Source organism: Paenibacillus sp. J31R98, assembly GCF_056269245.1.
The window spans coordinates 1-57,671 of sequence record NZ_JBWDNO010000003.1 but is presented as its reverse complement, the minus strand read 5'-3'; the positions used below and the strand labels follow the sequence as shown (position 1 = coordinate 57,671).

Annotated in this window: 52 protein-coding genes and 1 rRNA gene (1 of these 53 running past the window's edge); 48 read left to right on the top strand and 5 right to left on the bottom strand. The window is 51.4% G+C overall.

The features are described from left to right. From AC0YNX_RS13965 to AC0YNX_RS13865, 21 genes are all read left to right on the top strand, one after another. Nucleotides 1-95, top strand: partial view of a glycosyltransferase family 2 protein gene (locus AC0YNX_RS13965; protein WP_475816303.1) — the end only. The gene continues 1,258 nt to the left of window position 1, outside the view; the window shows 95 of its 1,353 coding nt (coding positions 1,259-1,353); the start codon falls outside the window, past its left edge; the stop codon is at nt 93-95. Between the two features lie 30 nt (nt 96-125). Then, on the top strand, nt 126-1,496 hold the full coding sequence (locus tag AC0YNX_RS13960; RefSeq protein WP_475816302.1) for a glycosyltransferase family 2 protein: 1,371 nt from the start codon (nt 126-128) through the stop codon (nt 1,494-1,496). 27 nt (nt 1,497-1,523) lie between these two features. Further along, on the top strand, nt 1,524-2,894 hold the full coding sequence (locus tag AC0YNX_RS13955; protein WP_475816301.1) for a glycosyltransferase family 2 protein: 1,371 nt from the start codon (nt 1,524-1,526) through the stop codon (nt 2,892-2,894). Nucleotides 2,895-2,924: 30 nt separating this feature from the next. Next, nucleotides 2,925-4,355, top strand: a complete 1,431-nt coding sequence (locus AC0YNX_RS13950) for a motility associated factor glycosyltransferase family protein (protein WP_475816300.1) — start codon at nt 2,925-2,927, stop codon at nt 4,353-4,355. Between the two features lie 36 nt (nt 4,356-4,391). Beyond that, on the top strand, nt 4,392-5,402 hold the full coding sequence (locus AC0YNX_RS13945) for an NAD-dependent 4,6-dehydratase LegB (RefSeq protein ID WP_475816747.1): 1,011 nt from the start codon (nt 4,392-4,394) through the stop codon (nt 5,400-5,402). Nucleotides 5,403-5,415: 13 nt separating this feature from the next. After that, on the top strand, nt 5,416-6,594 hold the full coding sequence (locus AC0YNX_RS13940) for a LegC family aminotransferase (RefSeq protein ID WP_475816299.1): 1,179 nt from the start codon (nt 5,416-5,418) through the stop codon (nt 6,592-6,594). Then, nucleotides 6,591-7,778: a UDP-N-acetylglucosamine 2-epimerase gene (gene neuC / locus AC0YNX_RS13935; protein ID WP_475816298.1), complete on the top strand. Its 1,188-nt coding sequence runs from the start codon at nt 6,591-6,593 to the stop codon at nt 7,776-7,778. The genes AC0YNX_RS13940 and neuC overlap by 4 nt, the downstream gene beginning before the upstream one ends. Next, entirely contained in the window at nt 7,775-8,857 is a 1,083-nt protein-coding gene (neuB, locus tag AC0YNX_RS13930) for an N-acetylneuraminate synthase (protein ID WP_475816297.1), read from the top strand. The genes neuC and neuB overlap by 4 nt, the downstream gene beginning before the upstream one ends. An 8-nt stretch (nt 8,858-8,865) precedes the next feature. After that, nucleotides 8,866-9,501 carry an acetyltransferase gene (locus AC0YNX_RS13925; RefSeq protein WP_475816296.1) on the top strand — a complete coding sequence of 212 codons (636 nt, stop codon included), beginning with the start codon at nt 8,866-8,868 and terminating at the stop codon, nt 9,499-9,501. Between the two features lie 45 nt (nt 9,502-9,546). Next, nucleotides 9,547-10,596 (top strand): nucleotidyltransferase family protein, encoded by a 1,050-nt coding sequence (locus tag AC0YNX_RS13920; RefSeq protein WP_475816295.1) that lies wholly within the window; start codon nt 9,547-9,549, stop codon nt 10,594-10,596. After that, nucleotides 10,593-11,288, top strand: coding sequence for an acylneuraminate cytidylyltransferase family protein (locus AC0YNX_RS13915; protein WP_475816294.1), 696 nt, complete (start codon nt 10,593-10,595; stop codon nt 11,286-11,288). The genes AC0YNX_RS13920 and AC0YNX_RS13915 overlap by 4 nt, the downstream gene beginning before the upstream one ends. A gap of 46 nt (nt 11,289-11,334) precedes the next feature. Further along, entirely contained in the window at nt 11,335-11,643 is a 309-nt protein-coding gene (locus tag AC0YNX_RS13910; protein WP_475816293.1) for a YciI family protein, read from the top strand. Nucleotides 11,644-11,826: 183 nt separating this feature from the next. Further along, nucleotides 11,827-13,128 (top strand): kynureninase, encoded by a 1,302-nt coding sequence (gene kynU / locus AC0YNX_RS13905; RefSeq protein ID WP_475816292.1) that lies wholly within the window; start codon nt 11,827-11,829, stop codon nt 13,126-13,128. A 24-nt stretch (nt 13,129-13,152) separates the two neighbouring features. Further along, nucleotides 13,153-13,779, top strand: a complete 627-nt coding sequence (gene kynB, locus AC0YNX_RS13900; protein WP_475816291.1) for an arylformamidase — start codon at nt 13,153-13,155, stop codon at nt 13,777-13,779. Nucleotides 13,780-13,799: 20 nt separating this feature from the next. Then, nucleotides 13,800-14,645: a tryptophan 2,3-dioxygenase gene (gene kynA / locus AC0YNX_RS13895; RefSeq protein ID WP_475816290.1), complete on the top strand. Its 846-nt coding sequence runs from the start codon at nt 13,800-13,802 to the stop codon at nt 14,643-14,645. Nucleotides 14,646-14,762: 117 nt separating this feature from the next. Continuing rightward, on the top strand, nt 14,763-15,674 hold the full coding sequence (locus AC0YNX_RS13890) for a phosphotransferase (RefSeq protein ID WP_475816289.1): 912 nt from the start codon (nt 14,763-14,765) through the stop codon (nt 15,672-15,674). A 221-nt stretch (nt 15,675-15,895) separates the two neighbouring features. After that, nucleotides 15,896-17,143 carry an ABC transporter substrate-binding protein gene (locus AC0YNX_RS13885; RefSeq protein WP_475816288.1) on the top strand — a complete coding sequence of 416 codons (1,248 nt, stop codon included), beginning with the start codon at nt 15,896-15,898 and terminating at the stop codon, nt 17,141-17,143. Nucleotides 17,144-17,156: 13 nt separating this feature from the next. Continuing rightward, the gene (locus AC0YNX_RS13880; RefSeq protein ID WP_475816287.1) at nt 17,157-18,983 is read left to right on the top strand and encodes an ABC transporter permease; all 1,827 of its coding nucleotides are present in this window, start codon (nt 17,157-17,159) and stop codon (nt 18,981-18,983) included. Nucleotides 18,984-18,985: 2 nt separating this feature from the next. Beyond that, nucleotides 18,986-20,173, top strand: coding sequence for an ABC transporter ATP-binding protein (locus AC0YNX_RS13875; RefSeq protein WP_475816286.1), 1,188 nt, complete (start codon nt 18,986-18,988; stop codon nt 20,171-20,173). After that, the gene (locus AC0YNX_RS13870) at nt 20,145-20,906 is read left to right on the top strand and encodes a PHP-associated domain-containing protein (RefSeq protein WP_475816285.1); all 762 of its coding nucleotides are present in this window, start codon (nt 20,145-20,147) and stop codon (nt 20,904-20,906) included. Before AC0YNX_RS13875 ends, AC0YNX_RS13870 begins: the two co-directional genes overlap by 29 nt. A gap of 27 nt (nt 20,907-20,933) precedes the next feature. Then, nucleotides 20,934-21,764 (top strand): MurR/RpiR family transcriptional regulator, encoded by an 831-nt coding sequence (locus tag AC0YNX_RS13865; protein ID WP_475816284.1) that lies wholly within the window; start codon nt 20,934-20,936, stop codon nt 21,762-21,764. Nucleotides 21,765-21,838: 74 nt separating this feature from the next. Here AC0YNX_RS13865 and AC0YNX_RS13860 read toward each other — a convergent pair whose 3' ends face one another. Further along, nucleotides 21,839-23,620 (bottom strand): ABC transporter ATP-binding protein, encoded by a 1,782-nt coding sequence (locus tag AC0YNX_RS13860; RefSeq protein ID WP_475816283.1) that lies wholly within the window; start codon nt 23,618-23,620, stop codon nt 21,839-21,841. Continuing rightward, nucleotides 23,607-25,385 (bottom strand): ABC transporter ATP-binding protein, encoded by a 1,779-nt coding sequence (locus AC0YNX_RS13855; protein WP_475816282.1) that lies wholly within the window; start codon nt 25,383-25,385, stop codon nt 23,607-23,609. Before AC0YNX_RS13855 ends, AC0YNX_RS13860 begins: the two co-directional genes overlap by 14 nt. 79 nt (nt 25,386-25,464) lie before the next feature. On the opposite strand from AC0YNX_RS13855, the gene AC0YNX_RS13850 reads away from it, so the two are divergent. From AC0YNX_RS13850 to AC0YNX_RS13825, 6 genes are all read left to right on the top strand, one after another. Beyond that, the gene (locus AC0YNX_RS13850; protein ID WP_475816281.1) at nt 25,465-25,656 is read left to right on the top strand and encodes a hypothetical protein; all 192 of its coding nucleotides are present in this window, start codon (nt 25,465-25,467) and stop codon (nt 25,654-25,656) included. Between the two features lie 152 nt (nt 25,657-25,808). After that, nucleotides 25,809-26,828 (top strand): glycerophosphoryl diester phosphodiesterase membrane domain-containing protein, encoded by a 1,020-nt coding sequence (locus AC0YNX_RS13845; protein WP_475816280.1) that lies wholly within the window; start codon nt 25,809-25,811, stop codon nt 26,826-26,828. 3 nt (nt 26,829-26,831) lie between these two features. Then, entirely contained in the window at nt 26,832-27,476 is a 645-nt protein-coding gene (locus tag AC0YNX_RS13840) for a DUF4129 domain-containing protein (protein ID WP_475816279.1), read from the top strand. A gap of 25 nt (nt 27,477-27,501) precedes the next feature. Further along, nucleotides 27,502-28,584, top strand: a complete 1,083-nt coding sequence (locus AC0YNX_RS13835; RefSeq protein WP_475816278.1) for a DUF4350 domain-containing protein — start codon at nt 27,502-27,504, stop codon at nt 28,582-28,584. Between the two features lie 7 nt (nt 28,585-28,591). Further along, complete coding sequence (locus AC0YNX_RS13830; protein ID WP_475816277.1) at nt 28,592-29,512, top strand: AAA family ATPase; 921 nt, start codon at nt 28,592-28,594, stop codon at nt 29,510-29,512. Then, nucleotides 29,463-30,836: a DUF58 domain-containing protein gene (locus AC0YNX_RS13825; RefSeq protein ID WP_475816276.1), complete on the top strand. Its 1,374-nt coding sequence runs from the start codon at nt 29,463-29,465 to the stop codon at nt 30,834-30,836. The genes AC0YNX_RS13830 and AC0YNX_RS13825 overlap by 50 nt, the downstream gene beginning before the upstream one ends. Here AC0YNX_RS13825 and AC0YNX_RS13820 read toward each other — a convergent pair. After that, entirely contained in the window at nt 30,831-31,796 is a 966-nt protein-coding gene (locus AC0YNX_RS13820; RefSeq protein WP_475816275.1) for a stage II sporulation protein M, read from the bottom strand. The two genes, AC0YNX_RS13825 and AC0YNX_RS13820, sit on opposite strands and share 6 nt — an antisense overlap. Before the next feature lie 90 nt (nt 31,797-31,886). Between AC0YNX_RS13820 and AC0YNX_RS13815 the strand changes: the two genes are divergently transcribed. Next, nucleotides 31,887-32,669: an RDD family protein gene (locus AC0YNX_RS13815; RefSeq protein ID WP_475816274.1), complete on the top strand. Its 783-nt coding sequence runs from the start codon at nt 31,887-31,889 to the stop codon at nt 32,667-32,669. A gap of 89 nt (nt 32,670-32,758) precedes the next feature. Here AC0YNX_RS13815 and AC0YNX_RS13810 read toward each other — a convergent pair whose 3' ends face one another. Further along, nucleotides 32,759-35,461, bottom strand: coding sequence for an S-layer homology domain-containing protein (locus tag AC0YNX_RS13810; protein ID WP_475816273.1), 2,703 nt, complete (start codon nt 35,459-35,461; stop codon nt 32,759-32,761). A gap of 344 nt (nt 35,462-35,805) precedes the next feature. Between AC0YNX_RS13810 and AC0YNX_RS13805 the strand changes: the two genes are divergently transcribed. The 15 genes from AC0YNX_RS13805 to AC0YNX_RS13735 all read left to right on the top strand — a co-directional run bounded on the left by AC0YNX_RS13805 (nt 35,806) and on the right by AC0YNX_RS13735 (nt 51,548). Beyond that, a complete protein-coding gene (locus tag AC0YNX_RS13805) occupies nt 35,806-36,855 on the top strand; it encodes a LysM peptidoglycan-binding domain-containing protein (RefSeq protein ID WP_475816272.1) in 1,050 nt (349 codons plus the stop codon). 189 nt (nt 36,856-37,044) lie between these two features. Then, nucleotides 37,045-38,076, top strand: a complete 1,032-nt coding sequence (locus tag AC0YNX_RS13800) for a sulfonate ABC transporter substrate-binding protein (protein ID WP_475816271.1) — start codon at nt 37,045-37,047, stop codon at nt 38,074-38,076. Between the two features lie 42 nt (nt 38,077-38,118). Beyond that, entirely contained in the window at nt 38,119-39,264 is a 1,146-nt protein-coding gene (gene ssuD, locus AC0YNX_RS13795; RefSeq protein ID WP_475816270.1) for an FMNH2-dependent alkanesulfonate monooxygenase, read from the top strand. 13 nt (nt 39,265-39,277) lie between these two features. Then, the gene (gene ssuC / locus AC0YNX_RS13790) at nt 39,278-40,075 is read left to right on the top strand and encodes an aliphatic sulfonate ABC transporter permease SsuC (RefSeq protein WP_475816269.1); all 798 of its coding nucleotides are present in this window, start codon (nt 39,278-39,280) and stop codon (nt 40,073-40,075) included. Beyond that, nucleotides 40,045-40,875 (top strand): ATP-binding cassette domain-containing protein, encoded by an 831-nt coding sequence (locus AC0YNX_RS13785; protein ID WP_475816268.1) that lies wholly within the window; start codon nt 40,045-40,047, stop codon nt 40,873-40,875. The genes ssuC and AC0YNX_RS13785 overlap by 31 nt, the downstream gene beginning before the upstream one ends. A gap of 184 nt (nt 40,876-41,059) precedes the next feature. After that, on the top strand, nt 41,060-42,034 hold the full coding sequence (locus AC0YNX_RS13780; protein ID WP_475816267.1) for a hypothetical protein: 975 nt from the start codon (nt 41,060-41,062) through the stop codon (nt 42,032-42,034). 159 nt (nt 42,035-42,193) lie between these two features. Continuing rightward, nucleotides 42,194-43,567, top strand: a complete 1,374-nt coding sequence (locus AC0YNX_RS13775) for an acyclic terpene utilization AtuA family protein (RefSeq protein WP_475816266.1) — start codon at nt 42,194-42,196, stop codon at nt 43,565-43,567. 3 nt (nt 43,568-43,570) lie between these two features. Next, nucleotides 43,571-43,927: an AtuA-related protein gene (locus tag AC0YNX_RS13770; protein WP_475816265.1), complete on the top strand. Its 357-nt coding sequence runs from the start codon at nt 43,571-43,573 to the stop codon at nt 43,925-43,927. Between the two features lie 16 nt (nt 43,928-43,943). Continuing rightward, complete coding sequence (locus AC0YNX_RS13765; RefSeq protein ID WP_475816264.1) at nt 43,944-45,083, top strand: acyl-CoA dehydrogenase; 1,140 nt, start codon at nt 43,944-43,946, stop codon at nt 45,081-45,083. Between the two features lie 55 nt (nt 45,084-45,138). Further along, on the top strand, nt 45,139-46,689 hold the full coding sequence (locus tag AC0YNX_RS13760) for an acyl-CoA carboxylase subunit beta (RefSeq protein WP_475816746.1): 1,551 nt from the start codon (nt 45,139-45,141) through the stop codon (nt 46,687-46,689). A 133-nt stretch (nt 46,690-46,822) separates the two neighbouring features. Next, nucleotides 46,823-47,614, top strand: coding sequence for an enoyl-CoA hydratase-related protein (locus AC0YNX_RS13755; RefSeq protein WP_475816745.1), 792 nt, complete (start codon nt 46,823-46,825; stop codon nt 47,612-47,614). Nucleotides 47,615-48,134: 520 nt separating this feature from the next. Next, nucleotides 48,135-48,467, top strand: coding sequence for an ArsR/SmtB family transcription factor (locus AC0YNX_RS13750; RefSeq protein WP_475816263.1), 333 nt, complete (start codon nt 48,135-48,137; stop codon nt 48,465-48,467). Next, complete coding sequence (locus tag AC0YNX_RS13745) at nt 48,454-48,915, top strand: SRPBCC family protein (RefSeq protein WP_475816262.1); 462 nt, start codon at nt 48,454-48,456, stop codon at nt 48,913-48,915. The genes AC0YNX_RS13750 and AC0YNX_RS13745 overlap by 14 nt, the downstream gene beginning before the upstream one ends. Before the next feature lie 20 nt (nt 48,916-48,935). Continuing rightward, on the top strand, nt 48,936-49,382 hold the full coding sequence (locus AC0YNX_RS13740; protein ID WP_475816261.1) for an SRPBCC family protein: 447 nt from the start codon (nt 48,936-48,938) through the stop codon (nt 49,380-49,382). A gap of 114 nt (nt 49,383-49,496) precedes the next feature. Further along, a complete protein-coding gene (locus AC0YNX_RS13735; RefSeq protein WP_475816260.1) occupies nt 49,497-51,548 on the top strand; it encodes a hypothetical protein in 2,052 nt (683 codons plus the stop codon). 52 nt (nt 51,549-51,600) lie between these two features. On the opposite strand, the gene uraA is transcribed toward AC0YNX_RS13735, so the two are convergent. Beyond that, on the bottom strand, nt 51,601-52,875 hold the full coding sequence (gene uraA, locus AC0YNX_RS13730) for a uracil permease (protein ID WP_475816259.1): 1,275 nt from the start codon (nt 52,873-52,875) through the stop codon (nt 51,601-51,603). A 149-nt stretch (nt 52,876-53,024) separates the two neighbouring features. Between uraA and AC0YNX_RS13725 the strand changes: the two genes are divergently transcribed. The 5 genes from AC0YNX_RS13725 to AC0YNX_RS13705 form a co-directional block, all read left to right on the top strand. After that, entirely contained in the window at nt 53,025-53,798 is a 774-nt protein-coding gene (locus tag AC0YNX_RS13725) for an NUDIX hydrolase (protein ID WP_475816258.1), read from the top strand. Between the two features lie 66 nt (nt 53,799-53,864). Continuing rightward, on the top strand, nt 53,865-54,419 hold the full coding sequence (locus AC0YNX_RS13720) for a cysteine hydrolase family protein (protein ID WP_475816257.1): 555 nt from the start codon (nt 53,865-53,867) through the stop codon (nt 54,417-54,419). A 34-nt stretch (nt 54,420-54,453) separates the two neighbouring features. Then, complete coding sequence (gene nadE, locus AC0YNX_RS13715) at nt 54,454-55,272, top strand: ammonia-dependent NAD(+) synthetase (RefSeq protein WP_475816744.1); 819 nt, start codon at nt 54,454-54,456, stop codon at nt 55,270-55,272. A 6-nt stretch (nt 55,273-55,278) separates the two neighbouring features. Beyond that, nucleotides 55,279-56,724 carry a nicotinate phosphoribosyltransferase gene (locus AC0YNX_RS13710; protein WP_475816256.1) on the top strand — a complete coding sequence of 482 codons (1,446 nt, stop codon included), beginning with the start codon at nt 55,279-55,281 and terminating at the stop codon, nt 56,722-56,724. A gap of 362 nt (nt 56,725-57,086) precedes the next feature. Continuing rightward, nucleotides 57,087-57,671: ribosomal RNA gene (locus AC0YNX_RS13705) — 16S ribosomal RNA — on the top strand; the annotation flags it as partial.

Genomic DNA, 57,671 nt, shown 5'->3' with positions numbered 1-57,671 from the left:
ATATCTTGCTTAAAACGAATGCGAATGTAGTTTATTATCAAGATATACTGGATGAGTTGGTCTCCGAACGGTTTTTAGAACTGTTAGTTAAGTAGTACGAGCAATAGTATGAGGAGAATACTATAATGCAATCAAAAGTAAGTATGGTTGTTCCTTGTTATAATAAAGTTAATTACATCTCTGAAATGCTTGATTCGGTTGTTGCTCAGAAGTGGGACAACATTGAAGTCATACTAGTAAACGACGGTAGTACCGACGGAACAAGAGATATAATCACTATATATGCCGAAAAATTAAAACGTCGTGGTTATGATGTAAAGATTTTTGATCAAGAAAACCAAGGTGTAGCAGCAGCAATTAAAAGTGGGTTACAGCTTGTTACTGGTGAATTTGTTTGCATGCCTGATTGTGACGATATATTGGACAAGGAATATGTTTCAGCTATGGTTCATGCACTGAAGCTATTTCCAGATGTCAATTGTGTTGTCTGTGATGTAGTGGGAAGTGGAAGGGTATCATGGTCAACTTCGAAATATGACAGTCCTGAAATTTCCCTTATATCGAATGACCGGCATATTTTATTGAAAAAATTTATTTTGGCTTCATTTTTTCAATCTGCATGTCTGATGATGATGCGATCCTCATTGCTTAATAAATTGAATCTTATTGAAAAATTTATTACCACTGTAAGAACGACTCAAGAGCAGCAGATTTGGCTTCCGATCTTGGTTTCGGAGGACGCTATCATTCACCTAAATAGGCAACTATATACCTATATGGTACGGGAAAATTCAATTGAAACTTCAGTTACGGATATACAAAAAATTTATAAATATGCTGAAGATAGATATGCACTAACACGGGAAACGTTGAGGAATTATGCCGACTCTTCGATTGAAATGGATGCCTTTTATAAGGTATCTAATATCGTGAAGTGTCTTATGATATATGCTCGAATAAACCAACACGAATTAGAAGAGTATAGATCCAGCAGTATCAGGAAGTTTATTGAGGCTGTGAATGAGAGTGAACTATTGCCATTTACTTTAACAACGAATCTCGTTGAAGATTTCAGTTTCTACGTAGTAAGTCGATTTATTAGCTATTATTTAACTGATTACACCACTGAAAACAAAGGCATTCTACCTGTTATTCGAAGTACTCAAAATCGCTTGATCGCTTATGGTGCTGGTAGGGTGGCAAAAAGGGTATTACCGGATTTCGTTAAGTATAATTTAGCTCCAAATGAAGTTTGGGATTTACAGGCACTTCAAGATGACTGTTTGTATGAGCTTCCTTTAAAAAGACCCGATTTTGAGTCGCTCACGAAGGATGATACGATCATTATTTTTTTACATAGTTATAAAGAGGTAGAATATAACTTGCGCAAGACTGAAGCGAACGTATTTTATTTCCAAGATATACTCAATGAATTAGTCAATGAGCATTTAATAAAACTGACATTGAATTCTAATGAGCAAAGAGGAATCCGGTAATAATCGTTCTTAGGAAGGGGCAGAATCATGCAGCCTAAAGTAAGCATGATCATTTCATGCTATAACAAAGCTAAATATATTTCTGGTATGCTTGATTCTGTCCTTGCACAGAAGTGGGACAACCTTGAAATTATATTGGTCAATGATGGTAGCGAAGATGGGACTAGAGATGTAATTGACCAATATGAGAGAAAACTTATAACCCGAGGTTATGAAGTCGTTATTCTTGATCAAGAAAACCAGGGCGTAGCAGCCGCGGTGAAAAATGGATTAAAGCTTGTCACGGGTGAATTTGTTTGTATACCAGATTGTGATGATTTGTTATGTGAAGAGTATGTTTCTGCCATGGTAAATGCGCTGATTCAATACCCTGATGTAAATTGTGTGGTTGGTGATGAAGTAAGGAATCGGTGGGATTTCGGATTTGCTCCGGAGATAAATAGGCCAGAGATTACTCTAGTGTCGAATGATAATCGGAATTTGTTAACGAAGTTCATGTTGAAGAAACTTCGGACTTCTGTGGCAGTGATCATGTTTCGAACCGTATTAATTAGTAAATTGCGTCTACTTGAACATTTTATTACCCATTTGAGCCACACTCAGGAAATGCAGATTTGGCTTCCGATCTTAGCTGCGGAGAAGGCTATTATTTACCTGCGAAAGCCTATATACTCATACATTTTACGTGAAAACTCCATAATAACATCGCAAACGGACATGCAAAAAATTCACCAATTCCAAGAGTCTATATGCTTATTATCCCAAACCACGTTGAAGAATTGTATGGATTCGTCAACGGAATTTGATTTTTATTGCAAACTAGCTGTTATAAGCAAATATAGAAATGTGGTAAGGCAGATAAGTCAGAGTCCTCATCTGGAAAGTTACCATGATTACTATATGAATCAATTTTTACAGGCTGTGAGTGATACCCTGCCTACTCAAATAAGTAAAGAACGCCTTGAAGAGGTCGGAATATCTATAACTTTCTGTGCTATCAGCAATTATCTCACACAGTATTCGCCTAACATTAATAATACGCTATCTGTTATTCGGAGAACAAAAGGACGATTGATCGCATATGGTGCCGGTGTTATAGCGAGAACAACTTTACAGGATTTTATAAACTGCAATATTGTTCCCAATGAAATATGGGATATCAAAGCAAAGCAAGGTGACTGTCTCTTTGAGATACCTCTTACGCGACCTGACATTGATTCACTCTTGAAGGATGATACGGTAATCCTATTCTTGAATGGTAATCAGGATGTTGGAGATAAGCTTCGTAATACAAATACGAACTTTTTTTATTTTCAAGATGTACTGAATAATTTAGGCGCTGAGTATTTTCCAGAATTGATTGTGAATAATAGTTGCGGTTGCAGTGAGGTGCGGTGAGTGAAGCCAAACAAGTATTACCCATTTCCGATGGAAGCATTAAATCATGACTTGCCGTTAGTTATTTATGAAACGGGAATCATTGCTGAGCAATATATCGATCAAATCGAAGCATTAGGTTTACGAGAGCGTATTCAATATTGTGTGGACACATTTTCTTCTGAACGCAAGGAGTTCCGAGGGATTCCGGTATTAAATCAGCAACACCTTGCTCAGCTCCCAAATAAACAAGAGATGATTTATGTCGTTGCTGCGTTCTGGGAATCGTTCACGATTGCAAATGCACTTATTGAGTGCGGCATTGACGAAGCCCGCATTATTATGCCTATGCAGATGGAAACCGAAGGTCAGCCAGGTTTCTTTCCTTTCCATAAACATGCTCTACGCCATATTGTTATTTATCCATTTATGACCTCAATGGAAGCACGTGAAGATATGGAGGCTAGACTTAACTGGTTTCTGCCGAATAGAGAGAATCTACATATATACCACCCTCAAGTCAGCCCAAATGAGGAGGAGTGGGAACGTGAGATGGATGCTTGCGATTTTCTCCTTGTATGGGAACAGGAAAGTTTGAATGATGCGATCTTACAGCCTTATCGGATGAAAATAGGATGTGGGGATCCGGAATATTTGGAAAGACCGGAATTACTAATTTATGCGAGATTACATTATCGCACGTTGGATTTTGAGGCACGGGCTTCGTTGCTAACTCAGTCGAAGCTGAACTTCGAGCGGATGCAGGCTCAGGTCGATAAGGAGGAGCCTGCCTATGTGTTTGGATCTGGTCCTTCGCTAGAGATGGTACTGGATGCACAGCTCGCTCCAGGAATTAAGATTATATGTAATTCCATTGTTAAGAGTGAGAAGTCGCTCGAACTATTGAATCCAGATGTGTTTGTTGCCGTTGATGCATTCCTGTTTAGTCATACGAGATTTAGTCAGGAGTATAGAGAAGCGGTTAGGCAATTTCTTAGTCCCTCCTCGAGATACTGCATCGTCCCTGAGATGTATGCAGCGTTGTTGTTTGCTCATTATCCAGAGTTGCGACGTCAAATCATTGGAGTTCCAATTACAAGTACGATTTATCATTTCCCGATTGTAGATTCGTTCTGGGCAAAATCTTTGTCTAATGTAATTACAACTTTAGCAATACCAATAGCTTCGTCACTTGCGAGTACGATCATTATCGCAGGCTGCGATGGGTCACCGAGCATAAAAAATCACTGGGAACATAGTAAGGTCGCGCAGTGGGATGAGACGTTGACTTTAGCGCGTAAGGCTCATACATCTTATAGCCTTATTAGTAGTGATACGGAAGCTTATCTCGAGAGGCACAATCGCAACATGGAGGAACTAATTAGACTCGGTGAGGAAAGTGGAAAAGAATATCGTTCCCTTACTCCATCGTTTATTCCTGCATTGACTAAGCGATATAAAGCACTGGAACGAGAAGTATGAAGCTATTAGAGAAAATATTTGTTAGAGGAAGTGTACATTGTGAGTAAATTCCGCAGAGTGCTCGTAACTGGGGCCGATGGCTTCATTGGTTCTCATTTAACAGAAGCGCTCGTTCGCCAAGGCTATGATGTGCGCGCATTTGTGATGTACAATTCGTTTAACTCGTGGGGATGGCTGGATCATGCAGCGGCGGATGTGCAAGGCAAGTTTGAAGTGTTCGCAGGAGATATTCGCGATCCGCATGGAGTAAGTGAGGCGATGAAAGGGTGTGATGCTGTGCTGCATTTGGCGGCGCTAATCGCGATCCCATATTCGTATCATTCACCGGATACATACGTGGACACTAACATTAAAGGGACACTTAATGTCCTTCAAGCAGCCAGGCAGCTTGGCGTGCACAAGGTCGTACATACATCTACAAGTGAAGTTTACGGTACAGCACTTTATGTGCCTATTGATGAGAAGCATCCGTTGCAAGGTCAGTCGCCTTATTCGGCGTCCAAGATTGGTGCTGATCAGATGGCGTTGTCATTCTACCGTTCTTTCGAGCTGCCAGTCAGCGTCATTCGACCGTTTAACACCTATGGCCCCCGTCAGTCGGCGAGAGCGGTCATCCCGACGATTATAACGCAGCTTGCCGCGGGGCAAGAGCGGATTAAACTTGGCGCCATTCATCCTACTAGAGACTTTAATTATGTACAAGATACCGTTCGCGGCTTCATTCATATGTTGGAATCCTCAGCTAGCGTTGGAGAAGTGATTAACATTGGCAGCAACTTTGAAGTGTCCATTGGGCATACGGCCAAGCTGATCGGTGAAATCATGGGCAAGGATGTCGAGTGGATAACTGATGAAGAGCGAATTCGTCCGGATAAAAGTGAAGTTGAACGCTTATGGGCGGATAATAAGCTAGCGGCGGAGAGGATTAATTGGCAGCCGGAGTTTGCAGGCGAAGAAGGCTTCCGCAGAGGTCTTGCCGAAACAATTGCATGGTTTACCGAACCGTTTAACTTAAGACAATATAAAACATCGATTTATAACATATAAGGGGGGCTGCAAGGTGAGTCAACAACATCTAGCTAATGCTATCGTCGAAATGTTGGAACAGGCGTATCCACAGCGAAAAGGCCTGCTCGCTTTGCATGAACCGTGTTTTTCAGGTAATGAATGGGACTATGTAAAGGAATGCATCGATACAGGTTGGGTGTCTTCCGCTGGCTCATTCGTCGATCGTTTCGAGCGCGAGCTTGCAGAGTGGCTTGGAGCGGGATATGCGATACCTGTCGTGAATGGCACGGCTGCTTTACATGTGAGCTTGTTATTAGCGGGAGTCAAAGCAGGGGACGAAGTACTCATCCCCTCTTTGACTTTTGTTGCTACTGCGAATGCAGTTTCGTATTGTGGCGCGATTCCGCATTTCGTGGACGTTACGGAGACCACGCTAGGGATGGACGTCGAAGTACTAGATCACTACTTGCGCGATATTATTGAATTGGACGCAAATGGGGATCCGAGGAATCGCTTGACGAGAAACAGGATTAAAGCCGTTGTGCCGATGCATACATTTGGACATCCTGTTGACTTGGAATCTCTAGTGGAGCTTTGTGACAGATATCGCCTGGTGCTGATAGAGGATGCCGCGGAGTCGTTAGGTTCTCTTTATAAAGGTAAGCATACAGGCACATACGGACATATCGGAGCGATTAGCTTTAACGGCAACAAAATCTTGACCACTGGCGGAGGCGGCGCCATTGTAACGAATGATGCAGAACTAGCGAAGAAGGCGAAGCATCTGACAACAACGGCCAAACTTCCACATCGCTGGGAGTTCCACCACGATCAGATCGGTTTCAATTATCGAATGCCGAACCTGAACGCTGCGCTTGGTTGTGCACAGTTGGAGCGACTAGATCAAACAATTGCGGATAAGAGACAAATTGCTAATCGCTACAGTGAGCTCGTTCATCCTATTGAAGGAATTAGACTGATGAGTGAGCCACAACATTGTCGCAGTAACTATTGGCTGAACGCGATCATTCTGGATAAACCTGATGCAGCGTTGCGCGATCAGATATTACAACTGACCAATGACGCAGGATTCCAAACGCGCCCTATCTGGCAGCCGATGCATCGGCTGCCGATGTTTGAGCATCACCCGCGCATGCCGCTTCCGATAACGGAACGACTAGAATATTCCGTAATTAACATTCCGAGTAGTCAGGGGCTGATTGATCTATGACATCAGTCGAAAGTAGACGGATTGCAGTCGTAACCGGCACAAGAGCCGAATACGGGTTGCTTACTCCGCTGCTTAGGGAACTGCAGGATGATCCAGATATTGAATTGCAACTCATCGTCACCGGTATGCATTTGTCACCTGAATTCGGACTTACGGTACAGCAAATTGTAGAAGACGGATTTACAATGGATGCGAAAGTAGAGATGCTGCTCTCCAGTGATACGCCAGTTGGCATCACGAAATCGATGGGATTGGCCCTAATTGGTTTTGCGGATGCGTTAGACCGTCTGAAGCCGGATATGATGGTGCTGCTCGGTGATCGGTATGAGAGTATGACCGCGGCTCAAGCGGCGATGATTGCGAATATTCCGATCGCACATCTTCACGGTGGTGAGAGAACGGAAGGCGCAATTGATGAAGCGATTCGCCACTCCATTACGAAGATGTCTCATCTTCATTTTACGTCAACCGAGCAATATAGACAGCGAGTGATTCAATTAGGGGAAAACCCAGAACGTGCATACAATGTTGGTGCGATTGGTCTTGATAATATTTGTCAACTTGAACTACTTACAAGAGAAGAGCTGGAGTGTGCGTTAGACTTCAAATTCGGAGATGTCAATCTGTTAGTAACATACCATCCGTTAACATTGGCGACGCAGTCTTCGAGTAAGCTGACGGAACAACTATTAGAAGCTTTAGACCGCATTCCGGATGCCCATATTATTATTACCAAGCCGAATTCCGATACAGATGGGCGTATTATCGCCAAGATGATGGAAGAATACGCTGCAAAGTATCCCAATCGTGTGAAATGCTTTACCTCGTTAGGGCAGCTTCGATATTTAAGCGCGTTAAAACATGTGCAGGCTGTTGTCGGTAACTCATCGAGCGGAATTATCGAAGCGCCGATGTTTCATGTGCCAACGGTAAATATTGGCTTACGTCAATCAGGAAGGATCAAGGCTGCAACGGTTATAGATTGTGGTTCTTCAAGTGATGAGATTGCTGCTGCTATCCAGATGGCGTTGTCGGATACTTTCCGCGCCTCATTGCCACAGGAAGTTTCTTTATATGGTGAAGGCCATACTTCGTCGCAAATCAAGCAAATATTGAAGTCTATCGCATTAGAAGAGCTTCTAATGAAGTCTTTTTATGATATGAAATCGGGGGCAAGCGAATGAAGCCATCCACGTATATCATTGCGGAAGCGGGTGTCAACCATAACGGTTCGCTAGCGATCGCCAAGAAGTTGGTTGCAGAAGCAGCTAGAGTTGGCGCTAATGCAGTGAAGTTTCAAACATTCCGAGCAAATAAGCTCGTCAGCGTTCGCGCCGAAAAAGCAGAGTACCAGAAGCGGCTTACGGACTCGGAAGAATCACAACAGGATATGATTCGTAAGCTGGAGTTGTCGCAGGACGAGCATTTTGAATTAATAGCATGCTGCCGAGATCACAATATTGATTTTTTATCGACTCCCTTCGATGACGAGAGTCTCGATTTGTTAACGAATTCGTTAAAACTGAGTCGGTTGAAATTTTCGTCGGGCGACTTGTCGAACCTTCCTTTCTTGTTGAAAGCTGCAAGAACAGGTTGTGAATTAATAATCTCGACCGGTATGGCGACAATTGGTGAAGTTGAAGAGGCTTTAAGTGTTATTGCTTTCGGGCTGATTGCCGACCGTGACGCGAAGCCGTCTCTGATGGCATTCAAGAGCTGCTATTCCTCTGAAGAGGGGCAGAAGTCTTTGCAGGATCATGTAACATTGCTCCACTGTACGACAGAGTATCCAACTCCTTACGAAGATGTTCACTTGAATCGAATGAAAACACTTAAACAGGCGTTCTCTCTCCCGGTCGGTTATTCCGATCATACGCTTGGGTCGGAGGTTTCTGTGGCTGCAGTCGCATTAGGCGCAGTCATCATCGAGAAACATTTTACGTTGGACAAGACGATGGATGGACCAGACCATCAAGCATCGCTAGAGCCGCAAGAAATCCAAGAGATGATAACACAAATTAGACATATTGAAGTAGCCCTTGGAACAGGCGTCAAATATGCGGCTACTTCCGAGCTTAAAAATATGGTGCCTGCACGTAAAAGTATAGTTGCCTCCTGCGCTATTCAACACGGCGAGACATTCGATGAGATGAACTTGACATTGAAGCGTCCGGGCAATGGCCTTCCTCCCTCGATGTATTGGAACCTACTGGGACGTAAGGCAGATCGGAATTATGCGGAAGATGAGCTGATTGAATGGTGAGTGTTCCTATGGATGCTCCTATTATTATTATAGGTGGCGGTGGACATGCCCGTGTATGTCTGGATTTGCTCTTGCGCCAGAATGTAAAGGTGCATGGTTATATCGCCAAAGAGTCTAACCCAATGATTCATCAGATTCCCTATCTGGGCGAAGATGAGCAGGTGAAGTCTTTCTCCCCGAACCAGGTACGGTTAGTGATGGGAATTGGCTATGTTGTCGGTTCCTATCTTCGTGAAGAACTATTTAACCGATATAAATCTTTAGGATATGCATTTGCCACGCTTATTCATGATTGTGCGATTGTGTCTTCAAATGCAAAGTTGGGAGAAGGCGCGCAAATTATGGCAGGTGTTATTGTACAGACAGAGGCTGTCATTGGAGATAACGCTTTGATAAATACGAGGGCATCGGTTGATCATGATTCGCAGATTGGCAACCACACAGCGGTTATGCCGGGGGCGACGATATGTGGTCATGTTGATATTGCAGAAGGTGCATTCGTCGGTGCGGGTACAACGATCATTCAGAGTCTATCGGTTGGTAAGCGCAGTGTAATAGGGGCAGGTTCAGTAGTTATAAGAAATCTGCCTGCGCATGCTTTTGTTTATGGGATCTCTGCCACTGAAAAGGGAGAAAAGACTTGATGCTTTAATACTGCTGACCATTGGTGACGGAAGGAGTCTTTACACATGAGTGAATGGAGAAAAATACTGATTCCGGAAAAGACTTCGATTATGGAAGCTTTGAAAATAATTGATGCAGGAGCGATGAAGATTGCGCTCGTCATCGACGATGAACAACGACTTAAAGGTACCGTTTCAGATGGGGATGTCAGACGGGGAATCCTTAAAGGAATTTCACTTAACGAATCGGTCAAGCAGATTATGAATCGCAAACCGACCACCGTTCACGTTGACGATTCACAGGAGAAAATATTGGCCATTATGAAGTTAAAAAGCCTTCAGCAGATCCCTGTCGTCACAGATGATAAGGTCGTCGTTGGTATTGAAACGTTGGACAAGCTGGTATCGAAGGAGTTTCACGATAACTGGGTCGTGCTCATGGCTGGTGGTTTGGGGACTAGATTGCATCCGTTAACAATGGACATTCCAAAGCCTTTGCTAAAGGTTGGGAACAGGCCGATTTTGGAGACGATTATCAATAATTTTGTCGATAATGGGTTTCGTAAGTTTTATATTTCGGTGAATTACAAGTCCGAGATGATTGAGCAGTATTTTGGAGACGGTTCGCATCTCGGAATAGAGATCAGATACATACACGAAGAGAAAAGAATGGGAACAGCGGGAGCACTTGGGCTGTTGCCGGAAAAACCAGATAAGCCGATTTTCGTCATGAACGGCGATCTGTTAACGAAGGTTAACTTTCAGCAGTTGCTCGATTTTCATACCGAGAACCACGCACATGGAACGATGTGCGTGAGAGAGTATGATATGCAAGTGCCTTATGGGGTTATCAAGTCGGATAAGCAAAAATTCATCGAAATCGAAGAGAAGCCCGTATATCATTTCTTTGTGAACGCTGGCATTTATGTTTTGAATCCTGAAGTGTTAGATTTGATCCCGAAAGATACGTTCTACGATATGCCTTCCGTATTTGATAAGCTGGTCAAGCTAGGTTGCGAGACAGTTGTATTTCCTGTGCGCGAATACTGGATGGATATCGGACGCCACGACGACTACGAACGAGCCAATTCCGATTTCGTGGGAGTGTTCTCATGAGCAAGGAATATAAAGTAATGGCATTGATCCCAGCCAGGGGAGGATCCAAAGGTGTACCGCGTAAAAACTTGCGCGAGCTAGGGGGCAAGCCGCTGATTGCTTATTCGATCGAAGCGGCACTCAAATCCCGATACGTAACAGATGTCGTCGTATCCTCTGATGACGAAGAGATATTATCTGTTGCCAGGAGTTATAAAAGCCATATTCTAAAACGACCTTCAGAGCTGGCGCTGGATCATACGCCGAGCATGGATGTCGTCATACACGCGCTGCTTGCAATGCAAGGGTATACACATCTTGTACTTCTTCAGCCAACCTCGCCATTTCGGACAGCCGAAGACATTGATAATTGCTTGCAATCGTGTTTTTTATCGGGATCTGTATGCGTATCGGTTGTTGAGGCGGATAAACCACCTCAATGGATGTACACGATTTCGGACGAACGCGTTATCGTTCCGTTAATGCCGGAACGTAAGTATGTCAGACGACAGGACATTCCGAAATCATATGCGCTTAACGGAGCCGTTTATGCAGCTGAGACTAATCGACTTTTAGAAACCCGAGCATTCGTGACAAATGATACAAATGCCTATATTATGCCTAAGGAGCGTTCTCTAGATATTGATACTCCTCTGGATCTCGAAATAGCGGAATTTTTTATGGGTAAGAGAATGGGCTTTGCTCAAGAGTAAACATTGGCTTCAGCTTAAAGCAATTTAGGTAAAAAGGACTGTTCAAATGAACCAATACATCTACACCCTCCGCCTCATCCCAATATTGCAAAACGAAGCGAATTGGACTGATGAGTACAACGCCATCGTAAGCAAGCACTTCCAATACCTCAAGCAGCATCTGGAACATGGCGCGCTCATTATGGCGGGAAGAACGTCACCCCTCGATGAAACAACATTCGGGATAGTCATCTTCAAAGCAACAAGCGAGGAAGAAGCCTGCACATTCATGCAAAAGGATCCTGCTGTCGCCGAAGGCGTCATGACAGCGGAACTGTTTCCTTTTCACGTTGCACTATCACCGATCGAGCTATAGTTCTCTCCAAGTAGACAAAGACCCGTACGATAACAATCGTTCGGGTCTCTTTTTGATTATCCAATTTATTCAAACGTTCCCGTGCACATGTTTGCCCCGTTCATTCGTTGACGCCCCCACAAATCCTAAGTTAAGATAATCAAGCAAATTAAAGGCCGATTACAGCAGGAGTAAGGAGGCACAATGATGTCCAACAGTGAGCACGAACCAAATCCATATACCAAAGAATATGCACAGCAGCTCGACAACCAGGACGCGCTTGCCCATTTTCGCAATGAATTTTACCTAAGTCCAGACTCCATCTACATGGACGGCAACTCGCTCGGTCTATTATCCAAGCGAGCAGAGAAGTCGCTGCTAGATATACTCGCAGCTTGGAAGCTCCAAGGGATTGACGGCTGGACGCAAGGTGAGTATCCGTGGTTCTACCTCTCGGAGAAGCTGGCAGCGATGAGCGCGCCGCTCGTAGGAGCTGACGCAGATGAAGTGATTGTAACAGGTTCAACGACCGTGAACCTCCACCAGCTGGTCGCTACCTTTTATAAGCCGCAAGGCACCCGCACGAAGATTCTTGCGGATGAGTTGAATTTCCCTTCAGACATCTACGCGCTGCAAAGCCAGCTCAAGCTGCATGGCTATGATCCGGATGAGCATCTCATTCGGGTGGCAAGCCGCGATGGACGCTTCCTCGACGAGGATGACATTATCGCTGCGATGACGGATGAAGTTGCGCTTATTGTGCTGCCAGCGGTGCTGTACCGGAGCGGGCAAGTGCTGGATATGAAGCGCCTAACGGCTGAAGCGCATGCGCGCGGCATCCTAATTGGCTTTGACGGCTGCCATTCGGTCGGCTCGATTCCCCATTCGTTCAGCGAGTGGGAGGTTGACTTTGCCTTCTGGTGCAATTATAAATACTTGAACAGCGGACCGGGCGGAACAGCGAGTCTGTACGTCAACCGCAAGCACCACGGGACTTCACCGGGCCTTGCAGGATGGTTCGGTTCGCGCAAAGATAAGCAGTTCGACATGGAGCATCAGTTCCACCAAGCGGAGACTGCGGGTGCATTCCAGATCGGGACGCCGAACATTCTTAGCATGGCGCCGCTCATCGGTTCGCTGGAGCTGTTCGCGGAAGCGACTCTGGAGAAGCTTCGCGAGAAATCGCTGCACATCACGCGCTATATGATGGAGCTGATCGAGCATGAACTAGGCGAGTTCGACTTCACGATCGGCAATCCGCTGGAGGATGATCGCAGAGGTGGGCATGTGAGCCTCGAGCATCAGGATGCCGCGCGAATCTGCAAAGCGCTCAAGGAGCTTCAGCACATTGTGCCGGATTTCCGCGCTCCGAACATCATTCGGCTAGCGCCAGTTCCGCTATACACGAGCTACGGCGACGTGTGGGAAACGGTGCAGCGTTTGAAAACCATCTTGGCGGATAAGCAATACGAGAAATTCGCCAATACGCGCGATGTTGTCGCATAAGATGGAGAGAGGAGCGTTCGAGTAATGACCTTGATCGATATTTCTCGTCCTTTGACGAACGGGACGCCGACTTGGCCGGGGGATACGGCGTTCAACTATGAATTGAGCTGGTCCAAGGAGCAAAGCGGTTCGGTGAACGTAGGCAAGCTGACGATGAGCATTCATACGGGGACGCATGTGGATTCTCCGTTTCATTTTGACAATGATGGCCGCAAAATCATGGATCTCGACCTGCAGCTCTACATCGGACCTGCGCGTATGATCGACGTATCCGGTCGCCCAAGTATTGGTGCAGACGATCTAGCCCAGTTCGACCTCGAAGGGGTTACTCGTCTGCTGCTACGCACAAACTCGTGGACGAATCCAAATGAATTTCCTGAACAGATTACTTACTTAAGAGCGGATCTCGCTCCATTCTTACATGCGCGGGGCATTCGCCTCATTGGCGTCGATGTCCCTTCGGTCGATCCCTTGGACAGCAAAGAGCTTGCAGCCCACCACGGTCTGCATTCGCATGACATTCACATCTTGGAAGGGCTCGCCTTAGATCACGTCGCCCCAGGAGATTATGAACTTATCGCGCTACCGCTCGCGCTTGAAGATGCGGACGGCAGTCCCGTACGAGCCGTGCTTCGACCATACACACCCTAGAACAAAGGAGCTAAGAACAGATGGCCGACACCCCTGCACCGCAAAATAATAACAGTGAGAATCTTGTTTCTGACTTCTCGAAGTCTATGTCTTACGGTGATTATCTCCACCTCGACGAGATTCTGTCCAGCCAGCATCGGCTGTCTGGTCATCATGATGAGATGCTGTTCATCATCATCCACCAAGCCAGCGAGCTGTGGATGAAGCTAATTCTGCATGAGCTGAATGCCGCTCGCAGCTGTGTTCAGCAGAATAACTTGGAGCCAGCTTTCAAAATGCTCGCCCGCGTCTCCAGAATCCAACAGCAGCTCATCCAGTCATGGGATGTACTATCAACGTTGACGCCTGCGGAGTACATGGAGTTCCGGCATGCGCTCGGGAGTTCTTCCGGCTTCCAATCGTACCAGAATCGCTTGATCGAATTCGTGCTGGGCCTTAAGAAGCCGAGCGTGCTGGCCGTCTATGAGCATCAGACAGAGCTGCATAAGCAGCTAACCGATGCGATGAGCGAGCCGAGCATCTACGATGCGGCAATTGGAGCGCTTGCGGCGCGCGGCTTGAAGATCGACGCAGAGTATTTGCAGCGCGATTGGTCGCAGCCATATGTAGAGAACGACAGCGTGAGAGAAGCTTGGCTAACGGTATACCGCGATGTCGAGCAATATTGGGATCTGTACGAGCTCGCCGAGAAGCTCGTCGATATCGACAGCCGCCAGCAGCAATGGCGCTTCAACCATATGGGAACGGTGGAGCGGGTCATCGGCTTCAAGCGCGGAACCGGCGGTTCGTCCGGCGTTGATTATTTGAAGCATATTGTCAGCCAGCGGCATTTTCCGGAATTGTGGAGCCTTCGCACGGTATTGTAACGGTTGCCACAGTATCTAGAGCAGATTAACGCCTATCTATCCAAGATAGGCGTTTTTTTGTGTATAATTAGGCAACAGTCAAACTGAAAGGGCTTACAAAAAAAGGAGACAGCGCTAATGAACGATGTCCTAACGAGCTTACAGCGTGATCGACTGACGGAGCAGGTGGCAAGCGAATATGGCTTCGATGATGTGCGCATCGCGTCCTTCATGGAAGGCTACGGCTCGCGATTCGTCGCTTTGCTTCACACAAGTGATGGCAAGTATGTGTTAAAAGCAAATGATCGCACGGCAGTGCATGCCAAGCTAGCCCCCGTTTATGAGCATCTGCGCGCAAGCCGATTCACCGGCATGTTTAATCTGCGAAGCACCGTTGCGGGCAGCCTGTTTATCGAATTCGAAGGGAATTGCGACGACGATGCTACGGCCTGCTATGTGTATCCGTACATTGAAGGGTCAAGTCTCAGCGGAAGCTCGGCGCTGTTCGCCGGTGTCGGCAATACACTAGGCCGGCTTCACCGAATTGAACCCATGCCGAATTTATCGCGATGGGACCTTAATTCGCTGATAGGCGATATCGTCAACGACCGGCTGCCGAGCATCCCCGAGCCGCATCGGTCGAACCTGCTGCAGCTAGCACCTGGCTTCGCCAAGCTGTCCTCCCTTCCAAAAGCAATCATCCACGGAGATGTAGGAGAAAGCAACGGCGTATACGATGCGGCTAGCAATCGCGTCATCCTGATCGATTGGGACAGCTGCGGCATCGCACCGCGTATTATTGACGCGGGCTACCCGCTGTTCGGGCTGCTGGACGATCAGCTGCAGTTTCATTGGGACAAAGCGGCAGCCTACGCCGCAGCGTATGCCGAGTCAATCGAGCTGACAAGCGAGGAGCTAGAGCTGCTTCACTACGCCGTGCTGCTGCTTCCTTGCAATCATATTTTGCACGGTGATCTGCCTACCAAACTTGCCCGAATTCAGTGGTTCATCGACAATCGGGAGCAAGTAGCAAGGCTGTTCACGCTATAATTTCAAGTTTATTTTATCAAAGCCCTCAATCTCACGCAGAGATCGAGGGCTTTTTCCGTCTGCACCTCTCCCACCACCAAAATGAATAAAAACTTTCATGAACACAAATATGATTATTTTTTACTAAAACTCCACACAGCAATGACATGTCGCTTACAATTCACCGTTAATATCATTCATGGGAGCCCAAACACAACGTTTGTTCAGGAGGAAATAATTATATGCGAATTCAGTTTACTAACAAGCCTGCACTGGTACTGCTCACACTTCTATCGGCAATGACATTGATGTCGGCATGCGGACAAAGCGACAATTCATCCACGAGTAACAGCGCGAACGGGGCAAAGGCTGCGAACGCTGCGAACACAACAAACGCATCTGGCAACAATGCTTCAAGCACGAATGCAGCAGCTCAGCAGAACCAAGCGCCAGCAGAGGAATCGTTCGACGAGCTGGTCGCGAAGGCGAAGGAAGAAGGCAAGGTGATCGTGTATTCGACTTCCGGACGTGCGAACGATGCGGCGGAAACCTTCATGAAGCAGTATCCCGAAATTAAGGTAGAAGTAAGCAAGGTCAAATCCGACCAGATGATGGATAAAGTATCCAAAGAGCAAGATGCAGGCCAGTTCAACCCGGACGTTATCGTGACGAAGGAAGTTAGCGGCGCGGTTGAAGAGGAGATGGTGAAGCCAGGCCGTTACCTGAAATATCTGCCATCGGACATCGCGCCGAAGGTAGACGAGCCGTACCGTACGGAAGCTGAGGCATATGCGAACTATGTGGAATTCCGCACACTATTCTATAACGCGTCTACATACGCGGAGCCTCCGGTGAAGAACTGGTGGGATCTGACGACGCCGGAGTTCAAAGGCAAGGTCTATACCGCAGATCCGCTAAGCTCCCCAGCTTTCATGGATTTGTTCACGACAATGGTTATAAACAGTGATGATATGGCTGCAGCTTATAAAGAGAAATTCGGAAAGGACATCACGCTGAATGGCACTGAGAATGCTGGCTATGAGTTTATTAAAGAACTCTTCGAGAACGGCCTCATCGTCCTTCAAGGTAGCGACGACGTGCTTGACGCCATCGGCAAAGTGAAGAGCCAGGCACTCGGTCTCGCAGTGTCCGGCGACGTATCGAAGAATGAAGAGAAGGGCTGGACGATCGCCCCGATCTACGACATCAAGCCGAAGACGTCTGTACCGGACTCGGGCTACTTGTTCATCGCGAAGCAAGCGCCGCATGAAGCCGCTGCGAAGCTGTTCATCCGCTGGATGATGGGCGAGAAGGATGGCAAAGGCGCAGGCATGGAGCCATTCAACGAGGTTGGCTCGTGGGTACCGCGCTCCGACGTTCAGACGAAGAATGACATTTCGTACGAGAAGTTGAATCTGTGGTTGTTCGACGGTGACGCTCTGTACAACACGGCGCCGAAGGTACGCGACTTCTGGATTAAACAAAAATAAGGTGGAGAGCGAATTGGCGAACAAGCCGGCGTTAACTGGGAAGCGGACACGGTTTTATAACCAGGCACTCAATTGGCTGACAAGTCCCGTTCATTTGATCGGGCTTGCAGCCCTTCTCTTTCTGGCGTATACGATTGCATGGCCTGTCCTAAACATTTTATCGACGACGTTTATATGGAAGCAGCAGGACGTAAGGCTGACAGGCGAAGCCAACCCGGGTCATTTCACGCTGTATCACTGGACCCGCGTGCTGTATAGCGATATGAGCATGAACCTGTTCTATAAGCCGATTCTGAACTCGCTTAGCGTCGGCATCGCGGTATCCGCACTTTCGCTCGTTATTGGCTGTGGTTTGGCGTGGCTTGTCGTTCGGACGAATATCCCATGGAAGAAGACGATTTCTTTTCTCGCGGTCATCCCGTACCTGCTGCCGTCCTGGATTATTTCGCAAGCATGGCTGACCTTCTTTAAAAATGGCAAAATCGGCGGAACGCCTGGCATTCTGCAAGCATTGTTTCATATCTCGCCGCCGGATTGGCTGTCATACGGCTTCGTGCCGATCGTCATCTCGATCTCGATTCATGACAGTGTGTTCTTCTTCCTCATTGTTGGGGCAGCTTTAAGCTCGATGAACAGTCAACTGGAGGAAGCGGCGAGCGTGACGGGTGCGGGACGCCTTACGATTCTGCGCCGCATTGTGTTCCCGCTTGTCATGCCGTCGATTCTGTCCGGATTTATTCTCATCTTCACGAAGGCGATTAGTTCGTATGGGGTTCCGGCGTTGCTCGGTACGCCTGTGAATTTTTATATGATTTCAACCATGCTGTACTCCAGCATGCGTTCGCGACTGACGACCGAAGCGAATGTGCTGAGCCTGCTGCTCATGCTCATCTCGATCGCGATGATCTACCTGAACCAGCGCGTAATCGGGCGCAGACGGAGCTTCGTGACCGTAACCGGCAAAGACAGCAAACGAACATTGACCTCGCTTGGACGCTGGCGCTATCCGGCTGCAGGGGCGGCGACGCTAACGATGATTCTGATCGCGGTTGTACCGCTGCTCGTGCTGCTGTTCCAGTCCTTCATGCTGAAGGAAGGCGTATATTCGCTCTCGAATTGGACGACGCACTATTGGATCGGCGGCTCCGACCCGGACATTAACACCGGGGAGAAAGGTGTTATGCAGAACGACATCTTCATGCTCGCGCTGAAGAATTCCCTGTCTATCGCAGGCGTCGCTTCGGTAATCGCGGCAGTAGCCGGACTTGTGCTCGGATATGTCGTTGCTCGTGGAAGGCACACTTGGATCGGTCGCGCAGTAGACCAGGTTTCTTTTCTGCCGTATCTCATTCCTGGCATTTCGCTAGCGGCAATTTATATTTCCATGTTTGCGAAGCCGACGCTGATCATCCCTGCACTCTATGGGACAATAACGCTGCTCATTCTTATCACCGTCGTGAAGGAGCTTCCGTTCACGGTCAAAGCAGGCAGCGCTTCGATGATGCAGATTGGCAAGGAGCTGGAGGAAGCGGCGCAGGTCAGCGGTGCTTCTTGGCTCATGCGATTCCGGCGAATTCTGCTTCCGCTGAATCGCAAGAGCTTAGTGTCCGTGTTCCTGCTCGTGTTCATCGGGGCGATGAAGGAGATGGAGCTGATCATCCTGCTCATAACGCCAAGGACGGAGACGCTGACGACCATCACGTTCTACTATGCGGAGAAAGGCTACGAGCAGCTGATGAACGTCGTGCTGATGATCATTATCGCGATTGTCATTACGGTATATTATCTTGCGGTGAAGCTCGGTAAAGCCGATCTAACGCAAGGGATTGGAGGGCAGTAATTATGAGCGCAAACGCGATTGAGCTGCAAGGCATCGACGTCTCGCTGGACGGGAAACAGGTGCTGAATGATATCCATCTAACGATCAAGCAAGGCGATTTCATGACCTTCCTCGGTCCATCCGGCTGTGGCAAAACAACGCTGCTCCGTACGATTGCCGGACTGCAGAGAGCAGATGCCGGTACAATTACGATCAGCGGCGAAGAAGTCGCGAATGGCGGAACACAGTTTCATAAGGAACCTTCTCAGCGCAGGCTGAGCCTGGTGTTCCAGAGCTATGCGCTGTGGCCGCATATGACCGTGTACGAGAACGTTGCGTTCGGTCTGCAGGTGCGGAAGATGGCGAAGGCAGAGATTCGCGCGAAGGTGGAAGCCGCGCTAGACAAGATGCGAATCGCCGAGCTTGCCGGCCGTTATCCGAGCGAGCTGTCAGGCGGGCAGCAGCAGCGGGTTGCCATCGCACGGGCGATCGTGACGGAGCCGGATATTCTGCTGCTTGATGAGCCGCTGTCCAATCTGGACGCCAAGCTGCGCGTCGAGATGCGGATCGAGCTGAAGCGACTCCATCAGGAGCTGAACACGACGGTCATCTATGTGACGCATGACCAGCATGAAGCGATGACTTTATCTACGCAGGTTGCCGTCTTCTTCGGCGGCCGGATTGTCCAGATGGATAAGCCGCGCCAGCTTTATAAACATCCGCAGACGCTGCAGGTGGCAGAGTTTATCGGAAGTGCGGGGCTGCAGCTGAATCGGCTGGAAGGCGTTATTCGAACAGATCGAACCGCCCAGCGACACATGCTGGAGACGCCGATTGCGATCATGCCGCTTGCAAGGGAACAAGAACAACAGCAGGAAGACGGACAAGACATTATTTTGACAATAAGGCCTGAGGACGTAAGGCTGTACGAGACGAACTGTCCTGGCAGCATTCCGATGTCGGTGACAGCCGTGTTCCCATCCGGCGCGGAGACGCTGGTGCAATTGGATTCGGCAGGTCTTACGATTATGGCCCGTATTATCGGCGAGTCCGAATATGAGCCGGGAACGACGTTATTTGCTGTGCTGCGCCAGGAACAGATGAATGCTTACGATAAGCGGTCAGGCTCGCGATTGAATTTGCGATTTGACCATAACAACAATGAACCGGGGGATTCCACTTATGAAGATCGATTTTCACATTCACGTTAAACTGTCCAAGAAGACCAATCTCGAGATCGAGCATTTCAACTCCATGATTAACGAAGCGAAGTCGCACGGACTTGATGCGATTACGCTCACGGAGCATTTCAACACGCATCGCTTCGACCTCGTCTACGGTACACTGGATACGCTATATCCTTGCAATAACCACTACTATGATGTCGACGGGTTCAAGCTGTTCACTGGCATGGAAGTCGATGTGGCGGAAGGCGGTCATATTCTGGTCAGCGGTCCGAAGGATAAGCTGCTGGAGGTGCGTGCTGCGCTGGAGGGGCATCAGACTGCGGATACATTCATCGGTCTTGCGCAGCTGTTCGAGCTGTGCGAGCCGCGCGGTCTAATGGTCATTGGCGGGCATCCGTTCCGTGAATCGAACCACCTCTACCATATCGATAAAGAGCTGCTGAAGCGGTTCGACGCGTTCGACTTGAACGGCAAGGACCTTCACGAAATCGGCATTCAGGAGAATATCGCAAAAGTGCTTACGCTTGGCGCCGAACTGGATGTTCCCGTCGTTGCAGGAAGCGATGCGCACCAGATGTTCCAGGTCGGCTGCGTGCATAACGAGTTTGAAGGCCATTTCGAAACAATTGCCGAGCTCAAGGCAGCGATTCGCAGCGGTCAATATAAGCGCGTGATCGCTCCGAGCCTCCATCTGCAGGTGCGCGCCGCCAATTATGTGAAGAAGCTGCTCAAGAAGAAAGTCGAGGTTGTCGTCTAAACGCGTTCAACAACAGGAGGAAATCGCATGCTCTTCGACACGTCGAAGCTAACGCGCGGCCATCAACGGATCGCCGATTATATTAGCAAGAACATGGATGATATCCCGTTCCTGGTAGAAGAAGATATTGCTTCGGCATGCGGGGTGAGCAGCTCGACGGTCTCGCGTTTCTGGGCGGAGGTTGGTTCGAAGAACTTGAAGGAGTTCAAGCAGCGCGTGAAGGAGGAAACGATGCACTCGCCTACCCGTAAGCTGCAGTCTGCCTTCGATAAGCATGGCGGCGGCAGCGGCGCAGGGGCGAATGTGTTAGCCACGGCTGATTATTTGCAAGCCTCGGCGGAACGGCTGGAGCAGGCATCATTCGATGCTGCGGCTACGCTGCTGGCCGAAGCCCAAACCGTCTACATCTACGGGCCCGGCTCGGCGGAGTGCTTGACCGCGCTTATCGACTTTCGCTTGGCACGATTCGGTGCAGACATTCGCCGCTTGAGTAAGGGCGGTCATGAGCTGTTCGAGAGCATGCTGTCGATCAGGAAGCAGGATGTGATCGTCATCTTCGGCTTCGTGTCCGAATCGCCGGAGATGGCGGTGCTGCTGGACTTCGCCCGTGAACGAGGCTGCCGCACGCTGCTCATTACGGACCTTGCCGTCAGTCCGATGCTGGAGAAGGCCGACGTTCATCTGTTCACGGCTCGCGGCCAGCTCTGGGAATTCCACTCCATGGTCGCTCCGATTGCCGTCATCGAAGCGCTTATCATCGCTGTCGGCAAGCAGCTTGAACAAGCGGCGCTCGCGAACGGCGAGGAGCTTCATCGCCTGCGGCGCAAGTATCAGAAGCTGTTGCCGAAGCGGGTTTAAGAACGCACCCGAAAGCAGGCACAATAAAGCCCCCGATCGTATTGAGATCGGGGGCTCTTTTTGCTATTCCAACACTACACAGTCGCTTCCATCTTCTGCGCCGAATGCAGCTTGTAGTACCTGCCGCGCTTCGCGATGAGCTCGTCATGCGAGCCGCTCTCGGCGATGCCTTTGTCAGATACGTACATAATCCGATCGCAGTTCTTCACCGTCGAGAGGCGATGCGCGATAATGAACGACGTCCGTCCCTTAAGCAGCTCGTTCAGCCCCTTCTGGAGCAGCCGCTCGGTCTGAGCGTCGATGGAGGAGGTTGCCTCATCGAGAATAAGGATACGCGGATTCGCAAGCAGCGTTCTGGCGAATGAGATGAGCTGCTTCTGACCTTGGGACAGCTTCGAACCGCGCTCATTCACCTCAGTCATGTAGCCCTTCTCGAACTCGCGGATGAACTCGTCGGCACATACGGTCTTCGCAGCGGCGATGATTTCTTCTTCCGTCGCATCGAGCTTGCCGTAACGGATATTGTCCATAATCGTACCGGAGAAAATAAAGCTGTCCTGCAGCATGATGCCCATCTGACTGCGCAGCGATCTCAGCTGAATTTCGGAGAGATCATGGCCGTCGATCAGGATTTTGCCGCCGGTGATGTTGTAGAAACGCGAGATCAGGTTAACGACCGTCGTCTTGCCGGCACCTGTTGGCCCGACGAGTGCAACGCTCTCGCCTGGTTTAATGTCAAAGGACAGCTTCTCCAGAATGTTAACTCCTGGATCATAAGCGAATGTTACATCGTCGAAGGTGACGCGACCTTTAATCGGCGGCAGCTCCTTCGCGCCAGGCACATCGTTAACGGTGACCGGTTCGTCCAGCGTCTCGAAGATACGTTCGAGATAGGAGACGGCGTTGATGAAGCTGTTATACAAGTTCGAGATGTTCAGAATCGGCTGCCAGAAGCGCGCCGCATAGCTGCTCATCGCCAGAATGACGCCGAAGGTGGCTTCTTCCGGTCCAAGCGCCAGCAAGCCGACAAAATAAATCGCTGCCGTCACGAGCGTCGCCAGATTATCGACCGAGAACGGCATCAAGAAGTTGTAATACATCGTTCTCATCCAGGCGGAACGATAATTCGTCGCCAGACGCGTGAACGTTTCTTCGTTATGCTGCTCGCGGGTGAAGATCTGCGTGACGCGAATGCCGCTGATGCTCTCTTGCAGATAAGCGTTCAGGTTGGAGCTTTTGTTAGAGATGTTCTGCCACCCCCGGCGCTGCTTCGTCTTGATCATCAGGATGATGACCATGAATATAGGCAGTCCCGCAAGGATAACGAGTGACAGCTTCACATCAACGGCGAACATGAAGATCGCGATGAAGAGCAAGTTCAAGATCTCCAAGATCAGGTTGATGATCCCGTTGGACAGGACATCTGATACGGAGTTGACGTAGTTGACGACGCGGATGAGGATCTTGCCCTGCGGACGGTCGTCGTAATATTGGAATGGAAGCTTCTGCAAGTGCTTGAACAGATCCATCCGAATATCAAAGATAATGTCTTGCCCGACGCGGGTCATCATCCGCGAACGAATCGTGGCGAAGATGACACTAATGACGATCGTAGCGAGCATGAGCGCGGACCATCCGACTAGTGCCGTCTTTTCCTTCGCAGGAATCGTCACGTCCACGATATGCTGCATAATGAGCGGCGCGGAGAGCGAGATGCCAGCTGACAAGGCGCTAAGGACAAAAGCAATAATCATGGGCTTCTTCTGCTTCCTAATGTAAACAAGTGCCCGGCGGAAGTGCTTAATATTAAACGGCGATTCCAGATTCTCGTCGATATCGAATTTATTTCTTGCCATACTTCATCATGGCCTCCCTTCCAATGCCCTCGTTCTGCAGCATGAATACATCGTAGTAATAGCCGCGCTTCTCCAGAAGCTCTGCGTGCGTGCCTTCCTCAATAATGCGGCCGCCTTCGAGGATAAGGATGCGATCAGCTTTCGCTGTTGTGGATACACGCTGGGCAATGATGATCTTCGTACATGAGAAGTTCAGCTCCCGCAAACTCTTCTGAATATGCTCCTCGGTCTCAAGGTCGACGGCGGACGTCGTATCGTCGAGGATCAGAATCGGCGGCTGTACAGCCAGTGCCCTTGCCAATGCGATACGCTGCTTCTGTCCGCCTGACAGGCCGACGCCGCGCTCGCCGACAATGGTATTGTAGCTCTCCGGCATTTTGCCAATGAAGTCATGCGCTGCGGCAAGCTTGGCGAACTTCGTCACGTCCTCCTCCGGCATGTCCGGGTCGCCGAACGCGATATTGCCGTCAATCGTGTCGGAGAACAGGAGCACATCCTGTGTCGCCACCCCGATATTGCTGCGCAGCTCGTCGAGCTCTAGCTTGCGCACGTCGATGCCATCGACGAGAATACGTCCTTTTGTCGCATCATAGAAGCGGGGAATGAGGTTAATGAGCGTTGTTTTGCCTGCTCCGGTTGCCCCCATGATCGCGATTGTTTCGCCGGCATCTATGCTAAAGTTAATATTTTCGAGCACCGTTGCACTGTCGAACTTGAAGCTGACGTTCTCGAACTTGATGTAGCCATGGTAACGCTTCTTCACGACCGCGCTATGTTCATTGACGATTTCGGGATTCGCGTAGTAGATATCGATAATTTTGCTCAAGCTGGCGAAGAAGCGCTGAATATCATTGATGACGATACCGATCGTGCGCATCGGGTTGGATAACCCCCAGATCAGCGCAGAGAAAGCGGAAAATTCACCAAACGTAAGGCGACCATCCATGACCAACAGACCGCCGGTCAGCATCAGGATGACGAGGAACGCTTGGGAGAAAATCTCTAAGTAAGGGAAGTAGTCTAGCCAGACAAGAGCTGCGGATTTGCTCGCTTTGGAGTAATTAACGTTCTTCTCCGTGAACTTCTCGATCTCGAAGTCCTCGCGCGCGAACGCTTTGACGACCCGATTCCCGGCGATGTTCTCCTGCGTTGTCGTGTTCAGCTGGGAGAGCTTCTCCCGCAGATCGACGTACATGGGGCGCACGCGCCGTGCGAAGATGAACGCAACGACGCAAATTGGAGGCGACAGCAGGAGCAGCCACCAGGTCAGCTCTGCGTCGATGTAGAAGAAGTACGCGACTGCCGCTGCAAACACCGTCAGCGATTCGATGATTGTCTTAATAATCCATGCCAAAGAGTGACGAACCATCTCGATGTCGCCGGTCATCTTGGTCATAAGATCGCCAGTGCGGTTGCGATCGTAGTATCGCATGTCCTGACCTTGGATTTTGTTGTACAAGTACACCCGAATACGGAACAGCATGTTCTGAGAGGAGCGCTCATACTGCAGCGTTGTGAAATAAGACAGGCTTGTTCTTAACAAGGAAAAGCCGACCATGCCGAGCACAAGGCCGATCAAGAGCCCGCGTTCGGTACTCAGATGCTGCGCCGCCCCCTCCCCCGCAATGAAGTGGTCCACGATGCGCTGACCGATGTAAGGATTAATAATGGTAAGCGATGATCCGATTACGGACAAGCATAGTGCAATGATGTACCTAACCCGATCCCCTTTCAGATTCTGCCATAGCCATTTGAACTGAAACATGTCATCACCGATTTCTGTTTTAGTCTGAATTGCCCCTTTGAAAAACTAATGGAAATTATAGCACAAATGATGGGAACCATTGTGGGAAATTCTTATTGGATTGTGGTGTGCGGAAATTCGCAAGAAAATGATCTCCAAGCAGACAGTGGAAGCGCAAGAGGACGATTACTCCATCGATGGTCTCCTGGAAGCAGCAGGGTCATTATCTCCTGAACGCGGCAAGGAACTTCTTGACGAAGTAAACAGATCACGTGAGGATTGGGACCAATGAGAATGGATAGAGTGGGTTTGTAGAGCTAGCAGAAAGAAGCTCAGGCCTACGTACTTAGGCTTTTTGCTACCTATTATATTTCGGCAAAAAATCCATTTATTATGCTAAAATAGACGAGAGTTTTCAAACCTATAAGCTGGAGGATCGTACTCATGTCGAATGTATTACATAAGCCGATGGGGATCGGGCGAATGCTGGATTACAGTTTTCAACTATACAGAAGGCAATTTGGGAAGTTGTTTTTGCTTACGCTGCTCTATTTTGGCCCGCTTTATTTGCTGATGTTTCTATTCATACCTACTGCCATGGAGAACAGCGCTACGGGTTTTAAAGTGATGTTCGACTCTTTCTCTGGCACTGCCGTTGACTCCGCATTGCAGCAAGAAACACTGGATACCGGCGCAGTGACAAGCGTGGTGGGCATTATCTTATTCTTCTTGTTCGCCATTGTGTATCTGATATGCTTGGGACCGATATTTGCTGCTGCGAACGTCTTCTTTGTGAAGTCGATCTTCGATGGCCATGCGCCTTTGTCGATTGGGGAAGCACTCAAACGGGCATTCCGGCGTTTTGGCTCGCTGCTGGGAAGCAGTCTGTTATTCGCTCTCATTTGTTTCGGTCTGGGGGTTGTTTCCGTCATTCTCCTCGTTATCCTCTTTGCAGTCGGGGCAGGCGGGATGTTTATCGGCGGATCGTTCTCCGAGGGAGGTTCGGCTGCCGCTTCAGTTATTGGCGTAACTGTAATGATTATCGTGGTATACCTAGGCCTAATATTACTGTGGTCATACTTCGTTATTCGTTGGATGTACTATTTGCCGGTTACGGCTTTGAAAGAAGAGACAATTGGACTTGGCCGGAGCTGGAAGCTGACGCAAAAGAGCTTCTGGCGGTTGTTCGGGACATTGTTGATCATGAGCCTTATTGTATGGGTGGTTACTGTCGTCGTTCAACTATTGAACGGTGCGTTAATTGGCTCAGGCATCGTTCCAAGCTTGCTTGGAGAGGTTCTGTCTGTGCTCGTTCGATTAATCTTTATTCCGCTTCCGATCGTGCTGTATGCGATTAGCTTCTTCGATTTGAAGGTGCGCAAGGAGGGCTATGGTCTCGATCATATGATCTCGCAGATGACGAATATGGAACCGGAACTGGATCCTAATCCAAAGGATGAATAACGGATGAACGTGTCTGAGGATAAAGAGAGGCTTCGTTCGATACTGGAGCGGGATGAGTACACCGTCTACCATCACGAGTCCAACAACAATACGTTGTCAGAATGGCTTCGTAGCTTGCTGAGGAAGCTGACAGATTTGTTTCCTTCCATGCATATGAGCCGAGGGCAAGAGTCGGTAACAACCTATGTGCTCGCCGGAATTATACTGGCCTTGCTCATAGCTGCGATCTATTGGTTTGCGAAGCAGATGGTCCGTCAGGGACAAATTCGGCAGCAGCTGCAGTTATCTGAAGCTGAGCTAACCTGGTCATATCGCGATTATTTGCAAAATGCGGAACAGCTGAGGAAGGAAGGCGCCTTGCGAGAGAGCGTTCGGTTCATCTTCTTGGCGCTGCTGTTCTATATGCAGCATTGCCGCTGGGTTCGGATCGAGAAAGGGAAGACGAACTGGGAATATGCCGAAGAATTGAAGCAGGCGAACGAAAGGCTGCTTCAGTTATTTAAAGACAGCGCCGTTCTATTCGACCGGGTATGGTACGGCAAGGAAGAGATTCTTGAAGCAAGCTTGAACGAGTTCTATGAACAGGTTCGGAGCGTCATTCAGGCCTCCTCCGTGCTAGAGGGAGGTGCTCGTTCTGAAGCCAAATAAATATACAATCGGCCTGCTCATCAGTGTGCTGCTGTTTATTGGAATCGGCTATGTGCTCGTGAAGCCTGAAGTTAAAAATTACCCGCCTTACCTCTCGTTCTCGCCCGATTCGGACGGAATCAAAGCGATTATGGAGTTGGCAGAGGAACGAGGCGTGACGGCTAGACGGTGGGAGCTCCCTCCGGAGCGTCTTCCTTCGGGCAGCGGGCATACGCTGCTTATCGTGCAGCCGAGTATGCTGGCGAAGCCAGAGCTGGACTCGTTACGCAGCTGGGTACAGCACGGCAATGATGTGCTGCTGGTGGCAAACGACATGGAGGCATGGGACAGCTTTCAATTGAAGGAAGCTGACCAGCCGGAGGGACTTGGCAGCAAGCCTGCTAATATCCGCATGCACATGCGGGGGCAAGAGCAGTCGTTTGAAGCGACTGTTTCGGCCAGCCGCCGGCTGGTGGCGCAGCCGGAACTAGAGACGCTATACGAAGATGAACGTGGCATCCTTGGCGCTCGGAAACGCTTCGGCGATGGCGCTTTTACAGTGCTGCTCGAGCCTAGATGGCTCATGAACAGCATGATTCTCGAACGCGACCACTTCGAGCTCGTGTGGCCGCTGCTCCAAGATACCCGCCGACAATGGTTAGTCGACGAGTACCATCATGGCTACACGGCGAAGGCTGGATTGTTCGCCGTTTACCCCGCCTGGCTGCTCGCCGCGATCGCGCAGCTTGCCATCGTGCTGCTGCTCTGGCTATGGAAACGCGCCAAGCGCATAGGACCAGTCCACACGCCGCGGGCGTGGATCGTGCGTCGCGGCGATGAGACGCTGCTCGCCGTCGCCGGCTGGTACGAGCGGCGGCGGCTCCGCTCGGATGCTCTGGCGCATAGCGCGCAGCGACTGCGCCAGCTGCTCTATGAGCGCTGGGGAGTTCGGCCCAGCGCTCCGCCGCAAGAGGCGGCGAGCATCGCCCGCAACCGCTGGGATGCGAAGCGGGCTGAGAGCTTGTTGCGGCTGCTGAGCGAGCCGCAACAGGCGCAGGTCAGTGCGCGTGAGTTCGCCGCGCTTGCTCGCGAATACAGCGAAGCGATAGTCGATATGGAGAAGGAGTGATGAGCGCGTGGAACAATTATTGCAAGCCATGGAGCGTCAGCTGCATGGACAAGCGTACAATATCCGATTGCTGGCAACAGCGCTGGTAGCAGGCGGTCATGTGCTTCTGGAAGGCGTGCCGGGACTTGGCAAGACGAAGATGGCTCGCACGCTGGCAAGCTTGATCGGCGGCGATTACCGGCGCATTCAGTTTACGCCGGATTTGATGCCAAGCGATATGACGGGCAGCATTATCTATCACATGCAGAAGAGCGAGTTTCAAACGGTGAAGGGTCCCGTGTTTACGAATATTTTGCTCGCGGACGAGATTAACCGTTCCGGTCCGAAGACGCAAGCGGCGCTGCTCGAAGCGATGGAAGAGCGGCAAGTGACCATTCAAGGGACAACGTATAAGCTGCCTGATCTGTTCTTTGTCATCGCGACGCAGAATCCCGTTGAATACGAAGGCACGTACCCGCTGCCCGAAGCGCAGCTTGATCGGTTTATGTTCAAGCTTGTCCTTAACTACCCGGACGAAGCGAGTGAGCGCAGCTTGCTAAGGGCGCATTCTGTAATGTCACGTCAGGAAGAACAGCCTGTGCAGCCGCTGCTTTCGCTGGACGCCATTCTTAGCGCGCAGCGTCAGCTTGCCAGTGTCATTGTGGAAGATTCTATTATCGACTATATTGCCGCTATCGTTCGATTAACAAGAGAGTCGCGCAGCGTTCAGCTCGGTGCGTCTCCGCGTGCCGGCATTGCCATATTAATGGCGAGTAAAGCTTGGGCGCTGCTCGATGGCAGAACGTACGTGACGCCGGATGATGTGAAGCTTGTAGCCCGCCCGGCGCTGCGCCATCGACTGTTATTGTCGGCGCAGGCGGAATTGGAGGGCGGAACAAGTGACGGCATCGTCCAAGAAACGCTTGCAGCTGCGCCAGTTCCTCGCTGATCGGTTCGTTCATCGGTCTGCGCTGCCGACCGGAAGGCTAATCGCCCTTGCTGCAGCAGGTGCGGTTGCGGCCGCCATTGTATATGCATTAGATTCGGCGTATGGACTCTATACGCTAGTTATCTGGAACTTGCTTCTGTTTCTTTTTACGATGATCGACTATTTGCTGCTGCCGAGGCGCGGCGTCTTCTCGCTGGAACGCACTGTTCAGGGCCAAGTGGATGTGCGTCAGAGTTTCGACGTGCAACTGACGCTTAGCGCGAGCCGGCAGCTGTACTTGGAGGTCTCGTTGACCGATGATCTGCCGCTTTCTTTCAAGCAGGCGACGGTCCATGACCGACTAAGGGGCGATAGCTGCGCACTAACGTATACTACGTCCAGCACCGAGCGAGGTTGGTATCCACTTCAACATGCACACTTGATCTATGGCGGCGGACTTGGTCTTATACGCAAATATGCCAGACTATCTTGCGACAGTGAAGTTCGCATTGTCCCCGACTTGTCGCAGGTTCGCGGCATTCTGGGTTCGACGCCGGCTACGCTGATCTTGGACGGGCAGAAGATTGTGAGAAAGACGGGCGCTGGCTTGGAGTTCGATTCGATACGGGAATATGTGCAGGGGGATGACCCGCGGACGGTCAACTGGCGGGCAGCCGCGCGCGCCAATAAGCTCATGACGAACGTGCTGCGTCCGGAGAGAGGGAAGATCGTTACTATTGCGATTGATTGCGGACGAATGATGGGCGTAGAACTTCAGGGACAGACGAAGCTCGATCGCGTATTGGAATCGGCGTTAGCGCTTGCTGCGGTGGCATTGAAGCAGGGGGATCAGGTCGCGCTGCTCGCCTTCTCCTCGAAGGTGAATGTTTACGTGCCGCCTGACAAAGGATTGGCGCATTTGAACCGCCTCACTGCGGCGGTGTATGATCTGCAGAGCGAATTTGTTGAATCGAGCTATCGCGTCGCATTCTCTTATCTCATGCGCGTTCAGAAGAAACGTTCGTTTATCGTTCTGTTCTCCGATATGGAGAGCTATCTATACCATGAGGATATCGCGGCATATGTCCGAAAGCTGCGCCGATCTCACATGCTCCTGCTCTTGTCACTGCAAGATCCGCTGCTGCACAAGTGGACGCATACGCCGGTTACAGATGCGCGCAGCGGGTTTATCCAGAGCGTCGCCCATAAGTTTAATTGGGACCGCAGACAGTATGCAGAGACAATGGCGCAAGGCGGCATACATGTGCTCGATGTACGAGCGGATCAGCTGACGCTCAGCGCGGTTAATCTGTACTTGAATTTGAAGAATCGCGATGCGCTATAGGGTAGCTGTCCGCTTCAGTGAACGCGACCCATACAAATAGTAAGCCGCGAGAAGAAGCAAGGTTGCTCCGGCTATGCCGTATTTGGCTTCAAGCGGCATCGTGGAAGGTGTAATGTAGCCCTCAATAATGCCAGCAATGACAAACAACGGCACGGTTCCAAGCAGCAGCTGCACAGACTCTTTGGCGGCAAGAAGAAACTCGTATTTGCGAGAGTAGGCGGTTGGCACAATCATGCGATAGGCCATATAGAAGCCGGCTCCCCCAGCGATGAAGATTGCCGTTAGTTCGATAATGCCGTGAGGCAGGATATACGCCCAGAACACGTAGCCTTTATCCGATTGAACGAATACAGCGAATAGCGCGCCGAGCAGCAGTCCGTTGCTTAGCATGAGATAAACGGTTCCGATGCCAAGCGTGATGCCGCTGACAAAAGCAAGGACGGCCACGCGAATATTGTTGGTCATAATCTCGGTAGAGACGATGGGACTATGCAAATCACCACGGGGCAGCTCCGTTTGAGACGGATCAATATTCTGTGCAATCGTAGCTGGCAGCAGTGCATGAGCATTTAACGGATCGTTCCACACCGAGATGAAGCCCGATAGAGCGCCAATGATAAACAGCCCGAACGCAATAGCGACGAAGCTGAGCCTGGAGCGGATAAGGCCGATAAAGTGCTGACCGAAGAAATGCCTCAGCTGCGCGCTGCTCTTGTTGCTTTCCAGGTAAATCATATGGTGCGCCCGAGATACGAGATGGTTCAAATATTGCGTCGTCTCGTTCTGGGGAAGGTAGGTGCGGAATGTCGCCAGATGGGAAGAGACGGTTTTGTACAGGACGGTAAGCCGGTCGACCTCAGCTATGCTGAGTGTGCTTCGTCTGCGAGCGAATCGTGCAAGCAGCTGCTCAAGCTCCGACCATTGCGATTTATGCTGCTTCGTAAATGTACTCATATCCATGTCGGCCGTGTCTCCTTATGATGGATCAGGCTCGTGTGGCAAGCCCTCCCGTTCATGCTAACATAATTTGGGGGAAGAGAGGAGAGCGCTATGAACAGTTTTTTGGAAAAAGAAGCCGTTGTCGTCACTCCGGAGCGAGTGCAGCTCAGCTTCTTCACGGCAGGTATCGGCTCTCGAGGCATTGCTCAATTGCTCGATGTTCTGCTGCTTGCCGTCTTTAATCTTCTCGTATTTCTTGCAGTGGCAGGAATAACGGGAATCGCTGCTATCCGTGCTATCGACTATGCGGTTGCCATTATGATTATCCTTCTGGCGCTAATTAATATCGGCTATTTCATCGGGATGGAATATTACAACGGGGGACAGACGTTAGGCAAGAAGTGGGTGGGCATTCGAGTGCTGCAGGAGAACGGGCATGCGGCTACTTTTCTATCCATTCTCATACGCAATCTGTTCCGTCTGCTCGACATGCTGCCGATGTTTTATTTTCTCGGAATCGCCGTCATGTTGTTTAGCAAGCACGATAAACGGCTCGGCGATATGGTGGCAGGGACGATTGTCGTTGTCGAGGTACAGCGTGATCGGCTGAAGCAGAAGAAGCGTGTTGATCAGGAGCTTCAGAGGCTGGGTAGATCATTGCCAGATATACTGCTTGCGGAAGAGCATCGCCGCCTAATTGAACACGGCGACTGGGTACTGCTTGCTGCCTATGTGGACCGGCTTCCTCATTTGACGGAGGAGAAGGCCAATGAGTACGGAGCGCAGATCAGGCGTCACTTCGCTGCCAAGCTGACGGAAGGACCGCAGTTTGGCGATGATCGTACTTATCTAGTTTGGCTGTATACGCAGCTGCGAGACGAATGGGAGATATGATGGGCATTGCCGGAGTCAACCACAGCGAAAAACCCTTGCATACGCAAGGGTTTTTATCATTATATTCCCTCGAAGCATTCGAGGCCGAATCACCTGATACCATAACCTGGCGTAGCCGACTTCACCGCTGTCGCCTTGCCCTCGGCGCCACTCGCGTTTACGGCGCTCACCTTATAGTAGTAGGTTGTGCCAATAGAGGCCGTCGTATCGGTGGAGGTCGTGCCGGTAACCTTGGCAGCAATCGTTTCGTACGTCCCGCTTGCGGAAGTGGAATGCATGACGTTATAGCCTGTTGCATTCTTAACCGCACTCCAAGTGAGAATAACTCTGCCGCTGCCCGCATCGGTATAGGCATTGAAGTTGCCAGGGGCAGGGAGAAGGATATATTGACCGAGATCAATATTCGGATTAACTGGCGTGACAATCGTAATGTCTGCTCGATTCACGAACACGCTGTTGCTAGGGCCGCTCTCGCCGGAGCTATCCACTGTTGTAACGATATAGGTGTATGTTTTGAGCAGGCCAACCGAAGTATCCGTAAACGTCGTTCCGCTAACTTTAGCTCCTACCGTCACATACGATTTACCGGAGTCCTCGGAGCGCTTCACGTTATAGGAGACGAAGCCGCCAACCTTGTTCCAGTTAAGCACGACGCCAGTGCCGCCTCTTACTGCTGTTAAATTCTGAGGCGATGGTGGAGGGAGCTCGATGACATTCACAGGCAGAACGAGGGAAGGCGCGCTTTCGCCGTTCGCGTTCACAGCTGTCACTTCATAATAATACGTCTTTCCTTTGGCAGCTGTCGTATCGGTAAATGTCACGGTTTTCACGCCAGTTCGCTTTGTTGTAAATGGACCGCCAGGAGATTCCGCACGCTTCACATTATAGCTCGTTGCATCTTTAACGGAACCCCAGCTCAGTTGAACGTCGGTTCGATCCAATATCGTTTCATTAAACTTCCCTACTTCTTGCCGTACGCTAATCAGCTTGGCAGACAAGTTATTAGGCGGCTTCGGCGCTGGGCAGTGGAAGTCCTGTTGATAGAGCGGATAACGCAAATCGAGCAGCTTCAGCCTGATTTGATCGTCGGCGACCCATATATCATAGCCTGCGATGGCATCCAGCCTGAGGTACGCATCGACATAGATCTTGTCGCATCGCCCTTGTTCATAGTAGCGGCTGTAGCCAGCTTGTATTCCGGGACTCAGATCAATGCCCGCATAAGCAATATCGAGTAAGGTGAGTGTCAGCTGAAAATCCGGTCCAGCCGACAGACTCGCATCCAGCTTGGAATCTACATTCAGTGATGCTGTGTTCGTGGTGTTATGAATGAGCCGGAAGCCATTGCTAAGCGAGTAGTTGAAGCCTTCCTCGAGATGGAATTTATCGTCGAAGGTGATGGTCAAGGAAGCCCGGAAGTCCGGATCAATCTTTAAGAAGAGCTGCCCTTTGACGAAGACGCCTGTGAAGACGGGCACATAGAACGGTGTCGTCAGCGGAATGAGCTTGGGCTCGGTTAATGCGCCTCTACCTGTGTCGGCTTTCACGGTTACGTTCGTTGTAATATCGCCTGTGAGCACCAGCTGGGAATAGAAATCAAGGTCTACGTCGAACCAATCCACATCCACATCGAGGCCGATATCAGCTAGTACCCCGAGGTTACAGAAGTTCATGCGAGCATCAAGAATAACGCCTCCGTAATTGGCATTATTCAAGCCGATATTAAAGCAAGGCAAGGTTAAGGCCGTACTCTGTACGGCTACATTGTTTGTATTGATCTGAACGGAATCGTTAATCGGTGTGAGCTGCTTTGGATTAATTGCTTCTGCCGTATGGATATCGAGCTTGGAGAAGACTTCCCGCAGCTTAGGAACAGAGGTTTTCACGACAAGCGCGCCATTATCCTTGCGGATGGAGACGACCTTCTTCGCAATGCCGCCGTAATAGGTGGCAGTGGGAGGCAGGATAAACACATCGCCGACATTCAGTTTCAAGTTCGGGTCGTTAATGATCCATGTATCTTTGTCGCGTTTCGTATAATTTGTGCTGGTGCTTTTCTTGACTTCCGGCTTGTATTGGACGATTTTGCGAGTAGGTTCTGGTGCCGGCGGCTGGGCAGGATCTACTGGCGAGTAATGCCGTGCACGTACTAACATCACAGCTGCTTCGGCCCGGGTTGAGGAGTTGCCGCCTTTGAACTTGCCATCGGGGTAGCCTTGAATGATGCCTGTTTCGAGCGCTTCTTCGATGAGGTCGCGATTCCTCTTGATATCCGCTTGATCCTTCAGTTTCTTAAGCAGCTTCTCGTCTTTCTGAGACGAAGGTTGAAGCTGGAGCGCTCTTACAATCCATAGTGCCATCTCATAACGCGTAATTGGCTGACTCGGTTTAAAGCTGCCATTCGAATAGTCGGCGAGCTGCAGAATGCCGCTCATAAGACCTGCAGCAATATAAGGAACGGACCAACGCGACGCTGCAATGTCCTTGAAAGGTACGTATGTAGAATCCTTAGGCAATTTCCTCAGTTCGACGAGCATTTTAAGAAACTGCTCCCTTGTTACTTTGCCCGCGGGCTGAAACGTTCCATCCTCGAAACCGGCCACAATACTGGCAGTCGCCAGCTCCGTAATCTCGTTGTACGCCCAGTGCGCCTGAATATCGCTGAATGTAGCTGGTTGCCCTTGCGCGGTTGTATTGCTCTCGCCCTCTGCTGCGGTAAGTGCAGGGCTTACGATGCCCAAGAGCAGCAGGAAAGCGGTTGTCAGGATGAGTGATTTGAATGCTCTTCTCAACAGAATAACACCTCTCATTTCGTCCTTCACGGATACTTGCGAATTAAAAATACTAAATTACCATCGAGAAGTTGCTCGAATGGTAGGGGCTGATGAAATATTTTTTACCGGGATAATTGGCCGTGTGCGCATTAGTAGCTGGGACTTTTCCCCTGTAGCCTCTGCACATGAGCAAGGACCAAATATTCCCTACCGGAGAACCCGAACACAGTGGGAATTGGAGCTTTTCTCCGTCTATTGGATTAATTTACTAGAATACGCAGCGAATAAGAAGGAATATTGACGAAGCAAGGCGAATGCTCTGAGCCGCAAAATTTTATATTGGGGCAGAAGGGTGATTATCGTTGAACAAGCAGTCGAAGTGGGTACTTGGTATTGTTTTACTAGTTATACTGTTTACTAGCCGTCCAGAAATATCAAACGCGATGGCAGAGATTGATTCCTCTATTCAGGTTTCATATAGTATCAAACCAGGGGATACGTTATACGCAATTGCGAAGAGGTTCTATCTGACCAGTGATTATGAGCAGGTAGCGAAGACGAATGGACTGAATCCGAAGACAAGCTTGAAGGCGGGAACGACGCTGCAGCTATCGAATCCGCTCGTGCTGGACCAATACACAGTGAAGCTCGGGGATACGCTATACGCGATTACGAACCATTTTTTCAATCGTACTCAATATTTGGACATCCTCATGGCCTATAATCAGATTACAGATCCGAACACGGGGCTGAAGATTGGCATGGAGCTGCGTATACCGCTGCCTTCCGGGGAGAAAAGGCATACCGTCGTGAAGGGCGATACGCTGTACAGCTTGGTTAAGCAGTATATGAAGCATCAAGACTACGAGCAGGCGATCGCTCGCTACAATGGGCTGCTGCTGGACACGGCCACTTCTATTAAAGCAGGGCAAGTGCTGCAAATTCCAAACCTGTATTATTTGTCAGAGCCGGTAGGAGCGACAGCTGCCACAGACAAGACGGCAACGGCGGTCAAACAATCCAAGAGCGTCTCCATAGAAATCAACGTAACGCGGAACAAGCTGTACGTGTACACCGGAAGTGCCATTGTGAAAAGCTTTGACATCGCCAGCGGAAGGCAGCAGGGGCTTACGCCAATGGGAAGCTTCGAGATTGTGACGAAGATTAAGAATCCATGGTACATGGCCAAGGAAATTCCAGGCGGCGACCCGAAGAACCCGCTCGGCAGCAGATGGCTAGGTCTAAGTGTGCCGACGAATACGGCAGGGACCAAGTACGGCATCCACGGCACGAACGCGCCTTCCTCAATTGGCAAGAATGCAAGCGCGGGGTGCATTCGGATGAATAATAAGGACGTGGAATGGCTGTTCGATACAATACCGACAGGCACCACGGTGAAGATACACGTTTAATTGCAATTAAGCCCATTTTTAATTCATAGTTGACACATCGGAATTATCTGTATATTATAAACCCATAAGATTTAACAAAACTTACCGGACAACCGGAAGTTTCCTTTACTAATACTCCTGCGAGGGAGCTTGGCATAGGGAAACTTCCGGTTTTTGCTTTGTCCAATTCTGAAGATCGAGGTGTTTATAATGACGAAGAGAATCCCAGCTTACCGGAAATTATCCTTGTTTATTATCGCTTTACTTAGTTTAACCCTGGCATTGACCGCTTGCGGCTCGAACAATTCGAGCAGCTCATCTGACACCGGCAATACAACTGCAGCCAATTCCGATAACTCCAAGAATACAACAGGATCATCCGCTACGAAAGAAATCCATATTGGCTACCAGAAATACGGCACCGTCAATATTCTCAAGGCTAAAGGAACGCTCGATAAACGTTTGGAAGCAGAGGGCTACAAGATCACTTGGACTGAATTCCCAGGTGGACCGCAATTGCTGGAGGCGCTGAACGTTGGCAGTATCGACATCGGCCATACCGGCGAAGCTCCGCCGATCTTCGCACAAGCTGCCGGCGCTCCGCTTGTCTACTTGGCTCATGAGCCTGCAAGCCCGAATAGCGAAGGCATTCTCGTGCCGAAGGATTCGAAGATTACATCGCTAGCCGACTTGAAGGGCAAGAAAGTTGTGCTTAACAAAGGCTCGAACGTTCACTATTTGCTCGTCAAAGCGCTGGAGAAAGCAGGCGTTAATTATAACGACATTCAGACGGTATTCCTGCCGCCGGGCGATGCAAGGGTTGCTTTTGAGAATGGCACTGTAGATGCATGGGTTATCTGGGATCCGTTCCTAGCTGCTGCACAAACCGCAACAGGCGCTAAATTGCTGACCGATGGCAAGGATCTCGTATCGAACATCGAGTATTACCTCGCTTCCCGCAAGTTTGCGGAAGGGAATGGACCCGTCATTGCAGCCTTCAAGGAAGAGCTGGATAAGATCGACAAGTGGGCTCAAGAGAATCAGAAGGATGTCGCAGCGCTGCTGTCTCCTCAGCTTGGCATTGATATTCCATCACTTGAACTGGCCGCATCACGTAGAGGCTACGGCTTGGCATCAATCGACGATTCCATCATTGAAGCGCAGCAGAAGATCGCTGATACCTTCTTCAATCTGAAGCTCATTCCGAACGCCATTCAGGTGAAGGATGCAACGCTGAAATAGCAAGAACCAACCAATAACCGACAACGGAAAGGGTGTTTGACAATGGAAGTATTTTGGTTTATTCCGACTCATGGTGATGGACGTTACTTAGGCAGCGCTGAAGGTGCGCGCGTCGTAGATGCGAAATATATGCAGCAAATTGCTCAGGCGGCTGACCGCCTTGGCTATGGGGGCGTGCTGCTCCCAACAGGAACCTCTTGCGAGGATGCATGGGTTACGGCTTCTTCCCTTATTCCATTCACGGAACGGCTGAAGTTTCTGGTCGCCTTACGGCCAGGGCTGATGTCGCCGACGTTATCCGCGAGAATGGCGTCGACCTTCGATCGTATTTCGAACGGACGATTGCTCATCAACGTCGTAACCGGCGGGGATCCGGTGGAGCTTGCAAGCGAAGGGGTATTCCTTAACCACGACGAGCGCTATGACCTGACAAGCGAGTTTCTTGATATTTGGCGCAAGGAGCTAAGCGGAGAGACGGTCGATTACGAAGGCAAGCATTTGAAAGTAAAAGGTGGCAAGGTTCTCTACCCGCCGGTACAGAAACCATACCCGCCGCTTTACTTCGGGGGATCTTCCCCAGCAGGCCAAGAGGTAGCCGCAGACCATATCGACGTCTATCTGACATGGGGCGAGCCGCCGCAGGAAGTTGCCAAGAAGATTGAACAGGTTCGCAAGCTCGCTGCGGAGCGGGGAAGAGAAGTACGCTTCGGCATACGTCTGCACGTCATTGTTCGTGAAACGTCCGAGGAAGCATGGAGAGAAGCGGCTCGTCTGATCAGCAAAGTCGATGACGATGCGATTGCGGCAGCTCGCAAAGTGTTCGCGCGTTATGACTCGGAAGGGCAACAGCGGATGTCCAGCCTGCATGGCGGCGACCGGAGCCAGCTGGAGATTTACCCGAACCTGTGGGCGGGCGTAGGTCTTGTTCGCGGCGGCGCGGGTACGGCTCTCGTAGGCAATCCGACCGAGGTGGCTGGACTGATGAAGGAGTATGCGGCCCTTGGCATTGATACATTTATTTTGTCCGGATACCCGCATTTGGAAGAAGCTTATCAATTTGCCGAGCTCGTCTTCCCACTGCTTCCACTTCATGGGGTGAAGGCGGCAAGCGGACCTTCATCGACAAGTCCGTTCGGCGAGCTTATCGCGAATGCGATCAAGCCGGCGGAACGGGCTGCAGCGAGATAGGGGGGAAACGAGAATGAAGAGCCCCGCGACACGTAATTGGAGAACGGGTACGTTATCTATCGGACTCGAGTGGTTGATTCCGATTCTGATCGTCATTATCTGGCAATGGCTCGGCAGTATGGGGTGGATCTCGCAGCGGATTCTGCCGACGCCAGTATCCGTCTTGGAAGCCGGAATTAAACTCGTTAAAAGCGGTGATTTGTTCGTCTATATCGGCGACAGCTCCAGGCGGGCACTGATCGGATTTCTGATCGGCGGCGTCATCGGACTGGTGCTCGCCATTCTGAACGGATTGCTGCCGCTTGCGGAGAAGTTGACCGATTCGTCGATTCAGATGATTCGTACAATCCCGCATCTGTCGCTCATTCCGCTTATCATCGCCTGGTTCGGCATCGGCGAGCAGGGGAAGATCTTTCTCGTCGCGCTCGGCGTCGCGTTCCCGATTTACTTAAACACACTTCACGGGATCCGATCCGTCGATTCGGGGTTAATTGAGATGGGCCGCACTTACGGTCTGCGCGGCTTCAAGCTTTTTCGAACGATTATTCTTCCGGGCGCGCTTCCGTCCATTCTGGTCGGACTTCGGTTCGCACTCGGTATTATGTGGCTCACACTAATCGTCTCTGAGACGATTTCGGCCAATAGCGGTATTGGCTATATGGCAATGAACGCGAGGGAATTCTTCCAAATGGACGTTGTCGTGCTTAGTATTATCATCTACGCATTGCTAGGCAAGCTGTCGGATTGGCTGGCGAAGCTGCTGGAGAGGAGTTGGCTGCAATGGCATCCGCATTATCGGCGAGCAAAATAACAGGGTCGCAGCAAACGGTGGCCAAAGTGGGGACTGCTTCCCCTTCCCCTTCCAAGGGGCTGCAGGTTGATGTATCGGATGCAGTCGTTCAATTCGGCGACCTGACCGTGCTTCGGAATCTCGATCTATCGATTCAAGCCGGCCAGTTTCTGGCTGTTGTTGGACGAAGCGGCTGCGGCAAGAGTACGCTCCTTCGCCTACTGGCAGGGCTGGAACAAGCTTCGCGAGGTTCAGTAGCCATTGGCGGTGCGGCTTCATCCGGGCTCCGGCCGGATGTGCGGGTCATGTTCCAGGACGCTCGGCTGCTCCCTTGGAAGAGTGTGCTGGATAACGTTCGGATCGGCGTAGAAGGCGGCGATCGTGCCAAAGCGCTGGATACGCTTGAGCTCGTCGGCCTTGCCGACCGTGCGAAGGAGTGGCCTTCCGTCCTCTCTGGCGGACAACGGCAGCGTGTCGCGCTTGCTCGGGCACTCGTCAGCAATCCGAGTCTGCTGCTGTTCGACGAACCGCTCGGCGCGCTTGATGCACTTACCCGCATTGAGATGCAGCAGCTCATCGAACGGTTATGGCTGGAGCGCGGGTTCACCGCCGTACTCGTCACTCACGACGTGAGCGAAGCCGTAGCGCTTGCTGACCGCGTCGTGCTGGTCGAGAACGGCACGATCTCGCAAGATATCTCTATCGCGCTGGCCAGGCCGCGCGAGAAGGATAATGGCTTTGCCCATTATGAGAGCGGCATTCTGAATCGTGTGCTGGGTAGACGCTCTTCTAGCGCCAATCAGGAAGGGTTTGCGATCTAGCAGAGTTGGCAACAGTAGAAGTAGAACCGAGTCTCCTCGTCAGGTGGAGGGGATTCGGTTCTTTTTTCGTTCCAGCCAGTTAACCATGTTAATGATGCGAGCCCTTACTTCTGCTATCATTTTTGTATACACAGCGCTCATAGGTTTCTTACTCGACTTCATACTACGGTTAAGGAGTGAGTTGATGAGAAAATTCGCAAGTGCGGCCACGGCCATGCTGCTAGGGGCAATGATCTTTGCTCCATCTGTTCTGGCAGCGGACAAGCAGGTAACGGCTCAAAGTTCAGTAGCACAGATTGAACCGGCGGTTGATGGGAATCGGATCGTGTGGGCGGATAAGCGCAGTGGGAATTACGATATTTATATGATGGATTTGAGCACAGGGCAGGAGTGGCAGATTACTTCGGACAGCTCGAAGCAGGTAGACCCCGCCATCTCTGGAGATCGAATTGTATGGACGGATTATCGGAACGGGAACGCGGATATTTATATGTTCGATCTTGCGACGTGGGAAGAATTCCAACTTACTACGAATGAGGCAGGCCAGTGGAACTCGGCAATCAGTGGCGATACAATCGTTTGGGAAGATGATCGCGGCGGCAACTTGGATATTTACAGCTTTAATCTGAAGACCAATCGGGAAAGCCGAATCACGACGAATAGCGCGGATCAGTATGTTCCAGCTCTAGCAGGCGACAACATTGTGTGGCAGGATGAGCGAAACGGTACGTCGGATATTTATCGGTACAATTTAAACACAGGGCTGGAGAGCCGATTGTCGACAGCGGATAATAGCGATCAATCCTCGCCTTCCATTAGCGGGAATACAGTCGTTTGGCTGGATAGTCAGAACGATCAGGAGCGGATTGTCGCGTACGATCTACAGAGCGGGGTTGAACGTCCACTGGCTAGTGATACGTCGCCGGATGCGAAGAAGTGGAGCCCTGATGTTTCAGGAGACAACGTCATATGGGTCGATACTCGGGACGGGAACTGGAATATCTACCTTTACAATCTCGCAACCGGGCTGGAGAGCAGAGTTACAACGGATAGCTCCAAGCATTATGAGCCTGCGATCAGCGGCAGCCAGGTTGTCTGGGAGGATAACCGCAATGGCAGCCTAGCGATCTACACCATTAATTTGAGCGAAAATAGTTAAACATAAGACGAGTGGGGATAACGCTCGTCCAATAAGCAGACCGCAGATTCGTTACGGATGTAACGGATATGCGGTCTGTTTTGCTTATGCCGCGCCATACAATGTACTATGTACGATCCCAATAATGAGCAAGCAATGCGAGCTCGAAAGGAGGATCGAATGCGAACGATACGTATTGGGGCAGGGCAGGGCTTCTACGGCGATTCGATCGTACCTGCGATTGAAACAGCAAAGCGCGGCAACGTCGATTATCTCTGTTTTGACTCGTTGGCAGAGCTTACGCTTGCCATCCTGCAGAAAGACCGGCAGCGAGATTCGGCGAGAGGCTACGCCTCGGATATAGCAAGCGCGATGAGGGAACTGCTCCCGATTGTACGGGCAAACAAGCTGAAGCTGATTACGAACGCAGGCGGCATGAATCCGCTGGGCGCACTCCGTGAGACAGAGCGGATAGCTCGTGAGCTTGGTGGTATGCAAGGCTTGAAGATAGCCGTCGTAACCGGCGATGACGTGCTGCCGCAGCTGTCCTCGTTCGCGGCGGAAGGCGTATCGCTTATGCATATGGAAGACGGGCGCGAATTCGCAGTCGTGCAAGATCGTATCGTATTCGCCAACGCCTACCTCGGGGCGGAGCCTATTGTGGAAGCGCTTCGGCAAGGCGCGGATATCGTCATTACGGGCCGGGTGTCGGATTCGGCTCTCTTTCTCGCACCACTTATTCATGAATTCGGCTGGAATGCGAAGCAGGATTGGGAGCGGTTGGCGCAAGGCGTGCTTATGGGCCACTTGCTGGAATGCTCCGGTCAGGGCAGCGGCGGCAATTTCAGCGGCAATTGGCAAGCGGTCGAGTCGCTGGAACACATCGGATTCCCGATTGCGGAAGTGCGCGAGGACGGCGAGTTCGTCATAACGAAGACGGAAGGGACCGGCGGGCTTGTTTCCGTGGCAACAGTGAAGGAGCAGCTGCTCTATGAAATTCACGATCCGTCTTCCTACAAGACGCCGGATGTCGTGCTCGATCTAACGAACGTACAGCTGCAAGATATCGGTCCGAATCGCGTACGTGTGACCGGTGCAGGCGGAGCTGCTAGACCTGATGCGTTCAAGGTTGTAATGGGCTATGCAGACGGCTGGCTCGGGCAGGCCATATGGGGTTATTCCTGGCCGGATGCGGTGGCGAAAGCCAAGGAGGCAGACCGGATCATTCGAAGACAGATCGAGGCAATTGGTCTGCAATACGAGGAGATCCGCAGCGATTATATCGGCCTCAATTCCTTGCACGGTCCACTCGCTCAGTCTCCTACAGAGGAGCTGAACGAGGTGTACTTGCGCATGGCTGTGCGGACGCGCAATCGAGACGCGGCGGCGAAGCTTGGACGGCTCGTTCCGCCGCTGATGCTGAGCGGACCTCCGGCGATGGGCGCTTTTCTCGGTGTGATGAAGCCGCGCGAGCTGCTCGGCATGTGGTCATGTCTCGTGTCTCGCGAGATTATTGAACGCAGCATTCGCGTGACCGTGCAGGAGGTGGTATAAGCGATGGCTCTCGTTCGCAAGCAGCTGCGCCATCTTGTGCAGGCACGCTCCGGGGACAAAGGCAATACAATCAATATCGCTGTATTCGCGCCATGCGCTGAAGTGTATGAGGTGCTGCTCCGAGAAGTGACGGCTGAACGGGTGAAGGGTCATTTTATCGGTATGGTCGGCGGTGAAGTAAAGCGGTATGAACTGCCCGGTCTGCATGCGATGAACTTTGTATGCAAAGAAGCGCTCGGCGGAGGAGGCTCCGCGACGCTGCGTATGGATAATCTGGGCAAATGCTATGCAGCGAATCTGATGAGGCTTGAAATTGAAATTGACGACACCATCCTAGTTAGCGCCAAGACACAAGCGTAAAGAGAGGTGTTCGAGGGTGAATCTCGATTTAACGGCAGAACAGGCGATGATTCGGACGCTCATTCGCGATTTTGCGGAAGCGGAAGTGGCACCTGGGGCGATTGAACGTGACCGGACAGGTGCGTTCCCGAAGGAAGTCTTCGACAAGCTGGCGAAGCTCGGGCTGATGGGGCTGCCTTTTCCCGAGCAGTACGATGGCGGCGGGGCGGATACAATCTGCTTCGCAATCGTGGTGGAAGAATTGAGCCGAGTATGCGCATCGACGGGCATCACCTATTCGGCGCATGTGTCGCTTGGCGGATCACCGATCTACCTCTTCGGGACGGAGGAGCAGAAGAATCGCTACTTGGCTCCACTGTGCAGAGGCGAATATTTGGGCGCGTTCGGGTTGACCGAGCCGGATGCCGGATCGGATGCGGGCGGGACGAGAACGACGGCGGTTCAGAGTGACAACGGCTGGACCATCAGCGGCTCCAAGTGCTTCATCACGAATGCCAGCTTCGCGAAGCATCTTGCAATCACGGCAGTGACCGACCGATCGAAGGGTACGAGCGGCATTAGCGCGTTTATTGTGCCGACGGGTGCTCCTGGCTTCAGCATTATAGACAACTATGAAAAAATGGGGCTGCATGCCTCCAACACCACCGAGCTCGTGCTCGATCAGGTTGAAGTGCCAAGCGATAATCTGCTTGGTGTCGAAGGCAATGGGTTCAAGCAGTTTCTAGCCGTGCTCGACGGCGGCCGCATCGGAATCGGCGCGATGGCAGTGGGCATTGCCCAAGGCGCATTCGAGAAGGCGCTTCGGTATGCGAAGCAGCGCAAGCAGTTCGGGCGAACGCTGTCTTCGTTCCAGGCGATTCAGTTCAAGCTCGCGGACATGGCGACGCAGATTGAAGCGGCGCGCACGATGGTATATCGTGCCGGATGGCTGAAGGATCAAGGCAGATCGTTCAAGAAAGAAGCCGCAATGGCGAAGCTGCTCGCGTCGGAGATTTGTATGAAGGTATGCGATCAGGCTGTCCAAATTCATGGCGGCTATGGCTATATGCGCGAATACGAAGTAGAGCGGTTCATGCGGGATGCGAAGCTGCTTGAGATCGGCGAAGGCACCTCGGAAATTCAGCGGATGGTCATCGCCGCGCAGCTCGGCTGTTGATCGCGCTGGCGGGCGGCGTTCAAGTGCGGGCTTGCCTGCAGGGAGGGTGAAGCAGATGGAGCATGAACATGATGCGGAAACGGTGAAGGATCGGCTGCAGGAGCAGATCGACGAGATCAAACAAGGCGGCGCTGCCAAATACCATGCGAAGAACGCTGAACAGGGCAAGCTGTTCGTCCGTGATCGGCTCTCGTTATTGTTCGATGCGGATGTGGAGCTGGAGGATGCGATGTTCGCCAGCTGCGCGGAATACGGACTGCCTGCCGACGGCGTTGTCACGGCAATCGGCCGCATTCACGGGAAGCCGGTAGCGGTCATCGCGAACGACTCGACAGTGAAAGCCGGCTCCTGGGGCGCTCGAACCGTGGAGAAAATCATCCGCATGCAAGAAACCGCAGACAAGCTGCGCATCCCACTCTTATATCTCGTCGATTCCGCGGGAGCTAGAATTACCGACCAAGCGCTCATGTATCCCGGCCGGCGCGGAGCGGGGCGGATATTCTATAACGAAGTGAAGCTCTCGGGCAGGATTCCGCAGGTGTGCATCCTCTTCGGCCCATCCGCGGCAGGAGGCGCGTACATTCCGGCGTTCTGCGATATTGTCATTATGGTGGAGGGGAACGGGTCGATGTACCTCGGCTCTCCCCGGATTGTCGAGATGGTGACGGGAGAAAAGGCGACTCTGGAAGCGCTCGGCGGGGCTCGCATGCACTGCTCGGTTTCGGGATGCGGCGACGTGCTGGCGAAGAGTGAAGAAGAGGCCATTGAGCTGACCCGCACGTACCTCGGCTACTTTCCGGCGAACTTTACGGAGCTGCCGCCTTCCCGAGGGGCTGAGCCGCCTGTCGACCTGAAGGTGCCGCTGGATAGCATCATCCCAGACAATCAGTACACGGCGTTCGATATGTATCAGCTTATTGAGGGTCTAATCGACGAGAGCTCATTCTTCGAGATCAAGCGATTGTTTGCGCGGGAGATCATAACGGGGTTGGCACGACTGAACGGCAAGCCGATTGGCATAATTGCCAATCAGCCGAAGACGAAGGGCGGCATCTTGTTCCATGATTCGGCGGACAAAGCGGCGAAGTTCATCAGCCTGTGCGACGCCTTTCATATTCCGCTGCTCTTCCTCGCGGATGTTCCGGGTTTCATGGTGGGCACGGCAGTAGAGCAGGCAGGCATTATTCGGCATGGGGCGAAAATGATCGCAGCGGTCTCTGAGGCAACCGTGCCTAAGATATCCGTCATCGTCCGCAAAGCATACGGAGCGGGGCTATACGCAATGGCAGGTCCGGCGTTTGAACCGGACTGTTGCTTGGCGCTGCCTTCGGCGCAGATCGCCGTCATGGGACCGGAAGCGGCGGTGAATGCGGTGTACGCGAATAAGATCGCGGAGCTGCCGGAGGCTGAGCGAGCTAGCTTCATTATGAGCAAGCGCGAGGAATATAGCAGAGATATCGACCTCTATCAGCTTGCCTCTGATATGGTCATTGATGGGATTGTCCCGGCGCATGGCTTGCGCCGCGAGCTTATCAAGCGCTTCGACGTGTATACGTCGAAGAGCTATGTGTTCACCGAACGCAAGCATCCGGTGTATCCGGTATAGAGCGAAGGAGGCGTAGGTGATGTCAACGGAGCGGGAAGAGGAAAAGGAGTCGGAGGAGACTGCGCCGAAGCTGAAGTCCGGCCAAGAGTCGGCGCCAGGGCAAGAGCCGGGGACGGCACTAGCGTCAACGCCGATGCCATCGCCGGCGCCGGTGCTTTGGGAGCAGCGGGGACACATCGGGTATATCCGGCTGAACCGCCCGGAGCAGCTGAATGCGATTAACCGGGCGATGCTGGATGCCCTTGGCGCGCTGATCGAACAGATCGGACACAATACGCGCGACATTCGCGTCGTTGTCATCGAAGGCGCGGGTCGCGCGTTTAGCGCCGGCGCTGATCTGAAGGAGCGCCAGACGATGGGCTCGCCGGAGGACATCCGGCAGAGCATCCATCGTATCAAAGCGGTGCTCGCCGCGCTGGAGCAGCTCCCGCAGCCGACGATTGCTTCGCTCGGCGGGCTCGCCTTCGGCGGCGGGCTCGAGCTCGCGCTCGCCTGCGACTTCCGTTTCGCCTTGCACGGGGTAAAGCTCGGCCTGACCGAGGTCGGCCTCGGCATCATCCCCGGCGGCGGCGGCACGCAGCGTCTGCCGCGGCTCATTGGCGCCTCGCGCGCGAAGGAGCTCATCCTGACCGCACGGCGCATTACGGCAGAGCAGGCCGATGAGCTTGGCCTGCTTAATGGCGTTGCCGATGACTTGGCGCAGCTCGCGGCGTCCGTCTCGCAATTGGCGGCGGAGCTGCTGCAGGCCGCGCCGATCGCCATCTATCAGGCGAAGCTCGCTATTAATAGAGGGCTCGACACGGATCTGCAAGCCGGAATGGACATCGAGACCGCTGCCTACGAAGTCACTATTCCGACGAAGGACCGGCAGGAAGCTCTCGAAGCATTCCGCGCGAAGAGACCGCCTCATTTTAGTGGGGAATAACAGTGAATGCCAGGGCTACCACATTCCATTTATGGCCGAGAGTTCGAAAATAGCACTCTCGGAGCAGCAATCGGCCGATTTCCTTGCTGAGAGTTCGATTTTTGTACTCTCAGCTTCGCCACGTTGCCAATATCAGCAGTTTTCTATTCTGAGAGTTCGAATAATGCACTCTCGGAGCAGCAATCGGCCGATTTCCTTGCTGAGAGTTCGGATTTTGTACTCTCAGCTTCGCCACGTTGCCAATATCAGCAGTTTTCTATGCTGAGAGTTCGAATAATGCACTCTCGGAGCAGCAATCGGCTGATTTCCTTGCTGAGAGTTCGGATTTCGTTCTCTCAGCTTAGCACGTTGCCAATATCGGCTGCTTCCATATCTGAGAGTGTTGAATCTGTACTCTCAGAGTAGGAATGCACTTCAGGCTCTCCCGATCGGCAGCTGTATCTTTTTACTTGTTTGTTCCCCTCATTCCCCCTCCCCTCCCAACTTGACATGCAGTCATTTAGCTGCCTATTATATTCCCATGGACAACCTATTCAAAGCGCTCGCCGATGCCAGCCGCAGACAGCTGCTTGACGAGCTTTTCAAACAAAATGGACAAACTTTAACCGAGCTTTGCGAACATCTCGAGATGACGCGGCAGTCAGTGACAAAGCATCTTTATATATTAGAAGGGGCACAGCTCGTTGTAACCGAGCGACAAGGGCGCCATAAGCTGCATTACCTCAACGCCGCGCCGCTTGGAGAAATTTACGCCCGCTGGATCAGCAAGTTCGACCAACATCGGGTGAACCTTTTGCAGCAGCTTAAACGGAACCTTGAGGAGGATCATAACCAAAGCCATGACAACACCTAAATCCTTTGTCTACACAACGTACATTGCAACTACGCCTGAGAAGCTGTGGAAAGCGCTGACGAGCAGCGAGTTTACGGAGCAGTATTTTTTTGGAAGCCGAATTGAGTCCGATTGGAAGGAAGGATCTCAGGTCACCTATTCGCGCTACGGGGAAGTGACGGATTACGGAACGATCATTAAATGCGAGCCTTACCGGCTGCTGTCATTCACTTGGAACTATGTTACAGACAAGTCGGGACGCGCCGAGCCGTCGCGAGTGACGTTCCAGCTTGCTCCTATGAACGGTACCGTGAAGCTGACGCTGAAGCATGAGAATCTGATTCCTGCGGATATCGTCGATCGCGAAGACACCTTCGAAGGCCTCAACAACGGCTGGCCGGCCATTCTAAGCAACCTGAAGACTCTGCTCGAAACCGGAAGAACACTGCCTCCAGTCTCACTACAATAACGAAAGCGAGTGCCGCCATAATGACGAATAACCTTACCAACGTCACCAAAATCCGTATCAACAAGCCCGCTGCAGACATCTTCGAAGCGTTCGCCGATCCGGACAAGCTGGCTCAGTTCTGGTTCGTAGGCTCCGGCCGCTTGGAACAAGGGAAAACCTTCACTTGGCGCTATGAAGAATACAATGCAGAGGTACCGATTTACATTGTCGAACTCGTGGAGAACGAACGAATCGTTTACCGCTGGGGCGGCGAGGACGGCGGAAACCTCGCGACGATAAAGCTGCTTTCCGAGCAGTCGTCCACTACAGTTGTAGAGGTCACCGAAGAAGGCTTCGACGCAAGTGCGGACAGCGATCAGCTTCGCCAGGACATGATAGGCAACAAAGAAGGCTGGACCTACATGCTCACCTGCCTCAAAGGCTATCTCGAATACGGAGTGAAGCTGCGCGCTTCGCTTGTATTTTAGCTGCTAATCTACCATTACTCGCCGGAATCTCCCGTGCTATACTAATCGAAGCAACAGATTGCTTCGCACAGACATTCCAAATTACCATGTTCCGGCGAGAGGATGAAGACGTTCATGGCAAGCTGGCTTCAGCAAGGATTAGGAATCAAATGGTTCACGCAGCATCAATGGCATACACATAATCTCATACGCACAAGCGAAAATGTTTCATCGGGCACAGTAAGCTACATAGCGGAACTGCCAGAGGTGCGGATTGAGCTATCCATTGAACCTCACGCGGCTTCACAGGCAACGAGCAGCTACAAGGCTGAAGTTCGAATCTTGCCCAAGCAAGCCGAGCTCTCCATCAGTGGCGTCCAGCTTACGATTCCGGTAGCGCAGGATCAGACCTGCGTGTGGAAGCCGCAGCTTGCGCCTCAAGACAACATGGCTATAGGGGACAACATGTTCCGTTCGCCAGCCATCATCTTCGAGAACGCAGAGCATATGGCGGCATTCGTGCCGGATCTGACGGCAATCGAACAGGACCGCCGCATTCCGCATGTGATGGACTATACGTTGCAAGACCATTCCCTCATGTATGGACTTTGCAGCTACGAGGAAACAGGGCATGTGTATCACAAGCTGACACCGTCATCCATATTAATAAAAGAACCACTTGTATACCGCTTCTATCTCGTGGAGTGGGCAAAACAAGCAGACGCTCGGGACAAAGACTACCGCTGCGTGGAACAGTTTCTATGGAATACGTTTGCCGTCGAAGCCAAGATGCCTGCCGAGCAGGAACTGGATGTAATTGAGGGGTTGAAACCTTATGCGGATTACGCCTATAGCTGGGCGCTCGATCGTTGGAAGGACGTCACCTGGCAAGAGTTTACGCTCAGCAGCGGCGAAGAAGTCGGCGGCGTCGTATTTATCGTTCGTGCCCGGCAGAAGCCAGGGATTGGCGAGGAAGATCAGTGGCGGGAACCAAAGAGTCTTTGGAATCAAGCGTGGTTCTGCGGTCTGCGAACCGCATACGGCTACGCGCAATGGGGGCGTACGCACGGTCGCGAGGACTGGGTAGCGAAATCGGAGAAAGCGCTTAACTTCGCGCTGAGCGCTCCGCAGCTGAACGGACTTTTCCCAAGCTATTTCAAAGCTGGGGAAGACAACAGCTGGGATAACGGCCGCTGGTATATGTCCGCGCCTCGCCGTCCCGATGGGCTAGATGACTTCGTTCATCTGCTCGATGCATCATGGACGTGCTATTGGTTGCTGAAGTGGCACCAAGATGTACATGCGGATGAGCGGATTTTGCCTTATGTGCGCAATTATGTGAATCGGCTGCTTGACCTTCAACTTGAAAGCGGAGGCTTCCCAGCATGGGTGAATCCGGTGGGCTCGGACATCTCCCCTTACTTGCTGGAGAGTCCCGAGACGTCCGTCCACATTATGCTGCTTATCCTGCTTAACCGCATTGAAGCCGATGTTCGCTACATTGCTGCTGCCGAACAGGCGGCGGAGATGGTGCTTCGGGACATCGTTCAGAAGGGACGCTGGGAGGACTTCGAGACCTACTGGTCCTGCTCGCGGCAGTGGGAAGGCAAGAAGTATGGTGTGCTGGATGCGCGAAGCGGGCTGTACAATCAGTGTAATTTCGGCATGTATTGGACGGCGGAAGCGTTCAAGGATTTGTATGAAGCAACCGGCACGGCGCGTTGGCTGGATGCCGGAGAGCAGGTGCTTGCTGAAGCTTCATTCTACCAGCAGATCTGGCAACCTCCGTTCATCGAAGTTCCGGCAATCGGCGGGTTCGGGGTTATGACCTCGGATGACGAGTGGAATGATGCGCGTCAAAGTCTGTTTGCGCTCACTTATCTCGATTACTACCGCGTAACGGGCAATGCCAGCTACAAAGCCAGAGCGCTCTGGGCGATGAAGGCATCCTTCTATATGATGTACTGCCCGCTCAATCCGATTGTGAAGGCGAAGTACGAGCGCGTACATCCGCAGTTCAACGAGGACGATTACGGCTTCCATATGGAGAACTTCAACCATCATGACGGATCAGCGGTTGAAGGGCTGGGCGAATTCACGATCTTCGATTGGGGCTGCGGCGCGGCTGCGGCTTCGCTTGTCGAGTTCGATCGCAAGCTGCGCCAGATGACGCAACCTGCCCACTAACATAAAGAAAGACTCAGGCCACTCATCACAGAGGTGGACCTGAGTCTTTTTACTATTCTTCTTCCGTCAAGCGTAGCACTTCGATCAGCTTCAGGAACAAGCTGAGCACGATAGCGGCAACTGTCGCCAGCGCCATCCCTTTCAGCTCGAAATTGCCGCATTTCAGCGTAGCGCCGCTAAGACCGATTACGAGTACAACCGTTGTTAGCATCAAATTCGCTGGCTTCGAATAATTAACCTTCGTCTCGACAAGCATCCGTAGACCGGACGCAGCGATAACGCCGAACAAGAGCAGAGACACGCCGCCCATAACCGGCTGTGGAATCGTTTGAATGAGCGCAGACAGCTTCCCTACAAAAGATAGCACAACGGCTACAACAGCAGCCCCGCCGACAACCCATACCGAGTACACGCGGCTGATTGCCATAACGCCGATATTTTCGCCATATGTCGTGTTTGGTGTGGAGCCTGCGAAGCCGGAAATGATCGTCGAGATGCCATTGCCGAGCAGCGATTTGCTGAGGCCGGGATCCTTAGTGAGATCCTTCTCGACAATATTGCCTGTTACGATCAGATGCCCGATATGCTCAGCGACAACGACGAGCGCAGCAGGCGCAATGATCGCGATGCTAGTCCAATCGAAACTCGGCTTATAGAACGTAGGGGCACTGAACCAAGGAGCAGCACGGAGTGCAGCTTGCACATCAACAATGTGGAGGATGCATGCAAGCGTGTAACCGACGATGATGGCGATGAGAATCGGAATGACCCGAAGGAAACCGCGGAACAACACGGAGCCGACCACGCCAATACTGAGTGTAACGATGGAGACAGTTAGTGTCGTCGCATCCGGCGACCAATCTGCAGGAGCATCAGAGCTGGCGATGAAGCCCGCCATTTGCGCAGCAACCGGCACAAGCTCAAGCCCGATAACCGCAACGATCGCTCCCATCGCGGCAGGCGGGAAGACGACATCGATCCACTTCGTTCCGGCAACCCTAATAATGAGCGCAATTAGTGTAAAAATAATCCCGACAATAATAAAGCCGCCAAGCGCTGCAGAATAACCGCCTTTGGAGTTCAGCACAACGAACACCGGGGAGAGGAAGGCGAAGCTTGAGCCCAAGTAAGCCGGAATTTTGAAGTTTGTAATAAGAAGATAGAGCAGCGTTCCGATCCCGTTCATGAGCAGAATGGTCGACGGATCGACTTTGAACAGAATAGGCACGAGGACGGTAGAGCCGAACATCGCGAAGAGATGCTGCAGACTAAGCGGGACACTGGCAAGCAGTGATGGCCGCTCATGGACTTGAATGATTTTGGACAACGGTATGTACCCCCTGATGTAGATAATATGCATTTTTGCCAAACGTAATCTTAACATACTTGCCCAATGCGAAATAAGCGCTTGACAAAACATTTAATAATGTCATAATGACAATATAAGAAAAAACGAAGCAGGTAAGGTGATCCCATTTGAACGAGCCACTAGACGACGCAGCTACGTATTCACCACGCAAATATAGGACGCCCGACGGCGCGCCTGCCGATATCGTCATCTTTACCATTACATCTCAGGTCCGCAATACGGTGAAGAAGTCGCTTCCGACGAGGCAGCTCGAAGTGCTGCTGATTGAGCGCAAAGGCTGGCCGTTCGCTGGGCAATGGGCGCTGCCGGGTGGATTCTCCAAGGATACCGAGACGATTATGGAGAGTGCGAAGCGGGAGCTGCAAGAAGAGACGGGTGTTGAAGACGTTCATATTGAATACTTGAATGTGTACAGCGAGCCAGGGCGCGATCCGAGGGGCTGGATTATCTCGCACGCTTTCGTAGCGTTGGTTCACGAGAGCTATCTAGCAGGTCGCAGAGCTGCTGACGATGCGGCGGATGTTCGGTTGTTCCCGGTAGAAGAGGCGCTCGCCATGAATCTCGCCTTTGATCACCGACTTATTTTGCAGGATGCGCTGGACAGAATTCGGCATCAGATGCTGACCACGACGATTGCCCGCGAGTTTCTCCCGGAGGAATTTACGATCGGTGAGCTGTACCAGGTCATCGAAGCTGTCGTGCCAGAGTTTGTAGAACGTAATTTCATTCGCAAAATCACATCAACGCAGAGCCGCAAGGGCATTATTGAAGAAGTGCGAGATTCCCGCGGCGAGCTCAAGATGTCGAACCGCTACTCGCAGCGTGCAGCCCAGCTGTACCGATTCACGGATTTTTTGCCTCAGCTGTCTATATACAGCTAGGCTTTCTTTTATCAAGTTTAATAATGTCGTAATGACATGATTATTGAGATGAGGATGGTGGGCACGATGAAAGCATTGGTCGTTATTGATTACACCGTTGATTTTGTAATAGGGAAGCTGCCTTGTGGAGACCCGGCGATTGCAATTGAGGATCGTATTGCCGAACTGACGCAGCAGTTTGTTCATCAAGGGGATTTTGTCGTGATGGCAGTTGACCTACATTATGAGAATGAGAAGCTGCACCCGGAGCACAAGCTGTTTCCTCCGCACAATATTGAAGGCACGCCGGGGCGAGAGTTGTATGGCAAGCTGCGCGATGTTTACGAAGCGGAGCATGAAAGTATCTATTGGATGGACAAAACTAGATATAGCGCATTTTGCGGAACAGATTTGGAGCTGCAGCTGCGGATGCGAGGTATAACGGAGCTTCACCTTGTCGGCGTATGTACGGATATATGCGTGCTGCATACGGCGGTGGATGCTTATAACCGAGGTTTTCAAATTGCCGTTCACGCGGATAGCGTCGCCACGTTCAATCCGCAGGGCCATGAGTGGGCTTTGCAGCATTTTACCGGATCGCTTGGCGCCGTGCTAATGAAGAACAACCAACCTATTACGTGATATGAAGGAGATGTGAGTGACGATGGCTACGACGATGCAGAAACAGATCATTGCAGATCTCAAAGTGAAGCCTCAGATCAATGCTTCCGAGGAAGCGCGCAGCCGAGTGGATTTTATGAAAGCCTATCTGAAGCGGACGAAAGCCAAAGGCTTCGTACTTGGCATTTCCGGAGGACAGGATTCCACGCTAGCGGGCAGGCTCGCTCAACTGGCGGTAGATGAGTGGAATGAGGAACACTCGGATAAAGTGAGCTTCATCGCAGTGCGGCTGCCGTATGGCGTGCAGCAGGATGAATCGGATGCGCAGGATGCATTAAAGTTTATTACGCCGACTCGCATGGTGACTGTGAATGTGAAACCGGCGGTGGATGCGGCGGTCGAGCAGTTTACTGTGGCAACGGGTGAGAAGCTTGGCGATTTTCACAAAGGGAATGTGAAAGCACGGGAGCGAATGAAGGCGCAGTATGATATCGCTGCCCACTATGGACTGCTGGTGCTTGGAACCGATCATGCCGCTGAGGCGATCACAGGCTTCTATACGAAGCATGGCGACGGTGCCTGCGATATGGCTCCTATCTATGGGCTTAATAAGCGGCAGGGCCGGGCAGTGCTGAAGTCGCTAGGCTGCCCGGAGCATCTCTATATGAAGAAACCGACTGCCGACTTGGAAGATCTGAAGCCAGGTCTGCCGGATGAAGAGGCGCTCGGCATGAGCTATGAGAATTTGGATGATTATTTGGAAGGTGTGACATTGCCTGAGGAACTGAGCGAGCGGATTGAAGCGCGCTATAGAGCGACTGAACATAAACGGCGTGGGCCGGTTACTGTCTACGACGACTGGTGGAAGGGGTAAGGACGGATGGGCTACGATAATCTAACGCTTCACACAGATAAATATCAGATTAATATGATGTACGCGCATTGGGCGCAAGGTTCGATGAACGAGCAGTCAGTATTCGAACTATACTTCCGCAAGCTGCCATTCGGCAACGGCTTCGCTGTGGCGGCAGGGCTGGAGCGGGCGATTGCGTATATTGAAGGGCTTCGTTTCGGCGAGGAGGAGATATCCTACCTGAGGGAGCAAGAGGAGAATTACAAAGAAGAGTTCCTGCAGCTTCTTCGGGAGTTCCGTTTTACGGGAAACTTGGACGCCGTACCGGAAGGCACAATCGTCTTTCCTAACGAGCCGCTTATCCGTGTTGAGGCGCGGATATTCGAGGCGCAGCTCATTGAGACAGCGCTGCTCAACTTCGTCAACTTCCAGACATTGATCGCGACCAAAGCTTCGCGAATTAAGCAGGTCGTAGGCGATGACATTCTGCTCGAATTCGGCACGCGGCGCGCGCAGGAAGCGGATGCCGCGATCTGGGGCGCGCGGGCAGCGTATATTGCAGGCTTTCACGCGACTTCCAATATGCGTGCAGGGATGCTCTTTCATATCCCGACCAAAGGAACACATGCTCACGCTTGGGTGCAAGGGCACGAGACTGAAGAGGAAGCCTTCCGCAAATATGCGGAGGTGCTTCCTGATCAAGTAACGCTGCTCGTCGATACGTACGATACACTTAAGAGCGGAGTACCGAATGCCATTCGCATCGGGCATCTGCTGGAGAAGCAGGGCAAGCGGATGAATGCCATCCGGCTGGACAGTGGCGACTTAGCGTATCTGTCCCAGCGCGCTCGGGTAATGCTCAATGAAGCGGGATTACCGTATGTGCAGATTGTTGCATCGAATGACTTGGATGAGAACATTATCTTTAACTTGAAGGCGCAAGGAGCGCGGATCGATGTGTGGGGTGTCGGCACGCAGTTAATCACAGCTGGCGATCAGCCTTCGCTTGGCGGTGTTTACAAGCTTGTCGCTCGGGAGCAGAATGGAGCATTCATACCGGTTATAAAGATCTCAGGCAATCCCGAGAAAGTAAGCACCCCAGGCATAAAAGAAGTGTACCGCATTATCAACCGTGAGAGCGGGATGGCAGACGGCGACTATATTACGCTTCGCGAGGAAGAGTCGGTGAGACGCGGCGAGCCAATCCAACTGCACGATCCGCTTCATCCTTATATGCCAACCGTCATTGAGAAGTATGAAGCTGTCGCTCTACTGCGGAGTATCTTCCGTGATGGTAAGCTTGTGTACGATGTGCCGGATCTCGAGGCTGTTCGCACTTATCACAAGCAGCAGCTGAGCCAGTTCTGGCCGCAGTATCTCCGTAAGCTGAATCCGGAGACGTACCGCGTCAATATTAGTGTTGCGGCATGGCAGACGAAGCTGGATTTGATCAAGCGATATCGGGAGCAATAGGAGGCGCTTCGGCGCCTCCAAACTTTTTTTGAGAAAAGGCTTGCCAAGTCGAATCCTGTCGTGTTATATTCTAATTCCGCCGCTGAGAGGTAAACGAAAGCGCGGTGCACGAAACGAAAAACAAGTTGAAAAATAAAGCTTGCAATTGAGTTTCGATGTATGGTATATTCTAATTCCGGTCGCGAGACTGGGACAAGAAATATGACGAAATTTGTTCCTTGAAAACTGAACAATGAGCGACCTGTCAAAGGTCTTAAATTACGTCGAAACGCCGATCGTCACTCGTTGGCGAAGGAGTTTCTGGCGGAGCTAGTTTTTTGAATGAGCTAACAAGCGAATTCATAATTGATCTTCGGATCACTTTTATGGAGAGTTTGATCCTGGCTCAGGACGAACGCTGGCGGCGTGCCTAATACATGCAAGTCGAGCGGATTTTGTCCTTCGGGACAAGGTTAGCGGCGGACGGGTGAGTAACACGTAGGCAACCTGCCTGTAAGACCGGGATAACATTCGGAAACGGATGCTAATACCGGATATGCAACTGAGCTGCATGGCTAAGTTGGGAAAGACGGTGCAAGCTGTCACTTACAGATGGGCCTGCGGTGCATTAGCTAGTTGGTGAGGTAACGGCTCACCAAGGCGACGATGCATAGCCGACCTGAGAGGGTGATCGGCCACACTGGGACTGAGACACGGCCCAGACTCCTACGGGAGGCAGCAGTAGGGAATCTTCCGCAATGGACGAAAGTCTGACGGAGCAACGCCGCGTGAGTGATGAAGGTTTTCGGATCGTAAAGCTCTGTTGCCAGGGAAGAACAGCTAGGTGAGTAACTGCACTTAGAATGACGGTACCTGAGAAGAAAGCCCCGGCTAACTACGTGCCAGCAGCCGCGGTAATACGTAGGGGGCAAGCGTTGTCCGGAATTATTGGGCGTAAAGCGCGCGCA

What these genes read in the sequence shown, in the direction of transcription:
- AC0YNX_RS13890 (WP_475816289.1), top strand. Translation starts at nt 14,763, where the DNA reads ATGAACGATGTCCTAACGAGCTTACAGCGTGATCGACTGACGGAGCAG.
- AC0YNX_RS13840 (WP_475816279.1), top strand. Translation starts at nt 26,832, where the DNA reads ATGAACGTGTCTGAGGATAAAGAGAGGCTTCGTTCGATACTGGAGCGG.
- AC0YNX_RS13920 (WP_475816295.1), top strand. Translation starts at nt 9,547, where the DNA reads ATGAGTGAATGGAGAAAAATACTGATTCCGGAAAAGACTTCGATTATG.
- AC0YNX_RS13770 (WP_475816265.1), top strand. Translation starts at nt 43,571, where the DNA reads ATGGCTCTCGTTCGCAAGCAGCTGCGCCATCTTGTGCAGGCACGCTCC.
- AC0YNX_RS13720 (WP_475816257.1), top strand. Translation starts at nt 53,865, where the DNA reads ATGAAAGCATTGGTCGTTATTGATTACACCGTTGATTTTGTAATAGGG.
- AC0YNX_RS13865 (WP_475816284.1), top strand. Translation starts at nt 20,934, where the DNA reads ATGCTCTTCGACACGTCGAAGCTAACGCGCGGCCATCAACGGATCGCC.
- AC0YNX_RS13780 (WP_475816267.1), top strand. Translation starts at nt 41,060, where the DNA reads ATGAGAAAATTCGCAAGTGCGGCCACGGCCATGCTGCTAGGGGCAATG.
- AC0YNX_RS13845 (WP_475816280.1), top strand. Translation starts at nt 25,809, where the DNA reads ATGTCGAATGTATTACATAAGCCGATGGGGATCGGGCGAATGCTGGAT.
- AC0YNX_RS13955 (WP_475816301.1), top strand. Translation starts at nt 1,524, where the DNA reads ATGCAGCCTAAAGTAAGCATGATCATTTCATGCTATAACAAAGCTAAA.
- AC0YNX_RS13735 (WP_475816260.1), top strand. Translation starts at nt 49,497, where the DNA reads ATGGCAAGCTGGCTTCAGCAAGGATTAGGAATCAAATGGTTCACGCAG.
- kynU (WP_475816292.1), top strand. Translation starts at nt 11,827, where the DNA reads ATGATGTCCAACAGTGAGCACGAACCAAATCCATATACCAAAGAATAT.
- AC0YNX_RS13775 (WP_475816266.1), top strand. Translation starts at nt 42,194, where the DNA reads ATGCGAACGATACGTATTGGGGCAGGGCAGGGCTTCTACGGCGATTCG.
- AC0YNX_RS13745 (WP_475816262.1), top strand. Translation starts at nt 48,454, where the DNA reads ATGACAACACCTAAATCCTTTGTCTACACAACGTACATTGCAACTACG.
- nadE (WP_475816744.1), top strand. Translation starts at nt 54,454, where the DNA reads ATGCAGAAACAGATCATTGCAGATCTCAAAGTGAAGCCTCAGATCAAT.
- ssuD (WP_475816270.1), top strand. Translation starts at nt 38,119, where the DNA reads ATGGAAGTATTTTGGTTTATTCCGACTCATGGTGATGGACGTTACTTA.
- AC0YNX_RS13860 (WP_475816283.1), bottom strand. Translation starts at nt 23,620, where the DNA reads ATGGCAAGAAATAAATTCGATATCGACGAGAATCTGGAATCGCCGTTT.
- AC0YNX_RS13750 (WP_475816263.1), top strand. Translation starts at nt 48,135, where the DNA reads ATGGACAACCTATTCAAAGCGCTCGCCGATGCCAGCCGCAGACAGCTG.
- AC0YNX_RS13950 (WP_475816300.1), top strand. Translation starts at nt 2,925, where the DNA reads ATGGAAGCATTAAATCATGACTTGCCGTTAGTTATTTATGAAACGGGA.
- AC0YNX_RS13885 (WP_475816288.1), top strand. Translation starts at nt 15,896, where the DNA reads ATGCGAATTCAGTTTACTAACAAGCCTGCACTGGTACTGCTCACACTT.
- AC0YNX_RS13910 (WP_475816293.1), top strand. Translation starts at nt 11,335, where the DNA reads ATGAACCAATACATCTACACCCTCCGCCTCATCCCAATATTGCAAAAC.
- AC0YNX_RS13710 (WP_475816256.1), top strand. Translation starts at nt 55,279, where the DNA reads ATGGGCTACGATAATCTAACGCTTCACACAGATAAATATCAGATTAAT.
- AC0YNX_RS13800 (WP_475816271.1), top strand. Translation starts at nt 37,045, where the DNA reads ATGACGAAGAGAATCCCAGCTTACCGGAAATTATCCTTGTTTATTATC.
- AC0YNX_RS13915 (WP_475816294.1), top strand. Translation starts at nt 10,593, where the DNA reads ATGAGCAAGGAATATAAAGTAATGGCATTGATCCCAGCCAGGGGAGGA.
- AC0YNX_RS13755 (WP_475816745.1), top strand. Translation starts at nt 46,823, where the DNA reads ATGCCATCGCCGGCGCCGGTGCTTTGGGAGCAGCGGGGACACATCGGG.
- AC0YNX_RS13925 (WP_475816296.1), top strand. Translation starts at nt 8,866, where the DNA reads ATGGATGCTCCTATTATTATTATAGGTGGCGGTGGACATGCCCGTGTA.
- AC0YNX_RS13960 (WP_475816302.1), top strand. Translation starts at nt 126, where the DNA reads ATGCAATCAAAAGTAAGTATGGTTGTTCCTTGTTATAATAAAGTTAAT.
- AC0YNX_RS13760 (WP_475816746.1), top strand. Translation starts at nt 45,139, where the DNA reads ATGGAGCATGAACATGATGCGGAAACGGTGAAGGATCGGCTGCAGGAG.
- neuB (WP_475816297.1), top strand. Translation starts at nt 7,775, where the DNA reads ATGAAGCCATCCACGTATATCATTGCGGAAGCGGGTGTCAACCATAAC.
- kynB (WP_475816291.1), top strand. Translation starts at nt 13,153, where the DNA reads ATGACCTTGATCGATATTTCTCGTCCTTTGACGAACGGGACGCCGACT.
- ssuC (WP_475816269.1), top strand. Translation starts at nt 39,278, where the DNA reads ATGAAGAGCCCCGCGACACGTAATTGGAGAACGGGTACGTTATCTATC.
- AC0YNX_RS13815 (WP_475816274.1), top strand. Translation starts at nt 31,887, where the DNA reads ATGAACAGTTTTTTGGAAAAAGAAGCCGTTGTCGTCACTCCGGAGCGA.
- neuC (WP_475816298.1), top strand. Translation starts at nt 6,591, where the DNA reads ATGACATCAGTCGAAAGTAGACGGATTGCAGTCGTAACCGGCACAAGA.
- AC0YNX_RS13785 (WP_475816268.1), top strand. Translation starts at nt 40,045, where the DNA reads ATGGCATCCGCATTATCGGCGAGCAAAATAACAGGGTCGCAGCAAACG.
- AC0YNX_RS13875 (WP_475816286.1), top strand. Translation starts at nt 18,986, where the DNA reads ATGAGCGCAAACGCGATTGAGCTGCAAGGCATCGACGTCTCGCTGGAC.
- AC0YNX_RS13740 (WP_475816261.1), top strand. Translation starts at nt 48,936, where the DNA reads ATGACGAATAACCTTACCAACGTCACCAAAATCCGTATCAACAAGCCC.
- AC0YNX_RS13820 (WP_475816275.1), bottom strand. Translation starts at nt 31,796, where the DNA reads ATGGATATGAGTACATTTACGAAGCAGCATAAATCGCAATGGTCGGAG.
- AC0YNX_RS13870 (WP_475816285.1), top strand. Translation starts at nt 20,145, where the DNA reads ATGAAGATCGATTTTCACATTCACGTTAAACTGTCCAAGAAGACCAAT.
- kynA (WP_475816290.1), top strand. Translation starts at nt 13,800, where the DNA reads ATGGCCGACACCCCTGCACCGCAAAATAATAACAGTGAGAATCTTGTT.
- AC0YNX_RS13855 (WP_475816282.1), bottom strand. Translation starts at nt 25,385, where the DNA reads ATGTTTCAGTTCAAATGGCTATGGCAGAATCTGAAAGGGGATCGGGTT.